The organism is Arthrobacter sp. USHLN218 (assembly GCF_037144715.1).
Classification (GTDB): domain Bacteria; phylum Actinomycetota; class Actinomycetes; order Actinomycetales; family Micrococcaceae; genus Crystallibacter.
This window is the reverse complement of sequence record NZ_JBBCYT010000002.1, coordinates 446,195-503,865: the sequence shown is the minus strand read 5'-3', so window position 1 is coordinate 503,865 and position 57,671 is coordinate 446,195. Positions and strand designations below refer to the sequence as shown.

The window sequence follows — 57,671 nt, the reverse complement described above, 5'->3', positions numbered from 1 at the left end:
GGCTCTTGGCGGCGAGTCCCTCGCGGAGCTTTGCGTCGAACTCCTTGTTGGAGTAGTCGCCGTCGTTGGAGCCGGCGCCTGTACCGAAGATCGGGCCAAGGAAGTTGTACAGCGACGGGTAGTCGGCCTGCCAACCCGTACGCAGCGCGCCGTCGAGCTTCTTGGAAGTCGCAATCTCCCGGACCTCGGCGAAGGTCGCGTAGGGCTTCCCCTGCGCGTCGATGCCCAGCTCGTTCTTGATGCTGTTGGCCACCGCGTCGATCCACTCCTTGTGGCCGCCATCGGAGTTGTACGAGATCGTGAACGTCTTGTCGCCCCACGGCTCGATCTTGTCCGCCTCGGCCCAGAGTTTGCGGGCCTCCTCCGGATTGAACTTCAGCACTTCGCTGCCCTTGATGTCCGCGTCGTAGCCGTCGATCACCGGCGCGGTGAAGTCCGTGGCAGGTTCGCGGCCGCCGGAGAAAATGACCTTCGTGATTTCGGGACGGTTGATCGCCATGGAGATGGCCTTGCGGCGCAGGTCGCCCGCCTCGCCCTTCCACTCATCGAGGTACTCGGGAATCGTAATGGTCTGGTTGCCTGCATACGGCTTCTCCAGGTAGCGCCCCTCGCCGAGGTCCGTCTTGAAGTTCTTTAGGGAACTCGGCGGAATCGTGTCGAGCAGGTCGAGGTTGTTGGCCAGCAGGTCCTGGTAGGCCGCCTCGAAGCCGGAGTAGATCTTGAAGGTGATGCCGTCGTTCTTGGGTGCGCGGGTGCCCGAGTAGTCGGGATTCGGCACCAGGGCGATCTCGACGTCGTGCTGCCAGGCGCCGTCGCCGGAAAGCTTGTACGGACCGTTGCCCACCGGGTTCTCGCCGAATGCCTTCATGTCCTGGAAGGCGGCCTCGGGAAGCGGCGAAAAGGCCGTGTAGCCCAGCCGCAGCGGCCAGTCCGACTCCGGCTGGGCCAGCTCGACGGTGAAGGTCTTGTCATCGACAACCTTCAGCCCGGACATCTCCTTTTTCTTGCTGTCCTTGGCGCTGACCTCGTCATAGCCGGCGATGCTTTCGAAGAAGTAGCCGTTCAGCTGCGCGTTCTCAGCCGCAGCCCCGTAGTTCCAGGCGTCCACGAAGGAGCTGGCGGTGACCGGGTCGCCGTTCGTGAACTTCTGGTCCGGCTTCAAGGTGATGGTGTAGTTCTTCGAATCCTTGGTCTCGATGGATTCGGCGACCTCGTTGACCGGCGCGCCGGAAGCATCGTAGCTGATCAGGCCCTCGAAGAGCAGGTCGACGACCCGCCCGCCACCGACCTCGTTCGTATTGGTGGGCACGAGCGGATTCTGCGGCTCGGTGGTATTGGCGGAAATGACTGCCGAGGCATCGGCACCGTCCGTTCCCCCGCCGCCGCCCCCGCAGGCGCTCAAAGCCAGCGCGGCAGCGGCCGCGAGGCCAACAATTTTGGAAGTGCGAGCAAATCGCATTCCGCCTCCTCAGTAGCTAGTCAGTGCCCGGGCGGAATACGGCGCCGGGTGGATCGTCGCGTTTCGGTGTCCCTCCAGCGCCGAACTCGGCGGCCACGTCAGAAGTGACCCGGGTTACAGTATGTGTTTTACAGGGTGCTGGCAATTCCCGCCCGGCGGCTCGCCGGGAGACGGGCTCCCGTCCCGGTGAAGCGCGGCTCCCGCCTGCCGGCCGGCTGCGGGCGCACAGGCGGAATAACGATTCATTGGGAAGGGCGGCATACAGCCCGGATGCGGATCCCGACATGCCTTCCCCTAGGCCCGCGGCACCATGAAGGGCGCTGTCCGGACGGCTGCCGTCCGTTGACGCTCGAAGGAATTCATCCTGATCAGCCCTTCGCCAGAGGCCGGAGGCGCTGGATAGTGCCTCCGGGGTCAGTGTATCTCCGGCTTCCTGCAATCCGCAGCTAAAGCCGATCGGGTGATACCTGATCGCAATACGGGCCCTCAGTTGACGTCCGATGGCTCGGACTTCCGCTCCTTTCTGCCGGTCCCGCTCAGCTCCCCGACCCGAGCAGCTGTTCCCTCAGCTCCCTGCGCTCACGTTGCAGGACGGGGTCGGGCAGCGGAACTGCCGCCAGCAACCGCTGCGTGTAGGCCTCCTGGGGATTGCGCAGGATCTCGTCGCGGGTTCCCTGCTCGACAATGTTGCCGTGCCGCATAACGCAGATCCGGTCCGCGAGCACGTCGATGACCGCCAGGTCGTGGGTGACGAACAGGCAGGCGAAGCCCAGTTCCCGCTGGAGGTCGCGGAACAGCTCCAGCACCTTGGCCTGCACGGAAACGTCCAGTGCCGAGGTCGGCTCGTCCGCGACCATCAGCTTGGGCTGCAGCGCCAGCGCCCGGGCAATGCCGACGCGCTGCTTCTGGCCGCCGGAGAGCTCGTGCGGATACCGGTTCCGGTAGGCCCGCGGCAGCTCCACCTGGTCCAGCAGGACCTCGATCTTCTTCTGCAGCCCTTCGCCCTTCGCCACTCCGGCAAGGTACATCGGCTCTCCGATGCTCTCGCCGATCGGCAACCGCGGATTCAGCGACGACGACGGGTCCTGGAACACCATGCCCACGTTCCTGCGCAGCGACTGCAGTTGCCTGCGGCTGGCCCCCGCAATCTCCTGGCCGACCACCTTGAGCGAGCCTTCGGCCACCGGCAGCAGGCCGACGGCGGCCCGCCCGATCGTGGTCTTGCCCGAGCCCGACTCGCCCACCAGTCCCACGACCTGCCCCGGGTAGATCACCAGGTCGGCTCCCTCCACTGCCCTGAAGGCCGGAACCCTGCCCTGTTTCGGGTAATCGATGGCCACGCCGGCCAGCTCCAGCACCGGGTCGCCGTGGACCGCCTCCTCCGCGGCGCTGGCCAGGGCGGCCTCATTCTCTTCCTCGCGGCGCTTCATCTCGTCGTCGTCGACAACGTCCAAGGTGACGCCCGTTGCCGAGGCAAGGGCCGCTGTGACGTCCACCTCCGCCTCGCCGCGATCGTGGCTGGCGCCAAGCCTGGGCACGGACGCCAGCAGCTGCCGGGTGTATTCGTGCCGCGGATTGCTGAAGATCTCCTCGGCCGTGCCCGTTTCGACGATCCGGCCGTTCCGCATCACCGCGATCTTGTCCGCCAGGTCGGCGACCACGCCCATGTCATGGGTGATGAGGACAATGGCGCTGTCCAGTTTGTTCCGCAGGCTGCGCATGAGGCCGAGGATTTCGGCCTGGACAGTGACATCCAATGCCGTGGTAGGTTCGTCCGCGATCAGCAGCTTGGGGTCGCAGGACAGGGACTGCGCGATCATGGCCCGCTGTCTCTGGCCCCCGGAGAGCTGGTGCGGGTAGGACTTGAATGCCTTGGCCGGGTCCGGCAATTCCACCATCTCCAGCAGCCGGAGGGCACGCTCGCGCGCTTCCTCCGGAGAGATGGCATTATGCAGGCGGAGCGTCTCGACGATCTGGAATCCGATCGTGTACACAGGGTTCATCGCCGTCATCGGTTCCTGGAAAATGACGGCGACGTCGTTGCCGCGGATCCGGCGGAGCTTGGCAGGCGTGATGCCCAGGATCTCCTGGCCATTGAGTTTGACGCTGCCCGTTGCACGGCTGTTGGACGGCAGGAGCCCCAGCAGGGCCATGGAACTGGCGCTCTTGCCCGAACCGGACTCTCCCACGAGCGCCAGGACCTCGCCGGCATGCACGTCATAGTTCAGGCCGATGGCCGCCGGGACCCATTCCTTGTCCACGCCGAAGTCCACGTTGAGGTCGGTGACCTGCAGGACCGGCCTGCCGGGTTCGCCGGAAACGTCCTCGAGCGGAGCGGGGATGACCGGGTCGATCATTTCAGTCATGGTGCTTTGTCCTTCTGATGTTTTCCGGGAGTCCGACGGCGGCTGGTCCCGTTAGTGCCCTAGTGCCGGCGACTGCAAGGATGGTGTCATGCCCCAGCGCAACACCGGACCCGTTGTCCTCCGAGCCAGAAGCGCCCCCTGGCTGACCGGCATCGTATGGCTGATCGCAGCTATCAGCGCGGCCTCCGCCTGGCTGACCCACGGCGGCACCGGCCTCCTGCAATCCTCGCCGCTCCTGGCGGCGGCCTATGTGGCGTGGTGGCTGGCCTGGTTCCCTACCGTCGTTATTTCGGACGACGGGGTCACGCTCCGGAATCCGGTCCGCACCATCGATGTGCCGTGGCACTCCCTCATCACCGTCGATACCAAGTACGCCCTGACCCTCGTGACAGCCTCGGGCCGCTATAGCGCCTGGTCCGCGCCGGCCCCCGGCCTGTTCGCGGTCCAGCGCGCGCAGCCCGACCACGTACGCGGGCTGCCCGAGACCACTTACGGTCCCGCCGGCTCGGTGCGGCCCGGGGACCTGGCCACGTCTGATTCCGGCACGGCCGCCTATTACGTCCGGCAGCGCTGGTCCGAACTGCTCGCTTCCGGCGCCGTGGAGCCGGGCATGGCCGAGGCCTCCCGGGCGCGCGTCAGCGTCAATTGGACAGTGCTCGCCGTGGGAGCCGTGCTGCTGGCCGCGGCCGTGTTGGTGATCGCGGCCTGACCGTGCCGGCTTTGGCGCGATGCAGAGCTTCATGTCAGTGCTCCTTCGCCGGCCCCGCGGGGCGCGGCCGGCGGGCCACCAGGTCCCGGGCCCGCTTCGCGTTGAACTTCTTCTGGCGGGGATCGAACGCATCACGCAGGCCGTCCCCGATGAAGTTGATGCAGAGGCAGATGGCGACGATGAACATGCCCGGCCACCAGAACAGCCAGGGACGCGTCGAAAAGGCTTCCTGGTTCTGGCTAATCAGCAGGCCGAGCGACACATCGGGCGCCTTGACGCCCATGCCCACGTAGGACAACGAGGTCTCCAAAAGGATCGCCGAAGACATGCTGAGCGTCACGAAGACGATGATCACCCCGACGGCGTTGGGCAGGATGTGCCGGAAGATGATCCGGGCATTGGAGGCGCCGGCGATGCGGGCCGCGTCGACGAATTCCCGCTCGCGCAGGGAGAGGAACTCGGCACGCACCAGCCGGGCAAGTCCCGTCCATACGACCAGGCCCACCATCAGGCCGAGGGCCAGGGGCTGGAGATCGGACGCCACCACCCGGCTGGCCATCTGGCCGAGGACCGCCGCGAGGATGATCAGCGGGATGACGATCACGACGTCGGTCAGGCGCATCAGGACATTGTCGACCCAGCCGCGGAAATAGCCGGCCAGCGCTCCGATGACCATGCCGATCGCGCCGCCCACGATGCCGATGATGAACATGACAAGGACCGAGATCTGCACGCCCCGCATGGTCTGCGCGAACGTGTCCCGGCCCAGCCGGTCCTGCCCGAACGGGTGCTCGCCGAAGCTGAACGGAAACAGCTGCAGCGTCGGACGCCCGCCGTTGATCAGGTCGTTGACTTCGTTGTGGGTGTACTTCCACCAGCCGGGAATGCCCATGAAGCCGCCGGCGGAGAACGCCAGGACGAGGATCAGGACGAAGATGACCAGGCTCGCGATGGCCGCAGCGTTTCCGATGAACCTCTTCCGGACGATCTGGCCCTGGCTCAAGCCCTGCTTTTCCGGGCCGGCACCTTGGATTTCCGGCGCCGTCGTTGTCATCGTGGTCATACCTTAACCCTCACTCGCGGGTCCAGCGCGGAGTAGAGCAGGTCCGCGATCAAATTGAAGACCAGCGCCATGATGCCGGTCACGAGGAAGACACCCATGACGGGATTCGGGTCCACCCGCACCAGTGCCTCGATGAAGAGCTGTCCCATACCGGCGAAAGCGAAGACGCGTTCGGTAATGACCGCGCCGCCGATCAGGCCGCCGATGTCGAAGGCCACGATCGTGGCAATGGGGATCAGCGCGTTCCGGAAGGCATGGCGCATGACAACTGTGCGCTCCCCCAGGCCCTTGGCCCGCGCCGTCCGGATGTAGTCCATGTTCATGATTTCCAGCATCGACGAGCGTGCGTACCGGCTGTAGGAGGCCAGGGAAATCAGCAGCAGGGCGATGGTCGGCAACAGCAGGTGCGTGAACGTGTCCAGCCCCTGCACCCAGTAATCGCCGCGTAGGTTGGGCGTTTCGGAACCGATCGTAGCGATCGGGCGGCCGTTGATCCGCGAGTTGCCGAAGTAGGCCGGCCAGGCCTGCATGTAGCGGTCCAGCAGGATCATCCCGGCTACCAGGGCCGCCGTGATGGCGGCGGCATTGATATTCTGCCGGCGGTCGTAGCCGCCCATCAGGTAGCCGATGCCGATCCCCACCAGGATGGTGGCAATGGCCAGGAGCGCAATCATCAGCGTGGTGGCCTCCGCCAGGAGGGGCTGGAGCGGGAAGTACAGGACCAGCCCGACTGCTACCGCGGCCAGCGCGGAGTAGAGCGCCCTGCGGTTTTTCAGCCCCGCTGCGAGGGTCGTCGCCCCGAAGGCAATGGCGACGCCGGCGATCAGGATCACCGCGAGGCCAAGTCCGGGTGTGCTGAACCAGCGTGTCACGGACAACGCCCACAGGATTCCCGCAGCCAGGACGAATCCGGTGACCGCGGCGAGGAGCCGGCGTTTGACGGTGCCGCGCGCACAGATGTACCACAACAGCCCGCTGACCAACGAGATCACGGCTATGGTTGCCGGCGGTATGTGGGGCTCGCGGAGGAAGTTGTTGAAGCCGATGGCGGCGTATTCCTTCAGGAGGACGGCGACCCAGAACACGGGTAGGGAGAAGAAGAGGAACGCCATGAAGGTCACCCCGTAGTCCAGGGTGCTGTACTGCCGCAGCGCGGTTACGATACCGAGGCAGACCCCGATGACGACCGCCAGGATGGCCGCACCGGTCACCAGCAGGATGGTCATTCCCATCGCGCGGCCCAGTGCTTCGGTGACGGGCTGGCCGTTGACGGCGAAACCCAGGTCGCAGCGGCCCACGAAGGGCACCAGGCACTGGGCCGCTCCGCCGAGCCAGCGGAAATAGCGGAGAGGGGCAGGGACGTCCAGGTTCAGCAGCTCGACGCGCTGCTGGATCAGTTGTTCTTTGTTCGGCTGATTGCTTTCCCGCAGGTCGGCCAGGGGGTCACCCGACAGGGCCGTCAGCTGATACACCAGGAACGAAGCGCCTAGGAGAATAAGCACGGCCGTGAAGAGCCGCCGCACGATGTAGGTCACCATGGTGTTGAAAGACCTCGATTTTCACTTCTGGAGAATGCCAAGGCGCCGGGACCGTCCTGCTCGTGGTCCCGGCGCCTTCGCTTAGTTTGCTAACAGAACGCCAGGGGTCCTACTCGCCCTTGACCTTCCAATCCCAGAAGTTCCAGAACACGCCGGTCTGGTTCGGCTGGTAGACGACGCCTTCGACCCGGTCGCTGTTGTAAGCGTCCAGTCCGACTGCCTGGAACAGCGGCAGCCCGTAGAAGGAGTCCCACACCATCTTGTCGATCTGGGTGATCAGCTTGTCCTGCTCGGCCGGTTCGATGGTGACCATCAGCTCGTCCATCAGCGCGTCGGCCTTCGGATCGGAGAATCCGTTGTAGTTGGAACCGCTTCCCGTCCGGAAGATCTGCGGAACGCCGGAGACGCCCACGCCCGAGTTAATCCAGCCGAAGATGGAGGCGTCATAGCCGCCCTGGCCCAGGGCAGCACCCCAGTCGGAGGCACCTAGGCCGCCGTCGACAACCTTGAATCCTGCCTTCTCGGCCGACTCCTGGATCAGGGAGAATGCGTCGGCTCGGTTCGGGTTGTCCTTGTTGTACATGATCCGGACTTCAGGCGTCTTGCCCGCCAGGAGCTTCTTGGCGCCGTCGATGTCCGGTTCGGCGTAGACCGAGGAGCCGTTGCCTTCCGCCGAGGGAGTGTACGCGTCCTGGGCCGGAACGAAGAACTGCGAGTTGAGCGGTGCGGCGTCCTCCTTGATCGGCTTGACGATGCGATCAACGATGGCCTGCCGGGGCACGGCCTTCATGAAGGCCTCGCGGACATCGGCATCTGCGAAGACGCCGCTGTAGTTGAGGTCGAGGTGGTCATAGGACAACTGGTCATCGATATTGACCGTCACGCCATCGATGGCGTTGAGCAGTTCGACGGTGTCCGCCGATGGCTGCGGGGCGATAATGTCCACTTCGCCGTTCTTGAGCGCCTGCACCTGGTCAGGCGCTGCACCGATGAAGCGGATTGTCACCTCGTCGATACTCGGCTTCGGACCCCAGTTGTAGGAATCATTGCGGACCAGAGTGATGGACTGGTCCGGCGTCACGCTGTCCACGATGAAGGGGCCGCTGGACAGGTAGAGCGAGGTGTCCCCCGGCAGCGACTTGCTGTCAAAGCCGGTATTCCAGAAATCCCCCACGGCCTTGAGCTCGGCATTGGGCTTGGCCGGCTTCTCCGCGTCCCCGCGCTTCAGGCCGGTGATCAGGTCGATCAATGCCTGCTCGTCGGCCAGGCCGGCCTTCTCGGCCACCACGTGCGCCGGCATGCCGATGCCGCCGTCCTGGAGGCCGCCGAAGGCGATTTCCCAGTCGGCAAAAGGCTTGGAGTAGGTCAGGGTGATCGAGCGGCCGTCATCACCGATCTCGGGAACCCCGGTCAGGCCAAGGCCGCTGGTGTCGCCCGCGTAGTCGAAGTAGTTGGTGCCGGAGGTGACTTCGCCTTCCTCGTTGCTCTTGGCATCGTTGGCATAGCCGGATTCGGCCACCCAGTTCAGTAGCAGGTCGCCCGCGTCGACCGGATCCCCGTCCGACCAGGTGACGCCCTCCTTGACCGTGTACTTCACGACCAGCGGATCGTCGGAGACCTTTTCATAGGTACCGAAGTCTTCGTTCCGGACGACGTTGAGCTCATTGTCGATGTGGTAGAAGCCGCCCCGCGTCATGTAGGCGACCTTGCCGTTGACATCGACGTTGCCAGCAGCGGTGTCGGAGTTGAACGAACTGAACGCGTTGACTTCCGCAACGCTGATGGTTCCGCCGGTCGCGCTGGCTTCCCCCGTAGTTTCGGCGCCGCCGCCTGCCGATGCGCAGGCGCTCAGTGCCAGAGCCGCGACTGCTGCAACTCCGATTGCCTTGGAATAACGTCCGAAACGCATTCCGCCTCCTTGTATCTCATGATGAAGATGCCTCTGCGAGGTCACCGGAGAAGGGCCACTGGCGCGGTTGAACGATTGAGACCCCCTCCACGCCAGTGGCCCGCCTCACATGGATAAGAGAGTAAACCGAGGCCGCAAAATTGGGTATAAAAATTTTGCTTCACAACGGACTTGTTATCGATATGCAACCAAGCCGACGGGGGCCGTCATGATCTCAAAAATGTTCTTCACAAATGGCTGCATCCCGGAAACCCCTGCGAAATACGCGGGAAATGCCCGGTAGCCCGGGGTCGGCGGCGCCCGCCAGCCGCCTGCGGCATCGGTAATCAGTTATTGGCACCTAACTGGAAGAGCGTATGGGGCGCGGAGCACACGGCTCGCCCTGGCAACCATCCGGCGTCGCGATCTCAGGCGATGGTCCGTCGTGTGGCGTCGAGCCGCTTGGTCCAGCCGCGGCCGTCAAGGTATTCCAGCAGCGGGATCGCGACCCTCCGGGTGGTGTCCAATGCCTGGCGGGCCTCGCTGGTCGTGAACGGTTGCGGCAAGGCGGCGAGCTCCCGCATGGCCAGGGCAGGTGCCCGCGGCAGCAGGACGACGCCGTCACCGAGCCGCAGCAGGCGGCCGCTGCGCTCGGCTGCCGCCAGTTCGCGGGATCCCAGGCCGAGGGCCTGCAGGTCGTGGGCTTCCGGGGCGGCAAACGGCGCCTGCTTCAGCCGGCTCTCCAGCGCTCCGATTCCGGGCTCGGCCGCGCCGAGGTCCTGGCGCTGCCCCGGAAGATTGATATAGCCCGCACGGTGCTCCAGTCCCGCTTCCCGGACGACTGCCTCCAGCAGCGCGCCGCCAGCCGGTCCGATCAGGTCCCGGGCGGCTCCCAGGGAGAGCCCGGCCGCCAACGGGTCCTGTTCGCCGAGTTGCTCCACGGCGCTGCGCAGCCGCCGCCCCCACGCCTCGAAGACCGGTTCGTGCACCCACCACTCGCCGAAGGCCCTCACCCCGGCGGGCACCCGGTCCAGGCCGCCAACACCCATCCGGCGCAACTGGTCGATACGGACCGCGCCCCGGCGGGCCACTTCCGTCAGCGGGTCCCCGCCGGGTGGCATGGCGGCCAGGACGCCGGCCCGCCGGCTGCTGTCGCCGCGGCGGTCGAGCGCGGGCGGTTCGACGTCGAGAATCTGTGCCCCGGCCAAGACCGATCGGCTGCCGGTCGCCCGCAGTACCAAACGGTCGCCCAGTTCGAGGGGCAACCGACGGTCGAGGGTCAGGCGGGCGTGGTCCGGACCGAACGGGCGCATCCGGCCGGGCACGGCGGCGGTGCCGATGTGGACGACCACTTGGCCTGGTGCGTCTGCGAAAGAGGCACCCATGGTCCGCCGGACATCGACCGTGTCCACTACCGGCCAGCTATCCCCCGTGATGAGCACGTCGCCGCGGTGGATGGCATCAGCCGACAGCCCGGACCGGAGGTTGACGGCGACGCGGCTTGTAGGGCCAACGGAGTCGGCGGCCACATTGCAGCTGTGCAGGGCCCGCACGGATACTGGGCTGGCGCCATCGTGGCCGCTAAGCAGCAAGCGGTCGCCCTGGGCTAGCGTGCCAGCCGTCAAGGTCCCGGTCACGACCGTTCCGGCGCCACTGATGGTGAACGACCGATCGATCCACAACCGCACGCGTGCGTCCGGTTCCGGTTCGGGCAAAGACGCCAGCATGTCGTCCATTGCGCCGCGCAGCTCGTCGAGCCCGGTCCCGTCGACAGCGGATACGGTGACGGCCGGCGCGTCGCGCAGGCCGGTGCCCTTGAGTTCGGCCCGCACCCGTGCAAGCACCCCGTCGGTGCCGCCAGGCGCACGGTCACTGCGGGTCAGCACCACGATCCCGTGGCTGATCCCCAGGGCTGCGACGGCGTCGCGATGGTCGCTGGACTGGGCCTGCCAGCCTTCATCGGCGGCAACGACGAAGCACACGGCGGGCGCCGGCCCGAGCCCGGCCAGCATGTTGCCCAGGAAACGTTCGTGTCCGGGGACGTCCACGAACGCCACATCCCTGCCCGAGGTCAGCCTGGTCCACGCGAACCCGAGGTCGATCGTCAACCCACGGCGGCGCTCCTCGGCCCACCGGTCGGGCTCCATCCCGGTCAGCGCGCGCACCAGGGTGCTCTTGCCGTGATCGACGTGGCCGGCAGTGGCCACCACGTACATCTTCAGCCGCCTCCCGCCCCGAGTGGTTCTCCGATGTGCATCAGGGCTGCCCGTACCGCATCGGCCAGCCGTTCATCCTCGTCCTCCGGGATGCACCGCAGATCCAGCAGGCACGCGCCGCCGTGGACCCGGGGCAGCACCGCCGGGTCCCCAGTGCGAAGCAACGGTGCCGCGCCTTCGGGGAGCCGGATCGCCCACCCGGGCAGCGGCACGCCCGGCGCTCCCCCGCCCCCGACCCTGCCGTCGTGCTCGACGAGGGCAAAGCCGACAGCCTCCGCGAGCGCTTCGGTGCGTTCACGCAGCCGCCCCGGGTCGGCGTGCAGGGCGGCGGTCACCGGCGGCGCCTCCCCGGAGACCGTCGCTTCCAGCGCGGCCAGTGCCAACTTGTCCGCCCGCATCGCCCGAGCCAGCGGGTGGCGCGCCAGCCTGGCAATGACTTCGGCACGCCCGAGCAGAAGTCCTGCCTGCGGGCCGCCCAGGAGTTTGTCGCCACTGGCGATCACGACGTCGGCACCGGCCTCCAGCGCGCTGGCGACATCGGGCTCGTCAGGCAGCACGGGGTCCGGGGCCAGCAGGCCGCTGCCGAGATCCACTACCAAGGGAATACGGTGTTCATCGGCCAGCGAGCGTAGCTGGCTGATGCCCACGCCGGAGGTAAACCCGGTGACCCGGAAATTGCTGGGGTGCACCTTGAGCAGGCAGCCGGTCTGCTCCCCCAGTGCGGACGCGTAATCGTGCAGGTGCGTCCGGTTGGTAGTGCCCACTTCCCGCAACCGGGTTCCGGTCGATTCGATGAGCTCGGGAAGCCTGAAGCCCGCACCGATTTCGACGAGCTCGCCGCGGCTGATGACAACCTCGCCCGTGCCGGCCAGGACGGTGGTGGCCAGCAGCAGGGCGGCCGCCCCGTTGTTCACCACCAGCGCGTCCTCGGCGGCGGGACACGCGCGCTTCAGCGCCTCCCGCGCTCCGGCTCCGCGCCGGGCGCGCGTCCCCGACGTCAGGTCCATTTCGACGTCGACATAACCGGCCGCCGTGAGCATGGCCCTCCGGGCGGACTCCGACAGCGGGGCACGTCCGAGGTTCGTGTGCACGATGACGCCGGTCGCGTTGAGCACCGGCCGCAATGATGTGGCCGCGCGGGATGCTACTGCGGACAGGACCTCCGGCTCGACGTCCTCGGGCGCAAGCTCGCCGGAGCGCGCCCGGTCCTGGATCCCCCGGACGATGGAACGGATCACGTCGTCGCCTAGCCGTCCCCGGGCGTGCCGAAGCTCCGCGTGCGCGAGCAATCGATCGGTGCGCGGAATAAGTCTTCGCGGATCGTCTTCGCCCACGCTCCTCCTTCGGCTGCGGCAGCTGGCGGAGGCGGACGGGAATCGAACCCGCCAGGCCGAGGTACTCGGCCTCACCGGTTTTGAAGACCGGGGGGCCCACCAGGACCCGGACGCCTCCAAGAGGATGCTAACACCGCCCTGCCCTCCTAGGGTCGTCGTCGCCTCCCGCTGCTCCTAGCGTCGTCGTCGCCTCCCCCTGCTCGCAGCCTCCCCCGCACGCTTCGCGCACGGGGACCCCTGGCAGCTCTCTGGCTCGCTTCGCTTCGCAGCGGGGCCCTCGGCTCCTAGCGTCGTCGTCGCCTCCCCCTTCGCGGCCTCCCCCGCACGCTTCGCGCACGGGGACCCCTGGCAGCTCTCTGGCTCGCTTCGCTTCGCAGCGGGGCCCTCGGCTCCTAGACTGGGGGCATGGACGGGATGATGGCCCTAGACCAGGAACAGTCCGGAGCGGTCCGGCTCACCGGTTATGCGCATGGCGGAGGGTGCGCCTGCAAAATTCCCCCCGGGGAGCTCGAGGATGTCGTCCGGGGCCTGGTCGGACAGACCCACCCCGACGTTCTGGTGGGTCTCGACGGCGGCGACGACGCCTCCGCCGTGCTGGTCGGCGACGACCTTGCGGTGCTCTCGACGGCGGACTTCTTCACTCCGGTGGTCGACGACCCTTACGACTGGGGCCGGATCGCGGCGGCGAACGCCGTATCCGATATCTATGCCATGGGCGGGCGTCCCGTCAGCGCCATCAATCTTGTCGGCTGGCCGCGGGACACGCTGCCGATGGAGTTGCTGGCCGAGGTTCTGCGCGGAGGGCTGGCGGTTGCGGCCGAAGCCGGCTGCCCGGTGACGGGGGGACACTCAGTCGATGACCCGGAACCCAAATACGGAATGGCGGTGACCGGCGTCGCCAACCCCGGTGCGCTGCTGCGCAACGATGCTGCCCTGCCCGGGCTGCCGCTCACGCTGACCAAGCCCATTGGCCTGGGCTTGCTGAACAACCGGCACAAGCAAACCGGCGAGGTATTCGCCGAAGCCATTGCGACGATGGTGCAGCTGAACCGGGAGGCGGCCGAAGCGGCCGTGCAGGGCGGCCTCCGCGCCGCGACCGATGTCACCGGGTTCGGCCTGCTGGGCCACCTCTATAAGATGTGCCGGGCCTCCGGCGTGGGTGCGGTCATCGACCGGAATGCGGTGCCGCTGGTCGCCGGCGCCCGGGAAGCACTGCGGGACGGTTTTATCTCCGGCGGAACGCGGCGCAATCTGGAGTGGGTGCGTCCCCACCTGCGGCCGGGGCCCGGGGTCTCCGAGGAGGACCTGCTCATGCTCGCCGACGCCCAGACCTCCGGCGGACTGCTCGTCGTGGGCGAGCTGCCCGGACATCCCGTCATCGGACACACGACCGGAGGGCCTGGCATCGTAGTGCGCTAGGGCGTCGCGCGTTCACCGTTGGCGGCCGGCCCCGCGTGCTCGGCACACGCCCCTTGGCGGCCCCCATAGCTCGCTGGGCTCGCTGCCGGGCTCCGGGCGCTAGCCGGCCGGTCGCCGGGCGGCTCACTCGATGGTCGTAATTGAATCGTGGACGACGCCTGCCTCGCGGCGTGCAGCTAGCCGCCTCTTCTGCGGCTCGATCGTGTAACGGGGACTTTCCGTAGAGCGAATACCGGCGCGCAGGATCCCGAACCGGGTGAGCGCCGAGGCACTGAGCAGCGCCACGCCGGAGACTGCAGCGGTGAGCCGGTGCCGGCCGCCGAGCAGGGCTCCGACACCGCCGACGACGGCCAGCCGCTCGCTCCAGGCGAGCATCCGACCCGGGCCATCCAGGTGCAGGGGCTCGGCCGCGACCGGGTCCATGTTTTTCTCCATGAGCCGGCTGGCGATCAACTCGCCGGCGACTCCGAGCACAGCCAGTGCCCGGGCCGGCCCGGCCTCCCGGACCGGAGTGGTGATCATGGCCAGGCCTCCCGCGGCGAGGCTGGCAGAACTGACGAAGACGAAGGGCAAATCCTCCCGCGCGGCGTTCCAGGTCGGGTTCGCGGTGTCCGACAGCAGGACCGCGGTGTAGGCGGACAGCGGAGCCGCGAACACGGCGGCTTCGATCCCCGCCGGCCCCTCAAGCCCGCGCAGCAGCCGGCGTAGGGGCCCGAGCGGCAGCCTTGACCCGGTCATCCGGTCGATCTCGGACACGGCTGTGACTCCGACACCGGCGCTGAACGCCGTCAGGATCCACGAGCCCAGGCTCATCGGCGATGTGAGCTTGATGGTGCGAAGCATATTGAGGAACCGCTCGGGGCGGCCCAGGTCCTCCACGAGAGCCACGGCACCCGCCCCGACGGCGGCGAGAGCGGCCAGCCGGCTGTTACGGCACAGGACCGTCCTGCCGGTTAGCTGCGCGCCGACGGCGAGCAGCGCCGAACCGCCGGCCACTCCCCCGAGGAAGAGGTAGACGGCGATCGGGTCTCCCCACGGCGGCGGCTTGACGACGGGCCGGCCGTAATAGGAAGTGAACTCGGCCTCGGGAACCATCGGCACTTCGCCGCGGCCCTCGCCCGTCCCGGCACGACGGCGCTTGCCGCCCCGCTTGCGCCCGCGCGGCGGTTCGGGCGGGCGGTACTCGTCGAAATCGGAAACCGTCAAACCCTGCCTCCCGCCAGGAAGGCCGCGGTAGCGGCGGCGAGCATGCCGGCGGCGGCAATGCCCGCCCGTTTGAACATGCGCGGGAGGTCCGCCGTGGGCACCCGGGGGTCCGGCGGAAGCCCGTACACCTCCGGTTCGTCCAGCAGCAGGAAGACGGAACCGGTACCGCCCACGCCGTCGGAATCATTGGCGCCGTAGAGCCGCGCCTCCGTCAGCCCGCGCGCATGCAGTTGGGCCACCCGTTCCTTCGCCGTGGCCACCATGTCCTCGCGCTCGCCGTACTTGATCGACGTCGTCGGGCAGGCCTGTGCGCACGCGGGCGTCTGGTCGTCGACGATCCGGTCGTAGCACAAGGTGCACTTCTGGGCGACCCCGGCGTTGCGGGTCGGGGCCTGCTCGCCCGGCGTGAAGTCGCGCTCGGTCTTCGGCCCTGCCGTGCCGTCGCTGCGCCGCTCGATCACCCCGAACGGGCACCCGGCCACGCAGGTGCCGCAGCCGTTGCAGACGTCGTCCTGCACGACGACGGTTCCGTGCTCCGTGCGGAACAAAGCACCGGTGGGACAGACGTCGAGGCAGCCGGCGTTGGTGCAGTGCTTGCACACATCGGAAGACATCAGCCACCGGAAGTCGGGGGTGTCCGGCGGCGTCGTGTCCGCGCCGGCGAGATTCGCTGCGCGGTCCCCCGGCGGGCCAAGGCCGGGCATGCCAAGACTGACGAGAGCCCGCCCGGATTCCCGGGCCCGGCCGATCTGCTCGCTGTCTTGCTCGATGAACGCGACGTGGCGCCAGGTATCTGCTCCCAGCGACCCGGTGTTGTCGTAGGAAGAACCGAGCAGCTCGTATTCCGAGTCCTGGGGATTGCGGTTCCATTCCTTGCAGGCGACCTCGCAGGCCTTGCATCCGATGCAGATCGAGGTGTCGGTGAAGAAGCCCTTCCGCGGATGCCCGGTGTGCCTGATGTGGTCCGGAGATTCGGTCAGTTGGTTCATTCAGTTCTCCTCCTTCGTCCCGTGGCCCGAAGCGCGGCCGGGACTGGTGGGCTTCTGGTTGCCGGTCTCCGGCGTCACCCCTGCGCGGGTCTGGTAATCGGCAACCAACGTCAGGAGCGCGGCGCCACGCGGCCGGCGCCCCGGAACGATGTCGCACGACCCGGCCTTGGACTCCTGGATCTGTACGTTCGGGTCGAGGGTCACGCCGAGCAGGTCGTTGGCCGCATCGCCGGAAACCACAGCGTCCTGCCCAACGCCCCAGTGGTAGGGCAATCCGATCTGGTGGAAGGTCTTCCCGCTCACGACCAGCGGCTTCACCCGTTCGGTTACCAGCACCCTGGCCTCGATCGCCGACCGCGGCGAAATGATGGTCGCCCATCCGTAGGGCTCCAGTCCTCGTTCGGCCGCCAGTTCCGGGGACACCTCGCAGAACATTTCCGGTTGGAGTTCGGACAGGTAGGGCAGCCACCGGCTCATCCCGCCGGCCGTGTGATGCTCCGTCAGGCGGTACGTGGTGAACACGAAGGGGTACACCTCGGAACCGCGCTCGCCCGCGCTGGGCGCGCTGAGATTGTCCGCGCGCGGATAGGTCAGCCGGGCAGGATTCTGCTGCTGCCGGTAGAGCGGGTTGGCGATCGGAGATTCCTGGGGCTCGTAGTGCGTTGGCATCGGGCCGTCCACCATGCCCTTCGGCGCGAAGAGCCATCCCTTGCCGTCCGATTGCATGATGAACGGATCGTCGCCGGCGAGCGCCGCGGCCCCGCCTGCCTCGGGATCCGGAGCAGCCCCCGGTGCGCGGTCCACGGGGAAGTCCGGCACGTCCTGTCCGGTCCACCGGTTCTGCTCCGGGTCCCACCAGACGTACTTCTTGCGTTCGCTCCACGGCTTGCCGTCGGGGTCCGCGGATGCCCGGTTATAGAGAATCCTCCTGTTCGCAGGCCAGACCCATCCCCACTCGGGCGCGACCAGGCCTTGCTCCTGCTGCGGTTTCCGGTCGGCGGCATGGTTGATCCCGTCCGCATAGACTCCGGTGTAGATCCAGCATCCGCCCGAGGTCGACCCGTCGGCGCGCATCTCTGTGTAGGACGAAAGCGGCTTTCCGGCCTGAGGCCCGGTCAGATGCCGGCCGTTGATCTCTGCGAGCACCGCCTCGGGGTCAGGCTCGCCGTGTTCGTTCAGGGGATAGTCCCACGTCAGGTCCAGCAACGGCCGGTCCCGCTCATCGGTCGAGCCTGCCAGTTTCGCCCGGATGCGCTGTCCCAGTTCGTAGAAGAAGTCCAGTTCGCTCTGGCTGTCGCCCGGCGGCCGGACGGCCTGGTGGCGCCATTGGAGCATCCGCTGCGTCTGAGTGAAGGAACCGGCCTTTTCCACATGGGTGGCCGCCGGCATGAAGAAGACTTCGGTGGCAATGTCTTCGGTCTTGAGTTCGCCCGAGGCGATCTCCGGGCCGTCCTTCCACCACGTCGCCGATTCGATCAGGCTCAGGTCCCGCACGACCAACCATTTCAGGTGGGACATGCCCAGCCGCTGCATCCGTCCGTGGGCCGACCCGACGGCTGGGTTCTGGCCGAAGATGAAGTAGCCCTCGACCTCGTCGTCGAGCATTTTCATGACCGTCTCATACGTGCCGTGGGGGCCGTTGATTCGGGGTAAGTATCGGTAGCCCCATTCCGAGTCCTCGTTGGCCGCATCGCCCCACCAGGCCTTGAGCAGGCTGATGGTGTAGGTGTCGGCGGCCGCCCAGTATCCCTTTTGGGTCGGCGAGGCGATGCCCTCGAGGTACTGCTCCAGGGTCTCCATGTCGGCCTTGGGCATCGGGAGGTAGCCGGGGAGCAAATTGAACAGGGTCGGGATGTCGGTGGAGCCTTGGATGCTGGCGTGGCCGCGCAGCGCCATGATTCCCCCGCCGGGGCGCCCGACATTGCCCAGCAGCAATTGCAGGATCGCCGCGGTCCGGATGAACTGTGCGCCCAAGGTGTGCTGCGTCCACCCGACGGCGTACGCGAAGCAGGTGGTCCGGTCCCTTCCGGAATTCTCCGTCACAGCCCGGGCCAGATAGTCGAAATCCTCGAGGGAAATGCCGCAGGCCTCGCGGACCATCTCGGGCGTGTAGCGTGAGTAGTGCCGCTTGAGGATCTGGAACACGGTCCGCGGGTGCTGCAGCGATGGGTCTCGTTCGAATTGAGGGTTCGCCAGCGGCGGGCCCCCGCTGCCGTACTGATGGCCGGCCGCCCGCGCCGAGGTATCGGCGCCGTGCTCGTGCCCGCCGTGTCCTTCCGCGCCGCGCTTCCGTTCATAGGCCCAGGAAGACAGGTCGTACTGCCCGGTCTCGGGATCGAACCCGGAGAACAGTCCGTCCAGGTCCTCGGTGTCACGGAAGTCCTCGCCGACCAACGTCGCCGCGTTGGTATAGGAGAGCACGTACTCCTTGAACCACAGTTCGTTGCTGAGCACATGGTTAATCAGGGCGCCCAGCAGCACGACGTCAGATCCGGCCCGGATGGGCACATGCTTGTCGGCCACCGCGCTGGTGCGGGTGAACCGCGGGTCCACGTGGATGACCTTTGCACCCCGTGCCTTGGCCTCCGTCACCCACTGGTAGCCCACGGGGTGGCATTCGGCCATGTTGGAGCCCTGGATGACGATGCAGTCGGCATTTGCCATGTCCTGGAGCGATTGTGTGGCGCCGCCCCGCCCAAACGAGGTTCCCAAACTGGGAACCGTGGCGGAGTGTCAAATGCGGGCCTGGTTCTCCAGCTGGATGGCTCCCGCGGCGGTGAAGAGTTTCTTGATCAGGTAGTTCTCTTCGTTGTCCAGAGTCGCCCCGCCAAGACCGGCGATGCCCATGGTGCGGCGCAGCGGCCGGCCCTGCGCATCGTCCTGCTGCCAGTTGTTCCGGCGTGCCTCGAGGAATCTCTCGGCCACCATCTCGATGGCGGTGTCCAGGTCAAGCTGCTGCCAGTCCTTGGCGTACGGCGCCCGATAGAGCACCTTTGTCTGCCTGCCGGGCGCGTTGACCAGTTGCTCGCTGGCCGATCCTTTGGGGCAGAGCCGCCCGCGGGAAATCGGCGAATCGGGGTCCCCTTCGATCTGGACGACTTTTTCGTCCTTGACGAAGACGCGCTGGCCGCATCCGACGGCGCAGTACGGGCACACGCTCTGGACCACTCGGTCCGCAGTCGACGTCCGCGGCGTGATCCCTCGGGTCTTCGGCGATGTCACGGCTTCACCGCGGCCGAGTGGATCACCCGACGCGATTTGCCGGACCACCGGCCATCCTAAGAAGCTGAACCGCGACATGGGGCCACCATAGCCCATCGCGCCTCCCCGACAATAGGGGTGCACGGCATTTGGGTCCGGAGCATCTACTAGGCCGTCAATCCTGATCCGAGCTGCTGGTCGGAGGCTGAAGATGCGCGTCGGTAACGCCGGACGTTGAAGCGGGACTCACCACTCAGCCCAGGACTTCGTCGACATAGCACCAGCGCCACGACTCACCCGGTTCGACGCTGCGCATGACTGCGTGTCCCGAGGTGCTGTAGTGCCGGGCCGCGTGCAGGCCGGGGGAAGAATCGCAGCACCCGACGTTGCCGCATTCCAGGCAGAGGCGCAGGTGGACCGGCGTGGTTCCTTCGGTGAGGCAGTCGAGGCACTGCGGGTCGACCGGAACCGGCCGGTCCGGTGCCTGGCCGAGGTGCCCGCAGCCGGCCGCCACCTCCTGCGGTACTACCAAGAACGCCCCGTGGCGGGTGCCGCAGTCGTCCATCGCGGCGTCGAGCATCGATTCTTCGACATCCAACCGCTCCAGCACCTCATCCACCACCTCGGCAGGATAGGCACCCGTTCCGCGAAGTTCCAGGACTTTGGCCCGTTCGGCGTCCAGCATGGCCACCCGCAACTGGGCATAGCGGCGGCTGGGGGTGCGGATTTCGGTTTCCGGCCGGCCCAGCCGCTCCCAGGCTGCCAAGCTGCGCTCCTGGGTCCGGCGCTGCAGCATGGCCAGGACTTCAGGCGGATCCTCGGGGACAGCGGCCGTGCGCAGCCTATCCAGTCCTGCTGCCATGGTCTGCTGGAGCATCGAGGCCTGGGTCAGCGCGTCCTGCCCGGGGTCCGGACCATGCAGTCCCAGCCTACGTACCAGCCAGGGCAGGCTGAATCCCTGCAGCACCAAGGTTCCGCCCACTACGACCAGGGCGGCGAGGACAAGGACCTGGCGGTGGGGTATGTCCTGCGGCAGGACCAGGGCCGCTGCCAGGGTCACCACGCCGCGCATCCCGGCCCACGAGACAACGGCGGGTACCTGCCAGCCCGGAGCCGGTTCCGATCGTCTGACTCGGGGGACCAGGCGCGGGAGATAAATGGCGGGAAATACCCAGACGGGGCGCAGGACCAGTACTGCCAGGAGCACCACCGCGCAGGTCCACCAAGCGCGCCCGATGCCGAGCGGATCAGCATTCGCGGCATCAATGATCGACCGCACCTGCAGCCCGATCAGCAGGAAAACAGCATTTTCCAACAGGAACTGTACGGTGGCCCAGTTGCTGCGCTGGCTCAACCGGGATGCACCGCCGGGCATGGCGGGACTGTAGGTGCCGATGATCAGTCCGGCGACGACGACAGCGAGGACGCCGGAGGCATGGATTGCCTCGGCCGGGATAAACGCCACGAAGGGAGCGGCCAGCGACATTGAGGTATTGATGGCTACATTGCGCACCCTCTTGCGGATCTGCAGCAGCACCCAGGCAGCAGCCGCTCCGGCCGCTGCTCCGCCGGCCACCGCGAGCAGGAACTCCAGTCCGATCTCCAGTAGGGTGACACTGCCGGCTATAGCGGCGATCGAGGCCCGGAGCAGGACCAGTGCTGTTGCATCGTTGACTAGCGACTCGCCCTCAAGGATGTTCACGATCTGCCGCGGCATGCCCACCCGCCGGGCGATGGATGTGGCGGCCACCGCGTCGGGTGGCGCGACCACGGCGCCGAGGGCAAACGCGGCCGGCAGCGGGACGTCGGGCAGCAGCCACCAGACCACCAGTCCGGTGGTGACGGTACCGAAGATCACGTAGCCGACCGAGAGCAGTCCGATCGACCGCTTGTTGGCCTGGAACTCCACCACCGAGGTGCGCAATGCTGCCGCATAGAGCAGCGGCGGCAGGATCCCGATCAGGACGATCTCCGGGATCAGGACCACCGGTGGAATGAAGGGCAGATACGATCCCGCAACGCCGGCCAGCACCAGCAGGAGCGGGACGGAGACTTTCAACCGGCGGCCGAGCGCGCTGACCGCGCAAACCACCACCACCAGAGCCAGCAGACCGACGGCGACGTCCATGAACCTATTCTGGCCGCTTGACGGCGTCGAGCAACCGCGGCGGCACGCGACCAACACCGACGCCGGTGATCCGTCGTGGCTGTCGAACGGCACCCGCTCTGCCGATGCGCCGGTGGGCGCCGGTGCAGGGCAGCAGGCGCCCTAGACCTCATGCGCCTAAAATACTGACATGCCTACACGTGTTCACGAGTTTGCCTGGCCTGATCGGGTCGTCGTTGGCACCATTGGCCTTCCGGGGGCGCGTACGTTCTATTTGCAGGTGCGTGCGGGGACGCAGATCGTGAGTATTGCCCTGGAGAAGCAGCAGTCGGCTCTGCTCGCGGAGAAAATCGACGAAATTCTCGACCAGCTCATCACCGTCGAGGGCAACCCCTTCAGCGTTCCCACGAGTACTCCCATTGAACTTGTCGATAATGACCAGCTCGAGGCAGTTCAGGAGCAGTTTCGCACCGGCTCCATGAGCCTAGGTTGGGACCCGACGACGGCGCAGGTCGTGATAGAGGCCTACGCCATCACCGACGTCGATGCCCCCGACGACGAATCGCTTGATGAGGGCGGGACTGAGGCGGCCGAAATGCTGCTGGTGCGAATGCCGGTCGGCACAGCCCGCGCATTCGCCAAGCGCACCCGTGAGATCGTGGGCGCCGGACGTCCGACGTGCCCGCTCTGCGGCTACCCCATAGACGCCGACGGCCACATCTGCACCCTTCCCGAGGCCTGATGCCAGCGCCGGACCTGGTGACCGCCGAGCTGACGCTCACCGGCCGCATCACGACAGCTTCGAACGCGACATTTTTGGGCAGCATCGGCGACGTGGTGGTCGTCTATAAGCCGATAGCAGGCGAAAGTCCGCTGTGGGATTTTTCCGACGGCACCCTGGCTCACCGGGAGGTGGCCGCCTACCTGGTCTCGCAGGCCTTCGGCTGGGGCGTCGTACCGCAGACCTGGCTGCGCGATGGTCCGCTGGGCGTAGGAATGGTGCAGCTCTGGCAGGGGCAAGACCTTGCCCAAAGCGCCGTAAACCTGGTCGCGGCGGACCAGGTGCCGGAGACGGGCTGGAAACACGTTCTCGAGGGTCGAGATGAGAACGGACAGATGGTCGCCCTCGTTCACGAAGACTCGCCGGCGCTCAGACGCATGGCGGTGTTCGACATCATCGTCAACAACGCCGACCGCAAAGGCGACCACATTCTTGCAATGACGGACGGACACCGGCACGGCGTGGACCATGGGCTGACCTTTCACCGTGACCACAAGCTGCGCACGGTGCTGTGGGGATGGCTGGGAGACGCTCTAACCGCCGAGGAACGCGACGGCATAGACCGTGTCAACGAGGGACTGCACGGCGGCCTGGGCAGAGACCTGGCGGACTTGCTCAGCGCCGAAGAAATCGCATCGCTCGCCGCTCGCTGTGCCCGGTTGCGCTTGGCAGGGCGGTTTCCGCCTCCGAGCGGGGAGATGTCTGCGGTGCCCTGGCCGCTGTTCTAAATTCGTTATGCAGCAGAATGCCGGCCGGCATCATTTCGACTTGGCAATGGGCGGCCGTATAAGCGCATGGCCGCCAAGAACAAGTGCTCTTGGCGGCCATCGCAATAGGTCTCCGGGATCAGGAACTAGACGTTGAAGCGGAACTCCACCACGTCGCCGTCGACCATTACATAGTCCTTGCCTTCGATCCGCACCTTGCCGCGGGACTTGGCCTCCGCCATCGAGCCGGCCTCGACGAGGTCCGCGAAGGAAACGACCTCCGCCTTGATGAAGCCGCGCTGGAAGTCCGAGTGGATCACCCCGGCGGCCTGCGGTGCGGTGTCGCCCTGGTTGATCGTCCAGGCGCGTGCCTCCTTGGGCCCCGCGGTCAGGTAGGTCTGCAGCCCCAGGGTGTGGAAGCCGACGCGGGCGAGCTGGTCGAGGCCGGACTCCTCCTGGCCGTTCATTTCCAGCATCTCCCGGGCCTCTTCGGGCTCCAGTTCGACCAGGTCGGATTCGAGCTTGGCGTCGAGGAAAACAGCATCGGCCGGAGCCACGAGCTTGGCCAGTTCGGCCTGCCGTTCCTGGCTGCCGAGGATCTGGTCGTCCACGTTGAAGACGTAGATGAACGGCTTGGCAGTCAGCAGGCTCAGTTCCTTGAGATTCGCCAGGTCCAGCTTGTCGCTCTCCGCGGACGCGTAGATCGTGTCGCCGCGTTCCAGCACCTTGCGGGCACCCTCGAGGGCCGCCAGCTCGGCCGCGTCGCGCTTCTTGATCTTCACTTCCTTCTCGATGCGCGGGAAGGCCTTCTCGATGGTCTGCAGGTCCGCCAGGATCAGTTCGGTATTGATCGTCTCCATGTCGGAAACGGGGTCCACCTTGCCTTCGACGTGCACCACGTCGGGGTCGTCGAAGACGCGAATGACCTGGGCGATGGCCTGGGCTTCGCGGATGTTCGCCAGGAACTGGTTGCCGAGCCCCTCGCCTTCCGAGGCGCCGCGGACGATGCCGGCGATGTCCACGAAGGAGACGGTGGCGGGCAGGATCCGCGCGGAGCCGAAGATCTCCGCGAGCTTGTCCAGCCTCTCGTCCGGCAGCGGCACCACTCCGACGTTGGGTTCGATGGTGGCGAACGGATAGTTCGCCGCCAGCACCTGGTTGCGGGTCAGCGCGTTGAAGAGGGTTGATTTGCCGACGTTGGGCAGTCCGACGATGCCAATAGTAAGAGCCACGGTAGTCAAGGATACCGGTGCGGCCGCGTAGGGCGCGATTCGTCCCGGGGAGCCCTTGGGCTAAATTGTCATACCCCGCTGGCAAGCTGGAGCCATGGATGCTTTTCAGGTTGTACTGGTGCTGCTGGCGCTGCTCCTCGGAGCGGCGGGCGGCGCGTGTGCCGTGGCCGTACCGTTCCGGCGCAGGGTGCGGGACCTATCGGAGGAAATTGACGACGCCGGGGCCCGGCTGGGTGCCGCGGCCGCGAGCCTGGCGGCGGCGGAGGCGGAGAACCGGCTGCTCAGCCAGCACAACCGGCAGCTCTCCGCGCAGGGCGAGCAGGAGAATGTGGTGCTCCGCGCCCTTGGGCCGGTCGGCGAGAAACTCCGCAGTGTCCAGCAGCAGGTCAGCCTGCTGGAGCGGGACCGGGTGGAGCACTACGGCCAGCTCCAGGAACAGCTGCGCGCGGCCCGGCTCAGCGACGAGCAGCTGCTGCGTTCCACCCAGACGCTGACGGCGGCCCTGCAATCGAATTCGGCGCGCGGCCAGTGGGGCGAGGTGCAGCTGCGGCGCGTAGTGGAGGCCGCCGGCATGCTGGCGCACGTCGACTTCTCGGAGCAGGTCCATCTGGCCGGGTCGGACCGATCGATGCGGCCGGACATGCTGGTGCGGCTGCCCGGCTCCAAATCGCTGGTGGTGGACGCCAAGGTACCGCTGCGGGCCTACCTTGAGGCGCAGGAGCTGCCGGCCCACGGGGATACCAATATGGAACGCCAGCGGGCCCAGCTGCTGGCCGCCCATGCCAAGGCGGTGAAGGCGCACGTGGACGCCCTGGCCGGCAAGAAGTACTGGGAGGGAGTGCAGGCCTCGCCGGAACTGGTGCTGTGCTTCCTGCCGGCCGAGTCGGTGCTGTCGGCGGCGCTGCACAGCGACCCGGAGCTGCTCGACTACGCGTTCGCCCGCAACGTCGGGCTGGTCTCCCCCGTGTCGCTGCTGGCCTCGCTGAAGTCAGTGGCCTTCAGCTGGCGGCAGGAGGTGCTGACCGAAAACGCCCGCGAGATCTTCGAACTCTCGCGCCAACTGTACGAGCGGCTGGGAACCCTGGGCGAGCATGTCACGCGGCTGGGTTCCTCGCTCAAGGGCTCGGTGGAGAGGTACAACTCCTTCGTCGGCACCTTGGAATCGAGGGTGCTGCCGACCGCACGCAAGATCAACGCCTTCGATCCGTCCGCGCTGGAGCCGGCCCCCGGCCCTACCGCGCTGGAGAGTACCCCGCGCCTGTTGTCGGCGCCGGAGTTGATCTCGGGACAGGAACGCAGCGCCTAGGGATCCCGGGCGGGCCTTGCGATCCGGGCCCGTTGGAACCTGCAACCGGTTCCCGCGGGCCCGCCAGCCGTTTCAGCGCGAACCCGCCACCGGTTTCCGCGCAGCCTGCTACTGGTTGGGACGGGAGCCGCGGCCGCCCAAGCCGCGGGAGACGTCGCCCTTTTCCTTCAGCGTCGCCCGGAGCTCCTTCGGCAGCGAGAAGAGGATGTCCTCTTCGGCCGTAACCACTTCTTCCACGTCGGCGTAGCCGTACTCGGCCAGCAGCGCGAGGACCTCCCGCACGAGGACCTCGGGCACCGATGCTCCGGAGGTCAGCCCGATCGTAGAGACTCCCTCGAACCAGGACTCGTCCACCTCGTTGGCGAAGTCGACGCGATATGAGGCCTTCGCTCCATACTCGAGGGCGACTTCCATCAGGCGCACCGAGTTGGACGAGTTCGCGGAACCGACCACGATCACCAGGTCGGCCTGCGGGGAAATCTTCTTGATCGCCGCCTGCCGGTTGGAGGTGGCGTAGCAGATGTCGTCGCTGGGCGGATCCTGCAGCTTCGGGAACCGCTCACGCAGGATGGACACGATCTCCATGGTCTCGTCGACCGACAGCGTGGTCTGGGACAGCCAGATCAGCTTGTCGGGGTCGCGGACCTGGACCGTCCGTGCTTCCGCCGGGTTGTTGACGATCGTCGTGTGGTCCGGCGCCTCGCCGTAGGTGCCCTCGACTTCCTCGTGCCCCTCGTGTCCGACAAGCAGGATCTCGTTGCCGTCGCGGGCGAAGCGGACCGCCTCGCGGTGCACCTTCGTGACCAGCGGGCAGGTCGCGTCGATCGTGCGCAGCCCGCGGTCGTCGGCTGACTGGACCACCGCCGGAGAAACGCCGTGCGCCGAGAAGATGACGAGGGCGCCCTCGGGAACCTCGTCGGTCTCTTCGACGAAGATCGCGCCCTTCTCCTCCAGCGTGCTGACCACGTGCAGGTTGTGCACGATCTGCTTCCGCACGTAGACCGGCGGCCCGTAGTGTTCCAAAGCCTTTTCGACGGCGATCACGGCCCGGTCCACACCCGCGCAGTATCCGCGCGGCGCGGCGAGGAGGACCCGTCGCGGGCCTTCCACTTCGGCAGCGGCGGCGATTTCCTCCGGGCTGCGGCGCTTGCGCGGGATGCTGGGCATGGGAACAGAGACAGCGGTGCTCGTCATGCCCTCCATGCTAGCCGCTTCCACCACGGGAACCAGCTCGGCAGTAAGCCCCGTCACGGGGTGCGCGCGGGCTGCGGCAGGGCGGACGACGGCCGGGCAGGAATCAATACTGTCGGTGATTGCTGATAAGAATGTATGGACTTGCTCTACCGATTGGCATGGCCCCGCACGGGCTGAGAGGGGCTCCTGACGTGAACCACAACCATGGACTTGTCCACGGAGAAGTGGGCTCCCCCGCCGCAAACACGACCCTGCCTGCTACGGCCATGGAGACTACGGCGGAAAACCCGTGGCCGCTGCGGATGCTTTCGCAGAAGCTGAAGACCCATATCGAACGGGTGCCGCCTACCTGGGTCGAAGGCCAGGTCATCGAGCTGAACCGGCGCAACAGCGTGACCTACCTGACCCTGCGCGATACGGAGGCCGAGGCGTCGTTCAGCCTGATGGCTTTCAACAGCGTCATGGCCCGGCTCGAACTCCCGCTGGAGCCGGGATCGCGCGTCGTCGCCCAGCTCAAGCCCGAGCTCTATGTCAAAACCGGCCGGCTCTCGATGCAGACGCGGGACATCCGCCCGGTTGGTTTGGGCGACCTGTTGGCCCGGTTGGAACGGCTGCGGCAGGCGCTGGGCCGCGAAGGCCTGTTCGACGCCGACCGCAAGAAGCCGCTACCCATGCTGCCGCACCGAATCGGGTTGATCACCGGCCGGGATTCAGACGCCAAGAAGGACGTGATCCGCAACGCCTCGCTGCGCTGGCCCGCCGTGGCATTCGAGGTCCGCGAGGTGGCAGTGCAGGGCGTCAACGCGGTATCCCAAGTCATGAAGGCCCTGGCCGAGCTTGACGGCCGTCCGGACGTCGACGTCATCGTCATCGCGCGCGGCGGCGGTTCGCTGGAGGACCTGCTGCCGTTCAGCAGCGAGGACCTGATCCGCGCCGTTGCGGCGGCGGCCACGCCCGTGGTTAGCGCCATCGGCCATGAGGCAGACCGGCCGCTGCTCGACGAGGTCGCCGACCTGCGCGCGTCCACCCCTACCGATGCGGCCAAGAGGATCGTCCCGGACGTCAACGAGGAGCTCACGCGCATCGGGCGCGCACGCCAGATGCTGGACCGCCGCGTCGACCACCTGATCCGGGTGGAGTCCGAGCGGCTGGCCGCCCTGCGCAGCCGCCCGGTGCTGTCCGCTCCGGCGACCATGGTCGCCTCCCGGGCCGAGGACATCACGCGCCTCACGCAGCGGGCGCGCAACTGCATGACGTCGGCCCTCCATCGTGACGCGGACCGCGTTGGCCATTTGAAGGCGCAGGTCCGCGCGCTCTCCCCGCAGAACACCCTGGACCGGGGCTACGCCGTCGTCCAGTTGCCGGACGGCAGCGTCCTGCGCGACAGCGCGGACGCCGCGGCGGACACCAGGCTGCGGATCCGGGTGGCGGTCGGCGAAGTGGCGGCCAAAGTCATCTAGGCGCGGCCGGCCCGTCCCCCGCCGACATTTACATCCCTTTTGCAGAAACGAGCGAACCCATGACTGAGACCCCGACGGCCAACGCGGGCAACGGAGACAACACCGACATCGCGGCGATGAGCTACGAGCAGGCCCGGGAGGAGCTGGTGGCTGTGGTCAACCAGCTGGAAGCGGGCAATACCAGCCTTGAGCAGTCCCTGGCGCTGTGGGAGCGCGGCGAAGCGCTCGCGGCGCGTTGCGAAGCGTGGCTCGAAGGCGCGCGCCAGCGCCTGGATGCCGCCCGCGCGGGCGCCGAAGACGGCAGCGCCGGCCCTGCGGCCTAGCTCTCCTCCAGCCGCCGCTTCTCCGACTCGACGTCGAAGGTCGCCTCCGGCCACCGCGGGTCGATCGCGGCCAGCGTGCCGATCAGCAGCTGCTGTACTGCGATCCGCGCATACCATTTGCGGTCGGCCGGCACCACGTACCACGGGGCTATATCGGTGCTGGTCCGCTCGAACACCAGCTGGTAGGCGTGCTGGTACTCGTCCCAGAAGGCCCGGTCATCCACGTCGCCGGGGTTGTACTTCCAGTACTTGTCCGGACGTTCCAGCCGCTCCTTCAGCCGCTTCTCTTGCTCGTCCTTGCTGATGTGCAGCATCACCTTGATGATGCGGGTGCCGCTGGCGGCAACCTTCGCCTCGAACTCGTTGATCATGGCGTAGCGCTGCTCCACCTCGGCTAGCGGCGACAGCCCGCGGACGCGGTGGATCAGGACCTCCTCGTAGTGGGAGCGGTCGAAGACGCCGATGATCCCGTCCGGCGGCAGTTCCTTCTCGACACGCCAGAGGAAGCCGTGCGTCTGTTCCTCCCTGGTCGGCGCCTTGAAGGCCCTGTGCTTCACGCCCTGCGGGTCGACCGAGCCGATCACGTGCCGGACGATTCCGCCTTTGCCTGCCGTGTCCATCGCCTGCAGCACCAGCAGGACAGAGTCTGTGGCTCCGAAGCGGCTCTGGGCGAACAGTTTTTCCTGGAGCTCGGACAGTGCATCGTCTGCCGAGGCCAGCAGCTGCGAGCCTTCGTCCTTACCGCCGTCGAAGCCAGGCGCCGAGTTCGGATCCACGTCGGCCAGCCGGAAACCCTCGCGCACGCGCAGCAGGCCTGCCGGGTCGAATCTCGCGGCCGCCTCCGCGCCCGCTTCCCCGTTTACCCTCTTCATGGCCGGTACGTGCTCAGGAACTCGCCGATGCGGCTGACTGCTTCTTCGAGGATGCCCAGGTTTGGCAGCGTCACCAGGCGGAAGTGGTCCGGCTTCACCCAGTTGAACGCCCGGCCGTGCGAGATCAGGATCTTCTGCTGCTTCAGCAGGTCCAGGGCGAAGGCCTCGTCGTCCTTAATCGGGTAGACGTCCGGATCCAGCTTCGGGAACAGGTACAGCGCGCCCTTGGCCTGCTGGGTGCTCACGCCCGGGATGGCGTTGAGCATCTCGTACGCCTTGTCCCGCTGTTCCAGCAGCCGCCCCCCGGGCAGGATCAGGTCGTTGATGCTCTGGTAGCCGCCCAGTGCCGTCTGGATGGCGTGCTGCGCCGGCACATTCGCGCAGAGCCGCATGTTCGTGAGCAGGTTGATGCCCTCGATGTAGTCCGACGCCAGATGCTTCGGCCCCGAGACGGCCATCCAGCCGCTGCGGAACCCGCAGACCCGGTACGCCTTGGACAGGCCGCTGAAGGTCAGGATCAGCACGTCGTCCGCCAGCAGCGCGGTGTTGGTGTGGACGGCGTCTTCGTAGAGGATCTTCTCGTAAATTTCGTCCGAGAAGACCACGAGATTGTGCCGGCGGGCCAGCTCCAGCATCCCCTCGAGGATGTGCCGCGGATAGACGGCGCCGGTGGGGTTGTTCGGATTGATGATGACCAGGCCCTTGGTGTTGGGCGTGATCTTCCGCTCCATGTCCTCCAGGTCCGGCAGCCATCCCTCTTCCTCCACGCAGAGGTAGTGGACGGGATGGCCGCCGGCCAGGCTGACGGAGGCGGTCCAGAGCGGATAGTCCGGCGCCGGGATCAGCACCTCGTCGCCATTGTTGAGCAGCGCCTGCAGGCTCATCGTGATGAGCTCGCTGACCCCGTTGCCCAGGTAGACGTCGTCAACGCCGATCTCCTGGATCCCACGGGTCTGGTAGTACTGCGACACCGCCGTGCGGGCCGAGAAGATGCCGCGCGAATCGCTGTAGCCCTGCGCGTTCGGCAGGTTCCGGATCATGTCCACCAGGATCGCGTCCGGCGCCTCGAAGCCGAACGGCGCGGGATTGCCGATGTTCAGCTTCAGGATGCGGTGGCCCTCGGACTCCATCCGCTGGGCATGCTCAAGCAGCGGGCCTCGGATGTCGTAGAGGACGTTATGGAGCTTGTTGGACTGCTTGAACTCGGCCATTCAAGAATCTTCGCATACTGCCTGCGGTTACTCCGCGAAGCCCTTTTCCTTCAGCCAGTCGGCCGCGGCATCCTCCGGATTGCGCTTCTCGTCGCCGCTGACCTGCCGGTTCAGGTCGACGAGGTCCTCCGTGGTGAGCGCGGCGGACAGCTTGTTGAGCACGTCCGCGGCCTCCTTGCCCACCGAGTCGGAGGACACGAGCGGCAGCACCTGCTGGGCGATGAAGTTGTTCTTCGGGTCCTCCAGCACCACCAGGCCGTTGTCCTCGATCGAGGGCGTGGTCGTGTAGATGTCCGCCACCTGGATCTTGTCCGTGATCAGCGCCTTCAAGGTAGCGGGACCGCCGCCGTCGTTAATGGGTTCGAAGGACTTGGGTTCGCAGCCGTAATTCTCCTTCAGCCCCTTCAGCCCGTACTCACGCTCGGCAAACTCCGGGTTGGCGCCGAGCACCAGGTCCTTGCACACCGGCCCCATGTCCTCGATGGAGGTCAGCTTGTATTTCTCCGCCGTGGCCTTGGTGACGACCATCGCGTCCTTGCTCTCGGCCGGCGCCGGCTCGAGCACGCCCAGTCCCTTCGGCAGCGCCGCGGGAAGGGCATCCTTGATCTCGCCGGCTGAGGCAGCGGTCGCCTCGGGGTCCACGTACAGCAGCAGGTTTCCGCTGTAGTCCGGGACAACGTCCACGGAGCCTTCTTCGACGGCCTTGAGGTAGACCTCGCGCGAGCCGATGCCGGGCTTCGTGCTGGCCTGGATTCCTGCCGCGTTGAGCGCTCCGGCGTAGAGCTCGCCGATGATCTGGCTCTCCGGGAAGTTGGCCGAGCCCACCACCAGCGGGCCCGCGGCACCGGAGCTGGCGGCGGCGCCCGAGGTGTCTTCTTCCAGCGGGTTGGAGCCGCCGCCGCAGGCGCTCAGGGACAGGGCCAGGGCGGACGCTGCGGCCGCCGTCACGATGCTGCGGCGGACCGGGAACAGGTTCTTCATGCTTCTCCTTACATGCCGCCTTGGACGGCGCCAACAGTTGGTGTTTCCCGCCGCTGCCGGTGCGGGCGGTCGGCCAGCCCGGGCGAAACGGCGTATTTCTGCGCGAGGGCGAGGAGCCCGTCGATGACCAGGGCCAGCAGCGCAATCAGGATCGCGCCGCCGAACATGCGGACCGGATCGCTGACGGCCAGGCCATCGATCAGGAAGCGGCCCAGGCCGCCGAGATTGATGTAGGCGACGACTGCGACCGTGGCTATCACCTGCAGCACTGCCGCGCGCACTCCCCCGAGCAGCACCGGCAGAGCGTTCGGCAGTTCCACCTTCGCCAGCACCTGCCATTCCGTCATGCCCATCGCCCGCGCGGCATCCACGAGCGTCCGGTCCACCGCGGCGATCCCGGAGTAGGCTCCGGCGAGCAGGGGCGGGATCGTCAGGATGACCAGGGCCCAGATGGGCGGCATCAGGCCGAGCCCCCACAGGATGACGAACAGCGTCAGCAGGCCGAGCGTCGGCAAGGCGCGCAGCGCGCTGGCAACGCTAACGACGGCGACGCGTCCTTTTCCGGTATGGCCCACGTACAGGCCGATGGGCAATGCGATCGCGGTGGCGATCAGCAGGGTCAGGGCGGTGTAGCCCAGATGCTCGGCGAGGCGCGCGGGGATGCCGGCCGGACCGCTCCACTGGGCCGGATCCGCGAACCACGCGGCGACCTCTGCGAAAATGTTCACGGCAGCACCGCCGCCTCTGCCGGGTCCGGCCGCTCCCCCGCGGACGAACGCGTAGCGAAGCCGGCGCCCCCCGGAGGCTGCTTGGAGCCGGCACGGAGCCAAGGCGTCAGCACGCGCTCGACGGTGACGATGATCAGGTCCATCACCACGGCCAGCAGCAGCGTCAGCACGATCCCGACGACAATCTCGGTGACGAAGAACCGCAGGAGCCCGTCCGTGAACAGGGTGCCGAGGTTGCGGACGCCGATCAGCGCGCCGACGCTGGCCAGCGAAATGTTGCTCACCGACACCACCCGCAGCCCGGCGAAGAGCACCGGCAGCGCCAGCGGCAGATCCACCCCGAAGAAACGCCGCAGCGGGCGGTACCCCATGGCGACCGCGGCTTGCCGAACGCCGTCGTCAATGGACTCAAGGGCGTCGACGACGGACCGCACCAGCAGCGCTACCGCGTAGATGGTCAGCGCGACTATCAGGTTCAGCGGATCGAGGATCCGTGTGCCCAGTACGAAGGGCAGCAGCACGAAGAGGGCGAGCGACGGGATGGTGTAGAGCACCGAGCTGACGGACAGGATCGCCCCGCGGACGGGGCGCAGCCACCAGGCCACGTAGCCCAGCGGAAGGGCCAGCAGCAGCCCGAGCAGCAGCGGCACCACGGCCTGGATCCAGTGCAGCCAGGTCAGCTCCAGGACGAAGGGCAGGTTGGCCTGCAGCCACGCCACGTCAGCCGCTCCTGCCCGCTTCGAGCCGCTTGAGCACGTCCTCGGCGTCCACCAGGCCGGCCACCCGGCCCTGGCCGTCCACGGCGACCCCGCGCCCCGCGGGGGAAGACAACGTCGCGTCCAGGGCCTGCCGCAGCGACGACCCCAGGGTGAACAGCGAGCCGCCGACCAGCAGCCGGTCCGGGGACCGCTCTCCGGGTGGCAGCCACCCCGCCGGGGCACCGCCGTCGTCCACGATGAGCAGCCAGACGCCGACCGGCGCTTCCCCGAGCGTCGCCAGGGTGGCGGTGGCGGCCGAATGCAGCGGCAGCTCGCCCGCCTCGCGGAAGGACAGCGACCGGAATCCGCGGTCGCGCCCCACGAAACCAGCGACGAAGTCGTCCACCGGGGCGCGGAGCAGCTCCTCCGGCGGGGCGAACTGGGCCAGCCGGCCGCCCGTGGCGAACACGGCCACCTTGTCGCCGAGCAGCGTCGCCTCGTCGATGTCGTGGGTGACGAACACGATGGTCTTGGCCAGCTGCTGCTGCAGGCGCAGCAGCTCCTGCTGCAGTTCGGCGCGGACCACCGGGTCCACGGCGCTGAACGGCTCGTCCATCAGCAGGATGGGCGGATCCGCGGCGAGCGCCCGGGCCACGCCGACGCGCTGCTGCTGCCCGCCGGACAGCTGCGACGGATACCGGGAGCCGAGCGCGGCCGGCAGGCCGACTGTTTCGAGCAGTTCCTGCGCGCGGGCACGGGTCTCGCGCTTGGACGCGCCGTTGAGCCGCGGGACGGTGCCAACGTTGTCGAGCACCGTGCGGTGCGGCAGCAGGCCGGCCGACTGCAGCACGTATCCCATGGAACGGCGCAGCTTGGCCGGCGCCTGCCCGGCAATGTCTTTTCCGTCCACCAGCACGGTGCCCGAGGTGGGTTCGACCATGCGGTTGATCATCCGCAGCGAGGTCGTCTTGCCGCAGCCGGAGGGGCCGACGAAGACGGTGATCGCGCCGCGTTCCAGGTCCAGCGTCAGATTGTCGACGGCGGGGTTCCCGGCCGCGTAGCTCTTGGTCACGTTGCGGAAGCTGACCATGGGGCCGGCGGCCGCAGCCGCAGAATGCCCGCGGGGCTCTTCCATGCGGGGCTCCCTCCGGGCTCTGTCAGGCAGGACTGCCATCGCGGTCTCGGGCAGGTAGGGCCCGATGGTCCAAAACTGTGCCGGCCCTGGGGCCGGGTGGAACTCTTGGACCGAGTCTAATCACATCCCGGGGGCTGCAACACATTCTGGAGACATGGCCGTGTCCTCAGATTTTCTCCGAGCCCAGGAGCCGCAGGCCCGCGTCGACGAGGTCGAGCCGATCAAGCGCGGCCACTTCCCCCAGGGCGAACCAGCGCGCCTCGTCGGTGGAACCGTCCAGTTCGTGGGCGAGTTCGCCGCCGGTGACGGTGGCCGAGTAGATGATCCGCAGGGCATGCAGCGGCCGGCCGGCGCCGTGCAGCCGGCGCTCGGCGGGGATGAACTTGCTGTCAACGCCGAGGAGCCGGCCGAGTTCCGCGGTGTACCCGGTCTCCTCCGCGATTTCGCGCAACGCCGCCGACGGGGCGTCCTCGCCGAGCTCCAGGCCGCCGCCGGGCAGTGTCCAGCGCGGGATCCCCGACTCCGTCCAGCGGGCGAGCAGGACGGCGCCGTCCCTGACGATGACGCCATAGGCGCCGACCCGGGTGTCAAAGTTCATGAGGATCAGTCTAGGGCGCATGCCCCGGCCCGGCCGTGCGCCGGCAGGGCCCGCGGCAGAGGGCGCCGCAGAGCGCGCCGGCCGGGCGGAACGCCGAGCCGGCCGCCCCGCGGCACATTGCGCGGCCCCGCCGCGGCGACTACAACTGGAACCATGGGGATCAGGCCAGCAAGGCATCGTGCGGAGCCCGCCCCGCCGGTTTGGAGCCTGGCACTGCCTGCGACAGAGCGCCGGCTGCTGGACGTCCTGGCCGGCTCGGGGCCGGATCCGGCGGCGGTTCCGGCGAGCGCCCGCGACTGCCTGGACCGCGCGTACGAGGCAGCCTACGCGGAAGACAACCACGGCGCGATGCTCCTGGCCCAGATGGGGCTCGACCAGGCCGGCGAAAACGAGACCGACGTCGTGCTGGCCCTGTATTCGGTGATGATCGCCGTCGCGCAGATCCAGGGCGACCAGGACAAGGCCGAAGAGTACCTGCAGGCGCGCATCGCCACGCTGCGCAGGACGGGCCGCACCCTCCAGGCCGGGGTCGAGGCGGATCTGGGCACGGTCCTGTTCCGCGAGGCGACGGAGCCGGAGCTGCCGGTACTGGAGGCGGCGCTGGAGGAACTGGTCGCGGACAAAGCCGGGCCCGGGGTGATCGCCGACGTCAAGCTGGCTGTCGCCATTGCCCTTTCGCAGCAGGGAGTGCGGCCGCGGGCCCTGGAACTGCTGGAGCAGGCCGTCGACGGATACGCCGCGGGCGACCGGACCGACAGCATGGCGGGGGCACTCATGTACCTCGCCCACACCTACCTGCAGGCCGAACATCCGCGCCGCGCCATTGCAGCCGCGGACCGGCTGCTGTCCCTGCCTGCCAACCGCGCGCTGGCCGCTTCAATGTGGCTGCTGAAGGCCAACCTTGCGAGCACCGGGGAGCACGTCGGCGACGCCGTTGAATATGCGCTGACCGCGTTGGAGCTCTATGCGGCCTGCGGGGTCCGCAAGGGCGCGGTGTCGGCGGCCGTCGTGGTGGCGCAGCTCTGCGCGGCCGCCGGCGACGACGAGAGTTCGGTGCTGGCATGGCGCGCCGCCGTCCAGCAGGCCGAACGCGGCGAGGTGCGCGAGGAGTCCACGCTCCGGCTGGCTTTGGGCAACCAGCTGCTGGAGGCAGAGGAGTACGAGCTGGCGGTCGCGGTGCTCGGCAAGCTGCTCCAGCGGCAGCGGCTTGCGGCCGCACCGCCCTCGGAAGTGGCGCGGACGCTCATGAGCCTGGGACATGCGCACCGGCATGCGGAGCGCACCGCCGAGGCACTGGACAACTGGCGGAAGGCCGTCGCCGCATTCAACCGGGCGGGCGAATTCGGCGAGGCCGCCAGGTCGCTGCTGGCCATCGGCACGCTGCTCTCCCGCGAGGACCGCGACACGGACGCCATCGTCTGCTTCGAAGCCGCGGTCGCGGCCGCCCGCAGGGAGACCGAGGACGCCGCTGTGCTGCCGCAGGCCTTGCACGCCCTGGGCCACGCCCTGTGCGAGGCCGGCGACTCGGACGGCATCACGCAGCTGGACGAGGCCATCCGGCTGGCAAGGGACTATGGGGCCCACTGGTACGAGGCCGACTACAGCGACACCCGCGCGCGGGGCCTGTGGGCCCTGGATCACGGTCCCGCGGCCGTGTCGGCGGCGCTGCAGGCGGCGGACCTGTATTCGGCGGCCGACGACGCGGCTTCCGCGGGCAACGCCGAACTGTTCGCGGCGCACATCCTCTCCGAGCTGGGCCGCCCGGGCGACGCCGTCCCCATGTACCGGATGGTGCTGGACCAGCCCGGCATCAGCCGGATGCTGCTGGTTGCCGCGAACCTGGGGCTGGCGGCCGCCCTGGAGAGCCTGGGACGCAAAACGGAGGCCAGGCAGGCCCGGCAGGCGGCCGAAGAGGCCGCCGAGGAGTAGGGACAGGTTCTCATCTTCATCTCATTTTCGGCCTGAATAATCGGGGACATGCAGCGTGCCACCCTCCGATATGTGCTCATCGGCCTGGCTGTCGTGCTGGGCATGGGCCTGGCTGGTTTTGCCGTGGCGAGCACCTTCAGGGAGCCCGGCTCTTCCGATCTGGGCCCCTCAATCGTGTTCACGCCATCGCCCGCCGCGAGCGAACCGGACAAGGGCGCCGAACCGGAACCCGGGCCGAAGGAGCCGTCGGCACCGCCAAAGCGCGCGCCCGACAAGACCGCGGCCCCGTCCCCGGCCGCGCCGGTGCCGGTCCCGGTGCAGCCGGCGCCGCCGGTGGAATACGACGACGATGACGACGACGCCTCCGAGCCCGACGAGGACGATGACGGTATCGATGACTAGACTTTCTCCGGTGTGGCCCGATGCGATTGTTTAGCAGGCCCGGCGGGCTCTCCGTACGGACGCGCGTCCTGGCCGCCGTCGTCGCACTCTCCGCGCTTGGCCTTACGGTCGCCGGCGGCGTGGCACTCGGGCTGCAGCGCGGCGAGATCACCCAGAACATCGACGACTCGTTGCGCCGGTCGGTCGAGGAGTTCAATACCCTCGCGGAAATCGGCGTGGACCCGGACACCGGCCGCGATTTCACCGAGGCGGCACAGCTGGTGCGCACAGCCATGGCCCGCACGTCGCCGGCTGCCAACGAAGGCATGGTCGGGATCGTGGACGGCCGCGTCCAGCTCGCCGCGAGTTCCGCGGTTCCGCTGCGGCTGGAACAGGATGCGCAGCTCATGGAACGGATCCTGGCGATGCCGCCGGGCGACCGCATCCAACTCAGCTCGGTCGAGACCGCGCAGACGACCTACCGCGTGGTGACGGTGCCCGTCCAGCTCTCCTCCGATCCGGCCCAAAGCACGTTCGTGCTGGCCTTCGACTACGAGGCGGAGCTGGAGGAGCTGAACGGCATCTTCCGCACTTACGGGCTGATTGCGCTGATCGCGCTGATCCTGATTGCCGGTGTCGGCTGGCTCGTCGCCGGCAGGCTCCTGGCCCCGGTGCGGCTGGTGCGGGAGACGGCGCAGAAGATCACGGAGACCGACCTGTCGCTCCGGATCCCGGTGACCGGCAACGACGACCTCTCGGAACTGGCGCGGACCTTCAACGAAATGCTGGACCGGCTGCAGGCCTCGATGACGGCGCAGCGGCAGCTGCTGGACGACGTGGGGCACGAGCTGCGGACACCGATCACCATCGTGCAGGGCCATCTCGAACTGCAGGACCCGGGCGACGCCGAGGACGTCGAATCCGTCCGATCCATTGCCCTCGACGAACTGGACCGGATGCGGCTGCTGGTCGACGACCTGGTGACGCTGGCGGCCGCGGACCGGCCGGAGTTTGCCACCCGGCATCCGCTGGAGGTCGGCCGGCTGACCGACGACGTGCTGGACAAAGCGCGTTCCCTCGGCGACCGCCGCTGGAGCGTGGATGCCCGCGCGGAGGAATGCTGGCCGCTGGATCCGAACCGCATCACCCAGGCCTGGCTGCAGCTGGCGGTCAACGCCGTGAAGTTCTCCGGCCCCGGTTCGCAGATTGCCCTGGGGTCGCGCAGCGCGCAGGGCGAACTGCGCCTGTGGGTCCGTGACGAAGGCGCCGGCATCGCGCCCGAGGACCAGAAGCGGATTTTCGAGCGGTTCGCCCGCGGTGCCAACAGTACCCGCGCCGAGGGATCCGGCCTCGGACTGCCGATCGTCAGCGCCATCGCCGCGGCACACGGCGGCCGGGTGGAGCTCGCCTCTGCGCCGGGCCGCGGCTCCACGTTCACCATCGTCATCGCAGAGCAGCAACCAGAGCAGGAGGAGGCAGCGTGAGCCAGATTCTGGTGATCGAGGACGAGGAGCGCATCAGCTCATTCGTCGCCAAGGGACTGAAGTCGGCCGGCTATGTGCCCAGCGTGGCTGCCACCGGGCGCGAGGGCTACCATTTGGCGATGACGGGGGACTTCGAGCTGATAGTGCTGGACCTCGGCCTGCCGGACCAGGACGGGTTCACGGTGCTGCGGCGGATCCGGGAGGCCCGCAACGATACGCCCGTCATCATCCTGACGGCCCGCAGCTCCGTGGACGATACGGTGGCCGGCCTGGAAAACGGTGCCGATGACTACATGGCCAAGCCCTTCCGCTTCGAGGAACTGCTGGCCCGCGTGCGCCTCCGGCTGCGGACCGACCCGCCGTCCGTGGACCTGGGCCTCCTGTCCAGCGGCGATCTCCAGCTGGACCTGCGGATGCGCCGGGCGACCGTCGGCGGCAAGGAAGTCGATCTGTCGGCCCGCGAATTCGCGCTGGCCGAGGCCTTCCTGCGCAACCCCGGCCAGGTGCTGAGCCGCGAGCAGCTGCTCTCCAGGGTCTGGGGCTACGACTTCGACCCGGGTTCGAACGTCGTCGACGTCTACGTCCGGTACCTGCGCAACAAGCTCGGGGCCGAGCGTTTCGCCACCGTCCGGGGCGTGGGTTACCGCCTGGCGGCCGACAGCTGATCGGCCTGCGCGGCCAGCTCCTCCGCGGCCTGCAGCCGTTGCAGCGCGTCCGCTTCCCAACTGCCGCCGGCTGTCTTGGCGCCGGCGATCAGCGACAGCGCGACTCCTGCCGCCCGGCCGCGCAGGCCCGCCGGGTCCACCTCGGTATCGAACGCGCGCAGGAATCTCTCCATCGCCTCGGGTACGTGAACGTACGCGCTGTGCACGGCCGGCAGGACGGCCAAGTGCCCGATGAAGCAGGCGAGATCGTCCACCAGATGCCCCGGTCCGAGCGAGTCCACGTCGAGGAGTCCCGTGATCCGGCCGCGGTCGACCAGGATGTTTGCCTCGTAGAAGTCGCCGTGCGTCGGAACCAGGGGTCCGGCGTCGGTCGTGGACAGCAGGTTACGGACGCTTTCGGCCAGCCGGAAGATACGGTCCTGCTCCCCCGGCAGGACCGCCGCCGCCGCCTTCGCGTAGTCAGCGGCCCGCTCTGCCCACGCCGGTCGGCGGGACAGGCCGAGCACATCTTCCGGTAGCCTGCGCAGCATCGAGATCAGGGTTTGCGGATCCAGGTCCTGCGCGCCGTCGTCCATCAGGGCCTGGGCCAGCGGGGTGCCCGCCGCCTGGCGCAGGATGGCGACTCCCTCGCCAGGCCCCGGCAGTGCCTCCGGAACGGGGATGCCCGCGTCGATGAGCATCCGGTGGCGGCGCAGCAGGGCCTGCGCGCGGTCCGGCCGAACCACCTTGATGAACACACGCTTCCGTCCCTGCACCGCAGTCAGGACCGCCCGGCGCAGCGGCCGGTAATTGACCATCGTCAGGTCCGCGGTTCCGCCGCCAAAGGCCGCCGCGGCGACGGCCGAGGGATCGCATGCCGCCGGCAGCCCGGCCAGCACCGGGTCCCCGGGATACAGCCACGCGGTGAGATTGATGCCGCCGTTCTGCAGGCGCACCATGGGCAGCCCGCACTCGGGCACGTTGGAGCTGGTGATGCAGACGTACTCCGTCCGGTCCGGCCGGTCCGCGAATGCCACGTCGACGCTGTAGATGCCGGTCGCGCCCGCTCCCGGCCGGTGCTGGAGTTTGGCCAAGTGCCAGGAACGGACGGAGCCGCCGAGGGAGTTGACGGCCAGCTCGAGGGGCTCCTCCATGGCGGCGCTCTCCAGGAGTTCGATGCCGGCCGTCTCGTCAGCGACGGCCCCCAGGCCCGTGATATCCATAGGTTCCGTCTTACCATCCCCGGGACGGGACGGCAGCGCCTGCAAGCGGCCGGAAATCAGGCGCGCCGGCGCTGCAGTACGTCGTCCAGGTTGAGCCGGTTGGCGCGCTCCTCACGGGGCGCAGCAGCGGGCAGTTCAACCTTCGGCGCGACGGCTGCCTGCTTGATCGGAGTCTTCACCGTCGGCTTTTTCTCTTCCGGCACCGGGAGGGGCTCCGGCGCCGGCCGTGCCACCTTGGCGGACTGAGTGTAGGTGGGCTTCGGAACCTCCACCGGCTGCCACGGCGTACCTGTTTCCGGTTCCGCGCGGCGGGCGGCTTCCGCCTCCACGGCAACCTTCCGGGCTTCGGCGCGCAGCTCCTCCGCCGTCAGCGGCGCCGGAGCCGCGGGTTCCTCGGCGCCGGCCGCGGCGTCGAACAATACGGTCTCCCGGCGCGGTGCGGCGGGCACCTGTTCCGGAGCCACCGGGCCCATCGCCTCTTCGAAGGCGCGGGACACGCGTGCTTCAGCTTTCCGGCGGCGGTCCCTGCGGGCCAGCGCACGCAGGACAACGACGACGGCGGCCACCGTCAGCAGCGCAAAGCCCGGCACGCTTCCGGAGACGGCCCCGAACAATGCCAGGCCGCCGCCGATAACCAGGGTGACGAGCGCCGCGGCTCCCAGCAGGGCCAAGGCGGTACGACCATAGCGGATCTTCAACGGCGCCGGTCCGGCCGGCCGGACGGCAGCCGCAGGCGCATGGCTGCCGCGCAGCGGCGCAGGGTGCGTGTTTCCGGTATGGGCGGTGTTTTCCATGATGATCCCCTGTGGGCCACTTGCCGTGGCGATTGCGGGCACTGTTTCAAAAGTCATTGACGGGCCACCGGCTTCGGCGAAGCTGCCGGCGCGTTGGAAACGAAGCAGGTACGGCCCTACCCAGACAAGCCAGAGCCCCACGATCGCCACAAAGATCACTGAGCTCTGAATGTCCATTCTCACACCGTAGGAGCCAAAACATGCCCCGCGCGGCATTGCCCCCGGTGTGTCGGCCAAACCGGTCAAAAGCGGGCAAATCAGCAGGTCAGCGGTGCTGCTAACCGTCGCGGAGCCAGCGGGTCAGGAGCCCTTCCGGGACCTCTTCCGTGGTCAGCGCGAAGCTGCGGTGGTCCGCCCAGGCACCGTTGATGTGGAGGTACCTTGGCCGCAGCCCCTCGTCGCGGAAACCGAGCTTTTCCACCACCCGCAGGCTGGCCGCGTTCTCCGGCCGGATGTTGATCTCCATCCGGTGCAGCCCCAGCACACGGAAGCAATGGTCCGTTGCCATTGCCACCGCCGTCGGCGCGATTCCGCGGCCCGCCGAGCCCCTATCCACCCAGTACCCGAGCGTAGCCATCAGCGCCGATCCCCACACGATGCTGGACACCGTCAGCTGCCCGACAATCACCGGCTCGCGGGCGGCTCCCCGGCGCTCGGCAATCACCCAGGGCAGCGCCGTCGCCAGTTTTGCCTGCCGATTCAGCGAACGCACCATCTCCCCGAAGCCGGGCAGCTGGCCGCCCGGCTGGGGATTGGATGCCTCCCAGGGAGCCAGCCACGCCGCATTGCGTTGGCGCAGCTGCAGCCACTCCCGCTTGTCCCGGTGGTAGATGGGCCGCAGCAGCAGGTCCCCGCATTCGACCGTCGCAGGCCAGATGGCAGAACTCAGCACTGCGGCACCCTGCGGCCTAGGCCTGGGAACCCTCGATGAACTGCTTCAGCCAGGAACGAAGATCCTCGCCGATATCCGCACGGTCCGAGGCAATGGTGACGACGGCCTTCAGGTAGCTGAGCTTGTCTCCCGTGTCATACCGGCGGCCGCGGAATACTACACCGTAGACCCCGCCGCCTTCACCGTCGGAAGCCGCCAGCGTCTGCAGGGCGTCGGTCAGCTGGATTTCGCCGCCGCGGCCGGGGCCGGTCTCTTCGAGGACATCGAACACCGCCGGGTGCAGCACGTAGCGGCCGATGACGGCCAGGTTGGAGGGAGCCTCGTCAGCCGAGGGCTTCTCCACCATCTTGTTGATCCGGACGAAGTCTTCGCCGTCCACCGCGGTCACGTCGGCGCAGCCGTAGGCGCTGATTTCGGACGGCTCCACCTCCAGCAGGGCCACGACCGAGCCGCCGGTCTTTTCCTGCACCGCGATCATGCGGCTGAGCAGTCCGTCATTCTCATCGATCAGGTCGTCGCCGAGCAGCACGGCGAAAGGCTCGTCGCCGACGTGCTGGCGGGAGCGCAGGACCGCGTGCCCCAGCCCCTTCGGGTCCCCCTGGCGGACGTAGTGGATGTCAGCCAGCTCCGAGGCTTCCCGGACGGCGGCCAGCTTGTCCAGGTCACCCTTCTTTTCCAGCGTCTGCTCAATGAAGGGCACGCGGTCAAAGTGGTCTTCCAAGGGCCGCTTGTTGCGCCCGGTGATCATCAGGACATCGTTGATCCCGGCCCGGACCGCTTCCTCGACCACGTACTGGATGGCGGGCTTGTCCACCACCGGCAGCATCTCTTTGGGCATGGCCTTGGTGGCGGGCAGGAATCGTGTCCCGAGGCCGGCGGCCGGAATGACGGCTTTGCGTACAGTGCATGGAGACTTCATGAGCCTAAGCGTACCCAAGGGCCCTGACAATGAGCACCACTATGACGATTCCGGCGCCTGCCCGGGCGGCGATTCGGCGGCTGTGGCAGGATCGACCCATGACCACGATGGACAAGGAAACGGCCCGCCGGCATTTCCGCGACATGCGCCGCGGCATGACCGAATACGAGCGCCAGGAAGCAGCCCGGGCACTGTGCGACGTCATCATGGAGGGCCTTGCGCCACTGGGGATTTCCCCGGGCCGGACCATCGCCGCCTACTTGTCCACCGGGCCCGAACCGTCCACCGACCTGGTCCTGCCGGCGCTGGAAAAGGCCGGGTACGACGTCCTCGTGCCGGTCTGCGAACCGGGTTACCAGTTGAGCTGGACCCGGTGGTACGACGGCGTGGAACTGGTCCGCAGCCCGCGGGCCTGGGTCTACGAACCGGTAGGAGAACGACTGGCCAACAGTGTCATGACCGGAGTCGACCTGCTCCTGATCCCGGGCCTGGCCGTGGACAGCAACGGCAACCGGATGGGCCAGGGCGGCGGGTACTACGACCGGTTCCTTGCCGCGCTCGAGACCCTGCCGTCCAGGCCGCGGAAAGCCGGGGTGTTCTACCCCCACGAAGTCGTGCCCGCCGGGACCTTCGAAGTGACGAACCTGGACGCCCCGCTCGAGGGCGCGGTCTCCACGGACGGGTGGCGGTGGTTTGATCCGCAGACGGTGTAGAATTGGCACTCGGAATCTCCGAGTGCCAACACCGGCCGCCCGGAGCGTCCCGGACCAAGATTTTTCCAGGAGGATTAACCGTGCCTACCTACGCCTATGCGTGCAAAGACTGCGGCCATGCGTTCGATATCCAGCAGTCCTTCAGCGATGACTCACTGACCGTCTGCCCGGAATGCTCGGGAACACTGCGCAAGAAGTTCAACAGCGTAGGCGTGGTCTTCAAGGGATCCGGTTTCTACCGGACCGATTCCCGGGATTCCAAGAGCACCAGCACGGTGCCGGCCGCCTCGGCCAAGAGCGAGGGCGGCTCCGGTTCGGACTCCTCGTCGTCCTCGTCGGCCGCGTCCAAGGCACCGGCGTCGACGGCACCGGCGGCCGCCGCCAGCTGACCCGCCCGGGGTCCTACCCGTTTAGCTGTTCCTCCACAGCCCCTACAGCCGTTCCGCTTGCCCACAAGCGGAACGGCTGTCCTGTTGCAGGCCCGCGCGACCGAATTAATCTGGCGCCATGCAGCGTACTTCCACGGCAGGGATGACCCGTCCGTTGCGGCGCATCGTCCGCCGCCACTACCGCTTCCTCGCGGCCGCCTGTTTCTGCGCCGCCGCTGGCCTGGCCGTGCAGGCCTTGACGCCCGAACCGGTAGCGACCGTGCCCGTTATTATTGCGGTCAGCGACCTTCCCGCAGGCTCCGTCCTGGCCGAATCGGATCTGCGCGCGGCCAGGATACCGACGGCAGCCGTGCCGCCCGGCGCCTCTTCCTCCGCCGTCCAACTGTCCGGCCAGCGGCTGGCCTCGGCCCTGCGTGAGGGGTCCCCCGTGCTGGATACCTCGGTTGTCGGTCCCGGGCTGCTGGCCGGGGCGCCGCCGGGCACAGCCGCCGTGCCGGTGCGCCCGGCCGACAAGTCGACCGTCCAGCTGGTGGCTCCCGGCCAGTTGGTGGATATCGTCCTGAGCACCGGCAACGGCTATGAGGACCCGGAAGAGACCCTGGTCCTGGCCGACGCCGTGCCGGTGCTATGGAAGGCGGACACGGCCGGGACGGACGAAGGCCTGCTCGGCCCGCAGGAAAGCGACGGCCTCGTTGTGGTCGCCGCCTCGCCCTCGGAGGCCGCCGCGTTGGCCAGCGCCAGCAGCCGCGGCAAGGTCTTCCTGGTGCTGGTCGGCTAGTGGCGGCGCAAGGCTCAGCCCCAGTGCGGAGGCCGCTGCTCCTTCAGCCACGCATCCCGGTCCGGCTCCCGCTCGCCCCACGAACGGGGGTCGTCTTCGGCGGCCTTCGCGGGGATGGCGCGTTCGCGCAGTGCCTTGCGGGTCAGCGTTTCCCGCTCGTCGGACGCTTCGTCACTGCTGGCCTCGACCGCGTCGCCGCCCTCGGCAGCCGGGTCCACGCCCTCGGCGCCGTCAACGTCATCGGCACCGTCAACGTCATCGGCACCGTCAGCACCGGAGGGTGTTCCACCGGCTGCGGGCTCGGCCCCGTCTTCGGATGCCGCGGCAGCGTCCTTCGCCGCCTCGTCGAGCCCACGCGCTTCTTCGTCCCTGCCGGCGGCGGCAGACGGACGCTGCGGCGCTTCGTCGTCACGCGGGCCCCCTGCCGGAATGTTGCGTCCGGACTTGGCCTCGTCCGGTTCCCTCAGTCCCAAGTATCCTCCGATCAGCCGGGCGCACTGGTTCGGATCCGTGAAGACCTCGATCGTCCACAGCGTCAGGGGGCGCCAGCCCAACCGTTCGAGCTGCTGCGGACGGAGTCGGCTCCGCTCGCGCACGGTCATGTTCAAGTATCGCTCCGTGCCGTCCGACTCGAGCGCCACGGGCAGCCCGGGATCCCGGTCGCCGTCAACGTGGTCCGGATCGGCAGCCGCGACGATGTCCAGCACGCCGTGGTAGTGGTCCTTCACCCGGGCGCCGTGGCTGCGGATGCGCTCCACGAGGTCTGCCACCAGCGGATCCTCGATCCCGGCCGCGAACCGCTGTTTCTGCCCGTACCCGGGCAGCATTGCCCTGCTGATCAGCTCGAGGAAGTCGGCCGCGCCGTGGCTGAGCCGGTCTGCATCGAGGTCCTCGGGGCGGAAGCAGGTGAGCACGCGCAGGTTGTGCCGCGCACGCGTCATTGCCATGGCGAACCGGTTCCGGCCGTCGGGCTCGGACAGCGGCCCGAAGTTGTGCACCGCGCGGCCATGGGGCGTCCTGCCGTAGCCAAGGGAGAAAATGATGTCGTCGCGGACCAGGCCGGAGGCACGTTCCACCGGAACCACTCGGAACGACTCATCCGCCCTCTGGAAGAACTCCGCCGCATCCGGATGGTTGGGCAGCTGGAGCCGGATCGCTTCGCCGATCCGAGCGGCGTGCCGCAGCGTGGCGGTGACGACGGCGAGGGACCTGGCCGGCCGCAGCCGGGCATGTTCGAAAACCATGTCGACGACGCGGCTGATTTCGGCCGGGACGCTTTCGACCCCCTCGTGACCGGCCCCGGGCAGGCCCGTTCCGTCCGGCAGGTACTCGACCGTCAGCCCTCCGCCGCCGGTCATTTCGGCGGCCGACGGGAGCCGGGTCAGGGAACCGCCGTAGAAGCTGTCGCTCAGGGACTCCGCCAGGGCCAGGTCCACCGCGCGGTAGGCCGTGGTCAGCGGAAGCACCGGCAGGACCCGTTCCAGCGCGTGGAACGCGCTGATCAACGGCTCCGGCTGTTCAGCGCTGCCCGTGGCTTGCCGGCGGTCCACGTTGACTTCGAATGGTTCGGCGGTGCCGAGCTGCCCGTCGCCGAAGGCGATGATCTGCGGGGCCCGGCAGATGGCCCCAACGGCCGACTGCAGGCTGGTCGCCTCGGCATCGAGGATGATCACGGCGTCGAACCGCTGGCCGGCGGGCAGTACTGCCGGCAGCACGAGCGGCGAGGCCGCCCACACTGGCACCAGGGTCGTCAACAGGGAGCCCGACTGGTCGTTCAAGGCCGACAGGGTGGGGTCGCCGGACTTGAGCAGTTCCCGCAGCCGTTCGGCCGTCTTGGGCTTGCTCTTGATGGCGTCCCGCCAGTTCTGTACGAGTTCCCAGCGCAGCCTTGCGGGGCCCGAGGCGATGTGGGCGTTGTCGGCCAGCCGGTAGACCGCTTCGAGCTTCCGCAGGTTGTCGCCGTCCGACATAGCCAGGTAGTCGTCGCCGCTGATCATGGCTTCCAGGGCGGACTGCCACCAGGCCAGATCCAGCTCCGCTCCCACCGCGGCCGCACCAACCTCGCGTTCGGCCAGGTCATCGAGCAGCTCGCCCAGGCCCTGCTCACGCATCTGCTCGAGCAGCAGCGTGCGTTCGGGCAGATGCACGAGCGTCTCGCGGTCGGCCGCTAGGGACTCGAGGTGGCTGGCGAGTTCGCCCAGTTCCAGGTCCATCAGCCGGGCGCCGTCCGCCGGCTCGGCCAGGACGGAGCCGAGCTTGCCGAGCCGCTGGCGCACGTCAAGGTAGAAGCCGTTCAGCTCGGCCAGCCCCGAGGGCACGGACGGATGGCGCTGCGTGGTGGCGTAGTCGGTCCACTGCGTCCGCTGTTCCTGGACCTCCACCAGGGATTCGTGGAGATCGGCGATATGGACGCCCGGCCGCACGTATTCCTTCGCGACCCGGCGAAGCCTGGAGCGGGTCATCGAGCTCATCTCGATGCCGCGTTCCCGCCTCCAGCCGGAGGGCGCCGTCGCGGAAATCAGGTCTGTGACCGGCCGGTCGAAAATGTCCGGGGTGAACTTGTCCAGGCTACTGCGGACGGAAACCAGCAGCAGGAGCTGCTCGCCCCACTCGCGGAAGGTGACGCCGAGGGTGATCCTGGAGTGCTCGGCCGCGCGCTCCATCTGGCTGCGCAGCTCCGGCAGGTCCCGGGCGAGGCCGGCGGCCAGCTCGTGGGCGTCCTCGGTTTCCTTCCTGTTGTGCAGCTTGGCGCCGAACCACGGGCTCGTCGTGGACGCCTTACTGAAGCTGCCCAGTTCGGCAGCCCGGCCCAGCCGACCCGTCAGCTCGGCGCGGTCCGTGATGCTGTCCAGGACGGAGCGCTTCAGCCGCACGGTGGTGGCGGGAGCCGGCTCGAGGGAGGTCAGCTTGGCCAGCGACTGCATGGCCTGGTACGGCGAACAGTTCCAGCGCTTGCGGACGTTGTGCAGCGACTTGACGTGGTCCTGCAGCTGGTGGCGGTGACCGGCCAGAGTGCTGTGCAGCTTCTCCAGCTGGGGCGCGGCGGCCTTTTCGTTCCGAATGATGGCGCGGACCAACTGGTCCTTGAGCTGCTGTCCGGTGAGGTTCGGATTCAGCTGCAGCACCATGGAGCCGAGCTTCAGGTCGTCCAGCTGTTTGGCAAACTGGTTCAGCGTGGCCCTGCGTTCAGCGACCACCAGCACGGATTTGCCCTCGTAGGCAAGCAGCGCCGCCGCGTTGAGCGCCGTCTGGGTCTGGCCGGTGCCCGGTGGGGCGGAGACCACCAGCGAGTGGCCTTCCTGTACCAGGTCCAGGACATCCTGCTGGGCCGAATCGGCGTCCAGCACGAGGAACTCGTCCTGCGGTGCCCGCTCATCCAGCGGAGGCAGGCCGGTTTCCGGCACCGGGATCTGCACCTCGGTTTCGGGATCCATCTCGGCGGCCATGAGCGCGTTCAGCACGGGATGGTCGGGCTCGACCGTGGCATGGGCGGCGGTGTGGGCAACGTCGGCGAACGTCGAGACGAGCAGGTGGTGCTCGATCGTCATGCTGCGGACGTCCTCGGTCAGCGCGCGCAGCCGGTCCAGCACAGGGTGCGGGTCGAAGCGGGCCGTGCTGTAGGCGAGCCGGGCCACGGCATCAGGGTCGATATCGATGCCCTGTTCGTGCCGCAGGTGCCGGACCATCGCCGGGTTCAGCCTGGCCTGGTCCATCAGCTGGAGTTCGTAATCATCCTGGCTCGGCCGGACCGTCAGGGCGATGGGGATCAGCATCACCGGCGCGTACAGTGCTTCTGACCGTCCAACGTCCGGGACCCGCCAGGAGGCCGTGCCTGCGGCCAGGTAACCCACGTCGATCCCGCGGTCATTCCCGAGCTCGAAGATCTTCGCCCGAAGCGCGCGCGCCGTCTTCATGGCGGCGCCGTAATGCGCCGGGTCGCGCAGCAGCGTGGAGATCCGGGTGCGGCGGCCGGTCAGCAGCTGCGCCAGGCCGGAGGGGTGCGCGTGGGTCAGATCGATGCTGTTGGCCGGGGTCGGCGCGTAGTACAGCAGAGTGTCCGTTCCCGCGTGCTGCCCCAACTGCTGCAGCCAGTGGGTCAGGATATCCTCGTCCGCTTCGACAGCGCGGTTGCGGGACACGGCTACCTTCTTCTCTTCACTCTGGGACATAAGCCTGGACCAAATCGGCATGCCACTCAAGCTATCCGATTCATAGACGGAAACGGGTGACCGCAACACTGGCCGGGGCAAATTACCCGTGGATCACGCACCCGGCGCTGTTCGTGCTGCGGCCACCCGCTGAGGAGGCCTACTCCCACTCGATGGTTCCCGGCGGCTTGCTGGTTACATCCAGCACGACCCGGTTGACGCCCTCGACTTCGTTGGTAATGCGGTTGGAGATGCGGGCCAGGAGGTCGTACGGCAGGCGGGACCAGTCCGCCGTCATCGCGTCCTCGCTGGAGACCGGCCGGAGCACGATCGGGTGGCCGTAAGTGCGGCCGTCTCCCTGCACGCCGACGCTGCGGACGTCGGCCAGCAGCACGACCGGCATCTGCCACACCTCGTTGTCCAGCCCGGCGGCCGTGAGTTCGGCGCGGGCGATCGCGTCCGCCTTGCGGAGCAGCTCGAGGCGTTCGGCGTTCACCTCGCCGACGATGCGGATGCCGAGTCCGGGACCGGGGAACGGCTGGCGGCCGACCATCTCGGCCGGCAGGCCCAGCTGGGCACCGACGGCGCGGACCTCGTCCTTGAACAGGTTGCGCAGCGGCTCCACCAGTTCGAAGCGCAGGTCCTCGGGCAGGCCGCCGACGTTGTGGTGGCTCTTGATGTTGGCCGCGCCTTCGCCGCCGCCGGATTCCACGACGTCCGGGTACAGCGTCCCCTGGACCAGGAATTCGATGCTCTCGCCCTCGGCCGCGGCTTCCGAGATGATGGCCCGCTCGGCCTCTTCGAAGGCGCGGATGAATTCGCGGCCGATGATCTTGCGCTTGGTCTCCGGATCGCTGACGCCGGCCAGCGCCTTCAGGAAGCGCTCCTGCTCGTTGGCCACGTACAGCTTGACGCCGGTGGCGGCCACGAAGTCCCGCTCCACCTGCTCTGCCTCGCCCTCGCGCAGCAGTCCGTGGTCCACGAACACACAGGTCAGCTGCTCGCCGACCGCACGCTGGACCAGCGCCGCCGCCACGGCGGAATCGACGCCGCCGGACAGGCCGCAGATCACGCGGGAGCTGCCGACCTGGGCGCGGATGCGCTCCACCTGCTCCTCGACGATGTTCCCGGTGGTCCAATCCGGCGTGATGCCGGCGCCCTTGAACAGGAAGTTCTCGAGGACCTGCTGGCCGAGGTCGGAATGCTTCACCTCGGGGTGCCACTGGACGCCGTAGAGGGCCTTCTCTTCGTTGGCGAAGGCAGCCACCGGAGCGCCGGCCGTGCTGGCCAGGACCTCGAAGCCTTCCGGAGCCTCGTGCACCGAGTCGCCGTGGCTCATCCAGGTGATCTGGGTTTCCGGCATGCCCGCGAGGATGGAGCGGGCCGTGCCGACCGTCGTGGCGTTCGTGGCGCCGTACTCGCGCAGCCCGGTCTTCGCGACCGTGCCGCCCAGAGCGTTCGCCATGGCCTGGAAGCCATAGCAGATCCCGAAGACCGGCACGCCGGCCTGGAACAGCTGCGGCTCTACCGCGGGGGCGCCTTCGGCGTAGACGCTGGACGGCCCGCCGGAGAGGATGATGGCAGCCGGGTTCTTAGCCAGCAGCTGCTCGGTGGTGTAGGTGTGCGGGACGACTTCCGAGTACACGTTGGCCTCACGTACGCGGCGCGCGATCAGCTGCGCGTACTGGGCCCCATAGTCAACGACGAGTACCGGCCGGTGGTCCGTGGCGGCGGCGGGGGGAGGATTAGTCACCCACCTAGGATAGTCGCCGCGTGCAGCCGGGCGCACATCGGCTCCCCGCCAGCGGAAACGCCAACGACGGCGGCCGCAGACCGCCGTCGTTAGTGTCCCTCCCCCAGATGCCGGCTCAGTAGCGCTTGGCGGCTTCCGGATGGGCGGCCAGGTCCTCTTCGACCTCGCGGTGGACCTTCTTCTCCAGGATGACGGACAGCAACGGAATCACGCCGCCGAGCGCGATCAGGATGAACCGCGTGAACGGCCAGCGCATCAGCGACCACAGCCGGAAGTCGGCGATCAGGTAGAGCACGTACAGCCAGCCGTGCGCGATCAGCACGGCGATCGAAAGGTTCACGCCGCCGTCCACCGCGGCGGGCTCGGCCTGGGCCAAACCGAAGCCGAACGGCTCGCCGGTCACCGTGTTGGTGCCGCCGGCGAAGAGGAAGAGGTTGAACCCGTAGCGCAGGATCATCTCGACGCAGAGCAGCAGCAGCATCACGCCGGTGATCCACGAGGTCACCTTGTAGAAGGTCAGGGCCGAGCGGATCTGCGCGTGCGTGCCGCCGTAGCGGCGCTTGACCGGCCGTTCGGGGCGCTGGCCGGTCTGCTGGGGCTGCGGGTTGGGATTATCTGTCACGGGGATACCTCGTTCCTTGGCGCACCGTTTGGTGCACCGTCCTGCGTACCGCCGACGTCCTGGCCGGCCTGGTACCGGGCCTCGGCTGCGGCGAATTCCTGGTCCTCGAGCGTGCGCCGGTAGTCATCGGCCACCAGGCGCCACCAGAGGAAGATGGCGAAACCGGCGAAGACGACCCATTCGACGGCGTAGAACACGTTCATCCAGTTGACCGGGGTCTCCTGCGGCTGGGCGCCGACGACGACGCCGCGCATCTGCGTGCCGGCGGTCCCGTCACCGAGATCCTCGCCGCCCACGGTCAGGTCGGTGGCGGTGACGAACGCGGAGTAGGACGGCATGTCCCACAGGTTGATCAGCTGGGCCACGGACAGCGTGGGCACCTGGCCCGGGACCGGGTGTTCGGCTTCGGGGGCTTCGCTGGGCAGCAGGCGTCCGACGACGGTCGCATCGCCTTCCGGTGCGGAGGCGGCGTCGGCCGGATCGGCGACCCAGCCGCGGACCACGGGGATCATCACCGCTTCGCCGTCCAGCTTGGGTGCGTCCGCCACCGCAAAGCCGGTCACCACCCAATAGCCCTTGTCGCCCTCGTTCAGGCGGTCATGCACCAGGACCTGGTGTGCCGGGTCGAACCGGCCGTCGAAGGTCACCATCTGGTCCGCCTCTGTGGCCAGCATCGGCACGCCCGGCTTGAAGGCCTCAGTCAGCGGACGGACCGTTTCCGTCTGCGACGTCGGCGGCGGAGCATCGCTTTTGGAGGCGGAAAACTGCCACTGGCTCAGGAGCACGAAGACCGTTGCGACGGCCAGCGCCAGCACCAGCGCCGCTATCCAGCGGGGCTTGAGGGCAGTTTTCAACACCCATTAACCCTACTTCGTCCCGTTGTAGAAAACCGAATCCGCAGGCCGGCTCAGCCCAGCGGGACGATGTCCTCCACGGCCATCCGGGCGGTGTCCGCGGCGGCGTCATCGGGCTGCTCCTGGCTCAGCCGCTCGGCATCGACGCGCGCCAGGTAGTACTTCGTCTCGCGGTCCCGCTGCTCGTCCGGCCAGCCCAGCAGCGGCGCCATCAGCCCGGCCACCACGGGAGCCGCGGAGACGCCGCGGTCCCAGGCCTCGATCGAAATCCGGGTGCGGCGGGTCAGGACGTCGTCGACGTGGCGTGCGCCCTCGTGGGTGACGGCGTAGGCGACCTCTGCGTGCAGGTAGTCGTCCGCTCCCGGCAGCGGCTCGGCCAGCTGCGGGTCCGCGGCTATGAGGGCCAGGACTTCCTCGGCGAGCGAGCCGTAGCGGTTGAGCAGGTGCTCCACCCGGGCCACGTGCACGCCGGCCCGCGCGGCCAGGCGGCTGCGCTTGTTCCATTTCGCCTTGAAGCCCGGGGCGCCCAGCAGCGGCACGCTCTCCGTGCAGCTGGGCGGGACGCGTTCGTCCAGCGCCCTGACCGCTTCGTCCACCGCGTCCCTGGCCATCACGCGATAGGTGGTGTACTTGCCGCCGGCAACGACCACCAGGCCGGGTACCGGATGCGCCACCACGTGCTCGCGGGACAGCTTCGCCGTCGAATCGCTCTCCCCCGCCAGCAGCGGGCGCAGGCCGGCGTAGACCCCTTCGACGTCCTCGCGGGTGAGCGGCGTGGTCAGGACCTGGTTCACGTGGTCCAGCAGGTAGTCGATGTCCTTCGACGTCGCCGCTGGATGGGCCTTGTCCAGGTTCCACTCGGTGTCCGTGGTGCCGATGATCCAGTGCCGTCCCCATGGGATGACGAAGAGCACGGACTTCTCGGTGCGCAGGATCAGGCCGACCGTGGACTGGAACCGGTCGCGCGGGACGACCAGGTGGATGCCCTTGGAGGCTCGGACCTTCAACTGGCCGCGGTCCGTGACCATGGCCTGCGTCTCGTCGGTCCACACCCCGGTGGCATTGACGATCTGCCGGGCCCGGATGTCGAACTCCGCGCCGTCGTCCTGGTCCTGCACGCGGGCGCCGACCACCCGTTCGCCTTCGCGCAGGAACTTGATGACCTTCAGCCGGTTGGCCGCGTGGGCGCCGTAGTCGGCCGCCGTCCGGACCAGGTTCACGACCAGGCGGGCGTCGTCCACCTGGGCGTCGTAGTAGCGGATCGAGCCGACCAGGGACTCCTTCTTCAGGCTGGGGGCCGCCCGCAGGGTCCCGTGCCGGGAGAGGTGCTTGTGGAAGGGCACTCCCCTGCCCTGGCCGGTCGCTACCGAGAGGGCGTCGTAGAGTGCGACGCCGGCGGCGACGTAGGGGCGCTCGACGAAGCGTTTGGTCAGCGGGTACAGGAAGGGGACGGGCCTGACCAGGTGCGGGGCGATCCGCTGCAGCAGCAGGCCGCGTTCCTGCAGCGCCTCGCGGACCAGCCCGAAATCCAGCATCTCCAGATAGCGCAGGCCGCCATGGATCAGTTTGGACGAGCGCGAGGACGTGCCCGAGGCCCAGTCCCGGGCCTCGACGATGCCGACGTCCAGGCCGCGCGTGACCGCGTCCAGCGCGGCTCCGGCGCCGACCACGCCGCCGCCGACGATCAGGACGTCGAGTTCACGTCCGCTGGTTCCGGTGGCCCGGAGCGCGGACAGCGCCTCGCCGCGGCTCTCCGGGCTGAGGGCGGCGGGCGTGCTCACGGTAGGTCCTTTCGAGGCTCAGTCGTTGATCTGGTACGGCGCCAGGACGACCTCGCACCGCTGGAATTCCTTCAGGTCAGAGTAGCCCGTGGTAGCCATCGAGCGGCGCAGTGCGCCGATAATGTTGGAGGTTCCGTTGGTGTGGTGCGAGGGCCCGTAGAGCACTTCCTCCAGCGGACCGACCGTGCCGATCCGCACGCGGTCGCCGCGCGGAAGTTCGTGGTGGTGGGCTTCCTGGCCCCAGTGCCAGCCATGGCCCGGCGCCTCTTCCGCCCGGGCCAGCGCGGCGCCGAGCATGACGGCGTCCGCGCCCATCGCGACGGCCTTGATGATGTCCCCGCTGCTGCCCAGTCCGCCGTCGGCAATCACATGCACGTACCGTCCGCCGGACTCGTCCATGTAGTCCCGGCGCGCCGCAGCCACATCCGAAATTGCCGACGCCAGCGGCGAGTGGATGCCCAAGGCGCGCCTCGTCGTCGTTGTTGCCCCGCCGCCGAAACCGACCAGCACGCCGGCCGCGCCGGTCCGCATCAGGTGCAGCGCCGGGGTGTAGCCGGCGGCGCCGCCGACGATGACCGGGACGTCCAGCTCGTAGATGAACTGCTTCAGGTTCAGGGGTTCATGTTCGCGCGAGACGTGCTCCGCGGAAACGGTGGTGCCGCGGATGACGAAGATGTCGACGCCGGCGGCGAGGACGGTCTTGTAGAACTCCTGGGTGCGCTGCGGCGTGAGCGAACCGGCCACCGTGACGCCGGCTTCCCGGATCTCGGCCAGCCGCGACGTGATCAGCTCGGGCTGGATCGGGGCGTTGTAGATTTCCTGCATCCGCTCGGTCGCGGCCGGGCTGAAGTTGTCCTCGCTGAGGCCGGCGATTTCCTCGAACAGCGGCTGCGGGTCCTCGTACCGCGTCCACAACCCCTCCAGGTTCAGCACCCCGAGGCCGCCCAGCCGGCCCATCGCAATGGCTGTGGCCGGGGACATCACGGAGTCCATCGGGGCAGCCAGGACGGGCATCTCGAACTCGTAGGCGTCGATCTGCCACTTGACCGAGACGTCCTTGGGGTCCCGGGTCCGGCGGGACGGGACAATCGCTACATCGTCGAGGGAGTAGGCACGACGCCCACGCTTGCCACGGCCAATTTCAATCTCGTAAGTCACGGCTCTAGGTTATCCCACCGGCGCACGTCCGCCCCGCCGGCCGGTGCGGATGTGGACAGGCGGCCCGGGCGTTAACGGCCGCGGCGGGTGGTTCGGTCAGCGCCGGTAGTTGGGCGCCTCGGCCGTGATCATGATGTCGTGCGGGTGGGACTCCTTGAGCCCGGCGGAGGTGATCCGCACGAACTTGCCCTTGGCCTTGAGCTCTTCGATGGTGCGGGCGCCGGTGTAGAACATCGTCTGGCGCAGGCCGCCGACCAGCTGGTGAGCGACGGCGGAAAGCGGGCCGCGGTAGGGCACCTGGCCTTCGATGCCTTCGGGGATGAGCTTCTCGTCGTCCGGCACGTCCGCCTGGAAGTAGCGGTCCTTCGAGTAGGAAGTGTTCTTGCCGCGGGTCTGCATGGCGCCGAGCGAACCCATGCCGCGGTACGCCTTGAACTGCTTGCCGTTGATGAAGACCAGGTCCCCCGGGCTTTCGGCGGCACCGGCCAGCAGGGAGCCGAGCATCACGGTGTCGGCTCCGGCCACGAGGGCCTTGCCGATGTCGCCGGAGTACTGCAGGCCGCCGTCGGCGATGAGGGGCACGCCGGCGGGGATCGCGGCCTTGGCGGACTCATAGATCGCGGTGACCTGGGGGACGCCGACGCCTGCCACGACGCGGGTGGTGCAGATGGAGCCGGGGCCCACGCCGACCTTGATGGCGTCCGCGCCGGCGTCGATCAGGGCCTGGGCGCCCTCGCGGGTCGCCGCCTGGCCGCCGATGATATCCACGTGCGCCGCCGCCGGGTCCTTCTTGAGCCGCGCGATCATGTCCAGCACGCCGTTGCTGTGGCCGTTGGCCGTGTCCACCACGAGCACGTCGGCGCCGGCGTCAATCATGGTCATGCCGCGCTCGTAGCCGTCGCCGAAGAAGCCGATGGCCGCGCCGACGCGCAGGCGGCCTTCCTCGTCCTTGGTCGCGAGCGGGTACTGCTCCGCCTTGTCGAAGTCCTTGACGGTGATCAGCCCGCGGAGGATCCCCTCGTCATCGACGAGGGGAAGCTTCTCGATGCGGTTCTTGCCGAGGAGGTCGATGACCTCGGGGCGGCTGATGCCCACATGTCCGGTGATCAGCGGCATGCGGCTCATGACCTCGTCGACCTTGACCGTGTCGTAGTCGGCCTTCGGCACGAAGCGGGTATCGCGGTTGGTGCAGATGCCCAACAGCTTCCCGTTGGGGTCCACCACGGGCAGGCCCGAGACGCGGTAGTTGCGGCACAGGTCGTCCAGTTCGGCCAGCGTGGCCTCGGGCGCGATGGTTACCGGATTGGTGATCATGCCGGATTCGCTGCGCTTGACCCGGTCGACGTGCTCGGCCTGGTCCTGGATGGAGAGGTTGCGGTGGATCACGCCCAACCCGCCCTGGCGCGCCATGGCGATGGCCATGCGGGACTCGGTCACGGTATCCATGGCGGCGGACAGCAGCGGCGTCTGCACGGTGATGCGCTTGGACAGCCGGGAACTGGTGTCGGCTTCGGACGGGATGACGTCCGTCGGGCCGGGGAGCAGCAGGACGTCGTCGTAAGTCAGGCCCTCAAAGGCAAACGGGTTGAATTCTTCAGACACTCTCGGGCCTTTCGCGACACGCCGGCGCAGCGGGAATCTCGAACGGAGGCAGCAGCCGGGATGGTTTGGGTGTGTAGATACATCCTAGAACCATTCACGACCCCGCTCTATTTCAAGCGGACGGATATGTGGCCGACGTTACCCGCCGCCGCCGGTCCTGCCCGGCAAAACAGCCGGAGGGGACCCGGCCGAAGCCGGATCCCCTCCCCTGTGTTTCGAAACGTCCGAAACGCCCGTGCCTAGTGGCTGTGGCCGGCGTGCTCATCCTCGTCGGCGGGCTTTTCCGCAACGAGGGTTTCGGTGGTGAGCACCAGGGCCGCGATCGACGCTGCATTGCGCAGTGCCGAGCGGGTCACCTTGACGGGGTCGATGACGCCGGCGTCGACCAGGTCTTCGTACTCTCCCGTGGCCGCGTTGAAGCCCTTGTTGACCTCGAGCTCGCCCACCTTGGAGACCACGACGTAGCCTTCGTAGCCGGCGTTCTCCGCGATCCAGCGCAGCGGCTGGACGAGTGCGCGGCGGACCAGTCCGACGGCGGTCGCGGCGTCGCCTTCGAGGGCGAGGACCTTCGGGTCCGTATCCAGGGCCTGGGAAGCGTGGACGAGGGCGGTTCCGCCGCCGGCCACGATGCCCTCCTCCAGAGCAGCGCGGGTGGAGGACACGGCGTCCTCGATGCGGTGCTTCTTTTCCTTCATCTCGACCTCGGTGGCGGCGCCGACCTTGATCACGCCGATGCCGCCGGCGAGCTTGGCCAGCCGCTCCTGCAGCTTCTCTCGGTCCCAATCAGAGTCGGTGCGCTCAACCTCGGCGCGGATCTGGGCCACGCGGTCGGCCACGTCCGTCTCGGAGCCTGCTCCGTCGACGATGGTGGTGTTGTCCTTGGTCA

At 68.1% G+C, this 57,671-nt stretch carries 46 protein-coding genes, 1 tRNA gene and 1 pseudogene (2 of these 48 running past the window's edge); 15 read left to right on the top strand and 33 right to left on the bottom strand.

Translation table 11 applies throughout. The annotated features are described in order from the left end of the window. Both WFH44_RS06040 and WFH44_RS06035 read right to left on the bottom strand, forming a co-directional pair. Window positions 1-1,459, bottom strand: the 5' portion of a protein-coding gene (locus tag WFH44_RS06040; RefSeq protein ID WP_336712484.1) for a peptide ABC transporter substrate-binding protein. 170 nt of this gene lie to the left of the window's left edge; 1,459 of the gene's 1,629 nt are visible here — the first part of the coding sequence; the start codon lies at window positions 1,457-1,459; its stop codon lies off the left edge, out of view. Between the two features lie 536 nt (window positions 1,460-1,995). Continuing rightward, window positions 1,996-3,825, bottom strand: coding sequence for an ABC transporter ATP-binding protein (locus WFH44_RS06035; RefSeq protein WP_442892875.1), 1,830 nt, complete (start codon window positions 3,823-3,825; stop codon window positions 1,996-1,998). 88 nt (window positions 3,826-3,913) lie between these two features. Between WFH44_RS06035 and WFH44_RS06030 the strand changes: the two genes are divergently transcribed. Then, entirely contained in the window at window positions 3,914-4,534 is a 621-nt protein-coding gene (locus WFH44_RS06030; RefSeq protein WP_336712482.1) for a PH domain-containing protein, read from the top strand. Between the two features lie 34 nt (window positions 4,535-4,568). Here the strand turns inward: WFH44_RS06030 and WFH44_RS06025 are convergent, their stop codons facing one another. From WFH44_RS06025 to WFH44_RS06000, 6 genes are all read right to left on the bottom strand, one after another. Beyond that, entirely contained in the window at window positions 4,569-5,597 is a 1,029-nt protein-coding gene (locus tag WFH44_RS06025) for an ABC transporter permease (RefSeq protein WP_336712480.1), read from the bottom strand. Beyond that, complete coding sequence (locus WFH44_RS06020) at window positions 5,594-7,135, bottom strand: ABC transporter permease (RefSeq protein ID WP_336712478.1); 1,542 nt, start codon at window positions 7,133-7,135, stop codon at window positions 5,594-5,596. Before WFH44_RS06020 ends, WFH44_RS06025 begins: the two co-directional genes overlap by 4 nt. Window positions 7,136-7,244: 109 nt before the next feature. After that, window positions 7,245-9,044: an ABC transporter family substrate-binding protein gene (locus WFH44_RS06015; protein ID WP_336712476.1), complete on the bottom strand. Its 1,800-nt coding sequence runs from the start codon at window positions 9,042-9,044 to the stop codon at window positions 7,245-7,247. 407 nt (window positions 9,045-9,451) lie between these two features. Beyond that, window positions 9,452-11,239 carry a selenocysteine-specific translation elongation factor gene (gene selB / locus WFH44_RS06010; protein ID WP_336712475.1) on the bottom strand — a complete coding sequence of 596 codons (1,788 nt, stop codon included), beginning with the start codon at window positions 11,237-11,239 and terminating at the stop codon, window positions 9,452-9,454. A gap of 2 nt (window positions 11,240-11,241) precedes the next feature. Beyond that, a complete protein-coding gene (gene selA, locus WFH44_RS06005; RefSeq protein ID WP_336712474.1) occupies window positions 11,242-12,573 on the bottom strand; it encodes an L-seryl-tRNA(Sec) selenium transferase in 1,332 nt (443 codons plus the stop codon). A gap of 23 nt (window positions 12,574-12,596) precedes the next feature. Beyond that, window positions 12,597-12,691 (bottom strand) — tRNA-Sec (locus tag WFH44_RS06000). Between the two features lie 296 nt (window positions 12,692-12,987). Here WFH44_RS06000 and selD point away from each other — a divergent pair. Beyond that, on the top strand, window positions 12,988-13,992 hold the full coding sequence (gene selD, locus WFH44_RS05995) for a selenide, water dikinase SelD (RefSeq protein WP_442892883.1): 1,005 nt from the start codon (window positions 12,988-12,990) through the stop codon (window positions 13,990-13,992). 123 nt (window positions 13,993-14,115) lie between these two features. Here selD and nrfD read toward each other — a convergent pair whose 3' ends face one another. From nrfD to WFH44_RS05975, 4 genes are all read right to left on the bottom strand, one after another. Then, a complete protein-coding gene (gene nrfD, locus WFH44_RS05990; RefSeq protein ID WP_336712470.1) occupies window positions 14,116-15,198 on the bottom strand; it encodes an NrfD/PsrC family molybdoenzyme membrane anchor subunit in 1,083 nt (360 codons plus the stop codon). Beyond that, window positions 15,195-16,187 (bottom strand): 4Fe-4S dicluster domain-containing protein, encoded by a 993-nt coding sequence (locus tag WFH44_RS05985; RefSeq protein WP_336712469.1) that lies wholly within the window; start codon window positions 16,185-16,187, stop codon window positions 15,195-15,197. Before WFH44_RS05985 ends, nrfD begins: the two co-directional genes overlap by 4 nt. Continuing rightward, the gene (gene fdh, locus WFH44_RS05980; RefSeq protein WP_336712468.1) at window positions 16,188-19,487 is read right to left on the bottom strand and encodes a formate dehydrogenase; all 3,300 of its coding nucleotides are present in this window, start codon (window positions 19,485-19,487) and stop codon (window positions 16,188-16,190) included. Between the two features lie 154 nt (window positions 19,488-19,641). Further along, window positions 19,642-21,516 (bottom strand): Na+/H+ antiporter, encoded by a 1,875-nt coding sequence (locus WFH44_RS05975; protein ID WP_336712466.1) that lies wholly within the window; start codon window positions 21,514-21,516, stop codon window positions 19,642-19,644. A 40-nt stretch (window positions 21,517-21,556) separates the two neighbouring features. On the opposite strand from WFH44_RS05975, the pseudogene WFH44_RS05970 reads away from it, so the two are divergent. The 3 genes and pseudogenes from WFH44_RS05970 to WFH44_RS05960 form a co-directional block, all read left to right on the top strand. Further along, window positions 21,557-21,661, top strand: a pseudogene (locus WFH44_RS05970) (histidine phosphatase); the annotation flags it as partial. Window positions 21,662-21,685: 24 nt separating this feature from the next. Beyond that, window positions 21,686-22,237, top strand: a complete 552-nt coding sequence (locus WFH44_RS05965; protein ID WP_336712465.1) for a DUF3090 domain-containing protein — start codon at window positions 21,686-21,688, stop codon at window positions 22,235-22,237. Next, window positions 22,237-23,004, top strand: a complete 768-nt coding sequence (locus tag WFH44_RS05960; protein ID WP_336712464.1) for an SCO1664 family protein — start codon at window positions 22,237-22,239, stop codon at window positions 23,002-23,004. The genes WFH44_RS05965 and WFH44_RS05960 overlap by 1 nt, the downstream gene beginning before the upstream one ends. Window positions 23,005-23,129: 125 nt before the next feature. On the opposite strand, the gene ychF is transcribed toward WFH44_RS05960, so the two are convergent. After that, window positions 23,130-24,215 carry a redox-regulated ATPase YchF gene (gene ychF, locus WFH44_RS05955; protein WP_336712462.1) on the bottom strand — a complete coding sequence of 362 codons (1,086 nt, stop codon included), beginning with the start codon at window positions 24,213-24,215 and terminating at the stop codon, window positions 23,130-23,132. 94 nt (window positions 24,216-24,309) lie between these two features. On the opposite strand from ychF, the gene WFH44_RS05950 reads away from it, so the two are divergent. Further along, entirely contained in the window at window positions 24,310-25,521 is a 1,212-nt protein-coding gene (locus WFH44_RS05950) for a DNA recombination protein RmuC (protein WP_336712461.1), read from the top strand. Between the two features lie 108 nt (window positions 25,522-25,629). Here WFH44_RS05950 and WFH44_RS05945 read toward each other — a convergent pair whose 3' ends face one another. Then, window positions 25,630-26,715 (bottom strand): 4-hydroxy-3-methylbut-2-enyl diphosphate reductase, encoded by a 1,086-nt coding sequence (locus WFH44_RS05945; protein ID WP_336712459.1) that lies wholly within the window; start codon window positions 26,713-26,715, stop codon window positions 25,630-25,632. Between the two features lie 191 nt (window positions 26,716-26,906). On the opposite strand from WFH44_RS05945, the gene xseA reads away from it, so the two are divergent. Both xseA and WFH44_RS05935 read left to right on the top strand, forming a co-directional pair. Further along, window positions 26,907-28,175, top strand: a complete 1,269-nt coding sequence (gene xseA, locus WFH44_RS05940; RefSeq protein WP_336712457.1) for an exodeoxyribonuclease VII large subunit — start codon at window positions 26,907-26,909, stop codon at window positions 28,173-28,175. 59 nt (window positions 28,176-28,234) lie between these two features. Then, the gene (locus WFH44_RS05935) at window positions 28,235-28,498 is read left to right on the top strand and encodes an exodeoxyribonuclease VII small subunit (protein ID WP_336712456.1); all 264 of its coding nucleotides are present in this window, start codon (window positions 28,235-28,237) and stop codon (window positions 28,496-28,498) included. Here WFH44_RS05935 and WFH44_RS05930 read toward each other — a convergent pair. The 7 genes from WFH44_RS05930 to WFH44_RS05900 form a co-directional block, all read right to left on the bottom strand. Beyond that, window positions 28,495-29,370 carry a PPK2 family polyphosphate kinase gene (locus WFH44_RS05930; RefSeq protein WP_336712455.1) on the bottom strand — a complete coding sequence of 292 codons (876 nt, stop codon included), beginning with the start codon at window positions 29,368-29,370 and terminating at the stop codon, window positions 28,495-28,497. The two genes, WFH44_RS05935 and WFH44_RS05930, sit on opposite strands and share 4 nt — an antisense overlap. Beyond that, the gene (locus WFH44_RS05925) at window positions 29,367-30,581 is read right to left on the bottom strand and encodes a pyridoxal phosphate-dependent aminotransferase (protein ID WP_264795170.1); all 1,215 of its coding nucleotides are present in this window, start codon (window positions 30,579-30,581) and stop codon (window positions 29,367-29,369) included. The genes WFH44_RS05930 and WFH44_RS05925 overlap by 4 nt, the downstream gene beginning before the upstream one ends. Before the next feature lie 27 nt (window positions 30,582-30,608). Further along, the gene (locus WFH44_RS05920; RefSeq protein WP_336712454.1) at window positions 30,609-31,562 is read right to left on the bottom strand and encodes an ABC transporter substrate-binding protein; all 954 of its coding nucleotides are present in this window, start codon (window positions 31,560-31,562) and stop codon (window positions 30,609-30,611) included. An 8-nt stretch (window positions 31,563-31,570) separates the two neighbouring features. Further along, on the bottom strand, window positions 31,571-32,290 hold the full coding sequence (locus WFH44_RS05915; RefSeq protein WP_336712452.1) for an ABC transporter permease: 720 nt from the start codon (window positions 32,288-32,290) through the stop codon (window positions 31,571-31,573). Further along, entirely contained in the window at window positions 32,287-33,009 is a 723-nt protein-coding gene (locus WFH44_RS05910; RefSeq protein WP_336712451.1) for an ABC transporter permease, read from the bottom strand. Before WFH44_RS05910 ends, WFH44_RS05915 begins: the two co-directional genes overlap by 4 nt. Before the next feature lies 1 nt (window position 33,010). Then, window positions 33,011-34,123: an ABC transporter ATP-binding protein gene (locus WFH44_RS05905; RefSeq protein WP_442892874.1), complete on the bottom strand. Its 1,113-nt coding sequence runs from the start codon at window positions 34,121-34,123 to the stop codon at window positions 33,011-33,013. A 166-nt stretch (window positions 34,124-34,289) separates the two neighbouring features. Beyond that, window positions 34,290-34,721 (bottom strand): NUDIX hydrolase, encoded by a 432-nt coding sequence (locus WFH44_RS05900; protein WP_336712450.1) that lies wholly within the window; start codon window positions 34,719-34,721, stop codon window positions 34,290-34,292. Window positions 34,722-34,874: 153 nt separating this feature from the next. Here WFH44_RS05900 and WFH44_RS05895 point away from each other — a divergent pair, with 153 nt between their 5' ends. Genes WFH44_RS05895 through WFH44_RS05880 form a run of 4 tightly spaced genes read left to right on the top strand, consistent with a single transcriptional unit; the run spans window position 34,875 to window position 39,180 of the window. Then, on the top strand, window positions 34,875-36,650 hold the full coding sequence (locus tag WFH44_RS05895; protein ID WP_336712449.1) for a tetratricopeptide repeat protein: 1,776 nt from the start codon (window positions 34,875-34,877) through the stop codon (window positions 36,648-36,650). Between the two features lie 48 nt (window positions 36,651-36,698). After that, on the top strand, window positions 36,699-37,052 hold the full coding sequence (locus WFH44_RS05890) for a hypothetical protein (protein WP_336712448.1): 354 nt from the start codon (window positions 36,699-36,701) through the stop codon (window positions 37,050-37,052). 20 nt (window positions 37,053-37,072) lie between these two features. Further along, a complete protein-coding gene (locus WFH44_RS05885; RefSeq protein ID WP_336712446.1) occupies window positions 37,073-38,515 on the top strand; it encodes a sensor histidine kinase in 1,443 nt (480 codons plus the stop codon). Then, complete coding sequence (locus WFH44_RS05880) at window positions 38,512-39,180, top strand: response regulator transcription factor (RefSeq protein ID WP_336712445.1); 669 nt, start codon at window positions 38,512-38,514, stop codon at window positions 39,178-39,180. Before WFH44_RS05885 ends, WFH44_RS05880 begins: the two co-directional genes overlap by 4 nt. Here WFH44_RS05880 and WFH44_RS05875 read toward each other — a convergent pair. From WFH44_RS05875 to galU, 4 genes are all read right to left on the bottom strand, one after another. After that, window positions 39,156-40,382, bottom strand: a complete 1,227-nt coding sequence (locus tag WFH44_RS05875; protein ID WP_336712444.1) for a phosphotransferase family protein — start codon at window positions 40,380-40,382, stop codon at window positions 39,156-39,158. The two genes, WFH44_RS05880 and WFH44_RS05875, sit on opposite strands and share 25 nt — an antisense overlap. Before the next feature lie 56 nt (window positions 40,383-40,438). Further along, window positions 40,439-41,176 carry a hypothetical protein gene (locus WFH44_RS05870; RefSeq protein WP_336712443.1) on the bottom strand — a complete coding sequence of 246 codons (738 nt, stop codon included), beginning with the start codon at window positions 41,174-41,176 and terminating at the stop codon, window positions 40,439-40,441. Between the two features lie 277 nt (window positions 41,177-41,453). Continuing rightward, entirely contained in the window at window positions 41,454-42,068 is a 615-nt protein-coding gene (locus WFH44_RS05865; protein ID WP_336712441.1) for a GNAT family N-acetyltransferase, read from the bottom strand. 16 nt (window positions 42,069-42,084) lie between these two features. Next, window positions 42,085-42,987 carry a UTP--glucose-1-phosphate uridylyltransferase GalU gene (gene galU, locus WFH44_RS05860; RefSeq protein ID WP_336712439.1) on the bottom strand — a complete coding sequence of 301 codons (903 nt, stop codon included), beginning with the start codon at window positions 42,985-42,987 and terminating at the stop codon, window positions 42,085-42,087. Window positions 42,988-43,085: 98 nt separating this feature from the next. Between galU and WFH44_RS05855 the strand changes: the two genes are divergently transcribed. The 3 genes from WFH44_RS05855 (at window position 43,086) to cpaB (ending at window position 44,867) form a co-directional block, all read left to right on the top strand. Further along, a complete protein-coding gene (locus WFH44_RS05855; RefSeq protein WP_336712437.1) occupies window positions 43,086-43,700 on the top strand; it encodes a 5-formyltetrahydrofolate cyclo-ligase in 615 nt (204 codons plus the stop codon). 80 nt (window positions 43,701-43,780) lie between these two features. Then, window positions 43,781-44,089 (top strand): FmdB family zinc ribbon protein, encoded by a 309-nt coding sequence (locus WFH44_RS05850; protein ID WP_336712435.1) that lies wholly within the window; start codon window positions 43,781-43,783, stop codon window positions 44,087-44,089. 118 nt (window positions 44,090-44,207) lie between these two features. After that, a complete protein-coding gene (gene cpaB, locus WFH44_RS05845; RefSeq protein WP_336712433.1) occupies window positions 44,208-44,867 on the top strand; it encodes a Flp pilus assembly protein CpaB in 660 nt (219 codons plus the stop codon). A gap of 14 nt (window positions 44,868-44,881) precedes the next feature. Here cpaB and WFH44_RS05840 read toward each other — a convergent pair whose 3' ends face one another. The 8 genes from WFH44_RS05840 to groL all read right to left on the bottom strand — a co-directional run. Further along, window positions 44,882-49,036, bottom strand: coding sequence for a DUF4011 domain-containing protein (locus WFH44_RS05840; protein ID WP_336712432.1), 4,155 nt, complete (start codon window positions 49,034-49,036; stop codon window positions 44,882-44,884). Window positions 49,037-49,175: 139 nt separating this feature from the next. Beyond that, entirely contained in the window at window positions 49,176-50,768 is a 1,593-nt protein-coding gene (gene guaA / locus WFH44_RS05835; RefSeq protein ID WP_336712430.1) for a glutamine-hydrolyzing GMP synthase, read from the bottom strand. A 115-nt stretch (window positions 50,769-50,883) separates the two neighbouring features. Further along, window positions 50,884-51,390 carry a DUF3817 domain-containing protein gene (locus tag WFH44_RS05830; RefSeq protein ID WP_336712429.1) on the bottom strand — a complete coding sequence of 169 codons (507 nt, stop codon included), beginning with the start codon at window positions 51,388-51,390 and terminating at the stop codon, window positions 50,884-50,886. Further along, complete coding sequence (locus WFH44_RS05825) at window positions 51,387-52,247, bottom strand: SURF1 family protein (RefSeq protein WP_336712428.1); 861 nt, start codon at window positions 52,245-52,247, stop codon at window positions 51,387-51,389. Before WFH44_RS05825 ends, WFH44_RS05830 begins: the two co-directional genes overlap by 4 nt. A 50-nt stretch (window positions 52,248-52,297) precedes the next feature. Then, window positions 52,298-54,025, bottom strand: coding sequence for a glycerol-3-phosphate dehydrogenase/oxidase (locus tag WFH44_RS05820; protein WP_336712426.1), 1,728 nt, complete (start codon window positions 54,023-54,025; stop codon window positions 52,298-52,300). Between the two features lie 18 nt (window positions 54,026-54,043). After that, window positions 54,044-55,183: a GuaB3 family IMP dehydrogenase-related protein gene (locus WFH44_RS05815; RefSeq protein WP_336712425.1), complete on the bottom strand. Its 1,140-nt coding sequence runs from the start codon at window positions 55,181-55,183 to the stop codon at window positions 54,044-54,046. A gap of 96 nt (window positions 55,184-55,279) precedes the next feature. After that, window positions 55,280-56,785, bottom strand: a complete 1,506-nt coding sequence (guaB, locus tag WFH44_RS05810) for an IMP dehydrogenase (RefSeq protein WP_336712424.1) — start codon at window positions 56,783-56,785, stop codon at window positions 55,280-55,282. 239 nt (window positions 56,786-57,024) lie between these two features. Next, window positions 57,025-57,671, bottom strand: the 3' end of a protein-coding gene (groL, locus tag WFH44_RS05805; RefSeq protein WP_336712423.1) for a chaperonin GroEL. 961 nt of this gene lie beyond the right edge of the window; only the last 647 of its 1,608 coding nucleotides appear in the window; the start codon falls outside the window, past its right edge; its stop codon occupies window positions 57,025-57,027.

Bases quoted from the DNA above. Each gene is read 5' to 3' on its own strand.
- selD (WP_442892883.1), top strand. From the start codon at position 12,988: ATGATGGCCCTAGACCAGGAACAGTCCGGAGCGGTCCGGCTCACCGGT.
- WFH44_RS06030 (WP_336712482.1), top strand. From the start codon at position 3,914: ATGCCCCAGCGCAACACCGGACCCGTTGTCCTCCGAGCCAGAAGCGCC.
- WFH44_RS05945 (WP_336712459.1), bottom strand. From the start codon at position 26,715: ATGACGAGCACCGCTGTCTCTGTTCCCATGCCCAGCATCCCGCGCAAG.
- WFH44_RS05875 (WP_336712444.1), bottom strand. From the start codon at position 40,382: ATGGATATCACGGGCCTGGGGGCCGTCGCTGACGAGACGGCCGGCATC.
- WFH44_RS05905 (WP_442892874.1), bottom strand. From the start codon at position 34,123: ATGGAAGAGCCCCGCGGGCATTCTGCGGCTGCGGCCGCCGGCCCCATG.
- WFH44_RS05965 (WP_336712465.1), top strand. From the start codon at position 21,686: ATGCCTACACGTGTTCACGAGTTTGCCTGGCCTGATCGGGTCGTCGTT.
- WFH44_RS05885 (WP_336712446.1), top strand. From the start codon at position 37,073: ATGCGATTGTTTAGCAGGCCCGGCGGGCTCTCCGTACGGACGCGCGTC.
- WFH44_RS05900 (WP_336712450.1), bottom strand. From the start codon at position 34,721: ATGAACTTTGACACCCGGGTCGGCGCCTATGGCGTCATCGTCAGGGAC.
- WFH44_RS05950 (WP_336712461.1), top strand. From the start codon at position 24,310: ATGGATGCTTTTCAGGTTGTACTGGTGCTGCTGGCGCTGCTCCTCGGA.
- WFH44_RS06020 (WP_336712478.1), bottom strand. From the start codon at position 7,135: ATGGTGACCTACATCGTGCGGCGGCTCTTCACGGCCGTGCTTATTCTC.
- WFH44_RS05895 (WP_336712449.1), top strand. From the start codon at position 34,875: ATGGGGATCAGGCCAGCAAGGCATCGTGCGGAGCCCGCCCCGCCGGTT.
- WFH44_RS06035 (WP_442892875.1), bottom strand. From the start codon at position 3,825: ATGACTGAAATGATCGACCCGGTCATCCCCGCTCCGCTCGAGGACGTT.
- WFH44_RS05920 (WP_336712454.1), bottom strand. From the start codon at position 31,562: ATGAAGAACCTGTTCCCGGTCCGCCGCAGCATCGTGACGGCGGCCGCA.
- WFH44_RS05935 (WP_336712456.1), top strand. From the start codon at position 28,235: ATGACTGAGACCCCGACGGCCAACGCGGGCAACGGAGACAACACCGAC.
- WFH44_RS05890 (WP_336712448.1), top strand. From the start codon at position 36,699: ATGCAGCGTGCCACCCTCCGATATGTGCTCATCGGCCTGGCTGTCGTG.
- WFH44_RS06025 (WP_336712480.1), bottom strand. From the start codon at position 5,597: ATGACCACGATGACAACGACGGCGCCGGAAATCCAAGGTGCCGGCCCG.
- WFH44_RS05870 (WP_336712443.1), bottom strand. From the start codon at position 41,176: ATGGAAAACACCGCCCATACCGGAAACACGCACCCTGCGCCGCTGCGC.
- WFH44_RS05855 (WP_336712437.1), top strand. From the start codon at position 43,086: ATGACCACGATGGACAAGGAAACGGCCCGCCGGCATTTCCGCGACATG.
- WFH44_RS05930 (WP_336712455.1), bottom strand. From the start codon at position 29,370: ATGAAGAGGGTAAACGGGGAAGCGGGCGCGGAGGCGGCCGCGAGATTC.
- WFH44_RS05960 (WP_336712464.1), top strand. From the start codon at position 22,237: ATGCCAGCGCCGGACCTGGTGACCGCCGAGCTGACGCTCACCGGCCGC.
- WFH44_RS05985 (WP_336712469.1), bottom strand. From the start codon at position 16,187: ATGAACCAACTGACCGAATCTCCGGACCACATCAGGCACACCGGGCAT.
- cpaB (WP_336712433.1), top strand. From the start codon at position 44,208: ATGCAGCGTACTTCCACGGCAGGGATGACCCGTCCGTTGCGGCGCATC.
- WFH44_RS05840 (WP_336712432.1), bottom strand. From the start codon at position 49,036: ATGTCCCAGAGTGAAGAGAAGAAGGTAGCCGTGTCCCGCAACCGCGCT.
- galU (WP_336712439.1), bottom strand. From the start codon at position 42,987: ATGAAGTCTCCATGCACTGTACGCAAAGCCGTCATTCCGGCCGCCGGC.
- WFH44_RS05975 (WP_336712466.1), bottom strand. From the start codon at position 21,516: ATGGACGTCGCCGTCGGTCTGCTGGCTCTGGTGGTGGTGGTTTGCGCG.
- selB (WP_336712475.1), bottom strand. From the start codon at position 11,239: ATGTACGTGGTGGCCACTGCCGGCCACGTCGATCACGGCAAGAGCACC.
- WFH44_RS05925 (WP_264795170.1), bottom strand. From the start codon at position 30,581: ATGGCCGAGTTCAAGCAGTCCAACAAGCTCCATAACGTCCTCTACGAC.
- WFH44_RS06015 (WP_336712476.1), bottom strand. From the start codon at position 9,044: ATGCGTTTCGGACGTTATTCCAAGGCAATCGGAGTTGCAGCAGTCGCG.